Origin of the sequence: Kitasatospora indigofera, assembly GCF_014655955.1 — a bacterium.
GTDB classification, from domain to species: Bacteria; Actinomycetota; Actinomycetes; order Streptomycetales; family Streptomycetaceae; genus Kitasatospora; species Kitasatospora indigofera.
In genome coordinates this window covers 57672-113610 of record NZ_BNBO01000012.1, presented here as the reverse complement: position 1 = coordinate 113610, position 55939 = coordinate 57672, and the positions used below count along the sequence as shown (strand labels likewise).

Below are 55939 nucleotides of genomic sequence, written 5' to 3'. Positions count from 1 at the left end.
CTCACCACCGACCTCTCGCTCCGGTTCGACCCGGCCTACGAGCGGATCTCGCGGCGCTTCCACGAGGACCCGGCCGCGTTCGCGGACGCCTTCGCCCGCGCCTGGTTCAAGCTGACGCACCGTGACATGGGCCCGGTCGTGCGCTACCTCGGCCCGGAGGTCCCCGCCGAGACGCTGCTCTGGCAGGACCCGCTGCCGGAGGCCGGTTACGGGCAGATCGGCGCCGCCGCCGTGGCCGCCCTCAAGGAGCAGGTCCTGGCCTCGGGCCTGTCGGTGTCCCAGCTCGTCTCCACCGCCTGGGCCTCGGCCTCCTCCTTCCGCGGCAGCGACAAGCGGGGCGGCGCCAACGGCGCCCGCATCCGCCTCCAGCCGCAGGCCGGGTGGGACGCCAACGACCCGGACCAGCTGGCGACCGTGCTCAGCACCCTGGAGAGCGTCAAGGAGTCCTTCAACGCCGCCCGCACCGACGGCACCCAGGTCTCGCTCGCCGACCTGATCGTGATCGCCGGGGCCGCCGCGGTCGAGAAGGCCGCCAAGGACGCCGGCTTCGACGTCGAGGTGCCCTTCACGCCGGGCCGCGTCGACGCCGCGCAGGAGCAGACCGACGTCGAGTCGTTCGCCGCCCTGGAGCCGGCCGCCGACGGGTTCCGCAACTACCTCGGCAAGGGCAACCGGCTGCCGGCCGAGTACCTGCTGATCGACCGCGCGAACCTGCTCAACCTGAGCGCCCCCGAGCTGACCGTCCTGGTCGGCGGCCTCCGGGTGCTGGGCGCCAACCACCAGCAGTCCTCGCTCGGCGTCCTCACGACGAACCCCGGCTCGCTGACGAACGACTTCTTCGTCAACCTGCTCGACCTGGGCACGACGTGGACGGCGACCTCCGCGGACGCGAACACCTTCGAGGGCCGCGACGCCGCGACCGGCGAGGTCAGGTGGACCGGCAGCCGCGCCGACCTGGTCTTCGGGTCCAACTCCGAGCTGCGCGCGGTGGCCGAGGTCTACGCGAGCGACGACGCCAAGGAGAAGTTCGTCAAGGACTTCGTGGCGGCGTGGGACAAGGTCATGAACCTCGACCGGTTCGACCTGGTCTGACCGTCCGGAGTCCGGGCCGGCCGACGCCCGCGTCGGCCGGCCCGGACGTGTCTCCCCGCCCGCCCGCGTCCGGGGCCGGGCCCGCGTCGGCCGACGGGGCCGGAGGCGTCAGCTCTCGGTACGGACCGGCGGGGCGGGCCGGTCCGCGGCCGGCCGGGTGCGGCGGAGCGGCGGCAGCGGCAGTTCGAGCCCGCCGGCGGCCTCGCCGTCCAGGGCCAGTGCGGCGGCCGCCTCGGCCGGCAGGGCGCGCAGACCGAGCAGGCCCGCGGTGAGGCGGGCGGCTGCCCGGTGCCAGTCGCCGGAGCGCTTCAGCAGGGTGTGGCCGCTGCCGGTCACCGTGTAGCCGCAGACCTGGGCGCCCGCGGCCCGGGCCCGGGCGGCCAGCAGCCGGGTGTCGCCGGGCTTGGTCACCCGGTCGCGGTCGCCGTGCAGCATCACCACGTCCCGGCCGGCCAGCTGGGCGCAGGGATCGTCCTTGGGGCACCAGGGCGCCAGCGCCACCACACCGGTGACATTGGGGTGTCCGGCCGAGCGCAGGGCCGCCCGGCCGCCCATGGAGTGCCCGACCAGCACGGTCGGCACGTGGCCGAGCTCCTCGGCGAGGTCGCTGAGGGCGGCCGCGGTGTCCCGGGCGGCGTCCGCCCGCTCGCCGTTCCAGCCCCGGTGCCGGTAGCGCACCACGCCGATCGCGACGCCGGCGGCGGCCGTCTCGCGTCTGATCGCCCGGACGAAGCCCTGCATCCGCAGGCCCGGCAGGTTCAACGGGCCGGGCCTGCCGAGACCGTGCTCCTGTCCGCCGTGCAGCACCAGGACCGCCGCGGACGGCTGCTCCGGCAGGACCCGCCACACCAACGCCTGGTGGCCCGCCACCCCGCCCCTGCACACCTGCGTGTTCACCCTGACCGTTCCCGCCGTCGATCGCTTCGTGGACCGCCACTGTACGCGTCGGTCCGGTCGCGGCAGCCGGTTTCCGGCCGATCGGCCGACCGGGGGAGGGGGGGTACGGGGCGTGCGGCGTCCGGCCCGCGCCCGCTCAGGCGTCGAGCAGCCCGTTCTGGTGCACCAGCCAGCAGATCGCCGTCAGCCGGTCGACCGCGTAGTCGTACCCGACCGGCTGGTCCCAGCCCACCTCGGCCAGGGCGTCGAGGAAGCCGAGCGCGTAGTCGGTCAGCTCCGCCCGCCGCAGCGGCCGGGGCATCAGCTCGGGACCTTGGGCGAACAGGCGTTCGCGGATCTCAGCGGCGTGCTGGTCGACGGCCGCGACGAAGCCAGGCTCGGCGGCGAGGGCGGCCAGGCGCGGGGTGTAGGAAGCCACGATGCCGGTGAGGGGGCAGCCGGCGGCTTCGTCGGGGAAGGCGATCACCCGTCGAGGGTAGGCGAGCGGGCGGCCCGGCGCGGCGGGGTACGGCGATCCGGAGTGAGACCTTGGCCACCCGTCGGGGGTGCCCGCCCGCCCGGGCCGGCGCCGCCGGGACGGGGGGCGGCCTGCGGCCGGGCCCCGTCCGGCCTGCCGCCGGCCCGGTCGTGGACCGGGCCGGGAACCGCGGGAATTCGTCCGGACCGGCTTGATCCGCTTCGTCATCGCTACGGTCTGTACAAGAATGGACGGCATGGATCTCCGCATCTTCACCGAACCGCAGCAGGGCGCCTCCTACGACACGCTGCTGCGCATCGCCCGGACGACCGAGCAGCTGGGCGCCTTCAGCGCCTTCTTCCGCTCCGACCACTACCTGAAGATGGGCGACGTGGACGGCCTGCCCGGCCCCACCGACGCCTGGATCACGCTGGCCGGCCTCGCCCGCGAGACCAGCACCATCCGGCTCGGCACCCTGATGACCGCGGCGACCTTCCGGCTGCCCGGCGTGCTGGCCCTCCAGGTCGCGCAGGTGGACGCGATGAGCAACGGCCGGGTGGAGCTCGGGCTCGGGGCCGGCTGGTACGCCGAGGAGCACGCGGCGTACGGCATCCCCTTCCCGAAGGAGCGCTTCGGGCGGCTGGAGGAGCAGCTCGCCATCGTCACCGGGCTCTGGGAGACCAAGCTCGGCGACACCTTCGACTTCGCGGGCAAGTACTACCAGCTGTCCGGCTCGCCGGCGCTGCCGAAGCCCGTGCAGGACCGGATCCCCGTCCTGGTCGGCGGCAAGGGCCTGCACCGCACGCCCGCGCTGGCCGCCCGGTACGCCGACGAGTTCAACCTGCCGTTCGTCTCCACGGGGGAGAGCCGGGAGCAGTTCGGCCGGGTCCGCGCCGCCGTGGAGCAGGCCGGGCGCCGCGGTGACGACCTGGTGTACTCCAACCTCCTGGTGGCCTGCGTCGGCAAGGACGACGCCGAGGTGGCCCGGCGGGCCGCCGCCATCGGCCGCGACGTCGCCGAGCTGAAGGCGCACGGCCTGGCCGGCACGCCGGACGAGGTGGTGGAGACCATCGGCCGCTACGCGGCGGCCGGCTCCCAGCGCTGCTACCTGCAGATCCTCGACCTGCACGACCTGGACCACCTGGAGCTGATCGCGAGCCGGGTCGCGCCGCAGCTCGGCTGACGGCCGGGTGGCGGGCGGGCGGGAAAGCCGGGGCCACCGGTCCGGGGCAAGCGGGTGCCTCGCCAGCGGGCGCGGTCCCGCCGTCCCCGGGTTTCCCGCCCGGGCTTTCCCGCCCGGCCCGGCGGCCTCGGCGTTCCCGTCCGGCCCGCCCGCCCCGGCTGTCCCGCCCGGCCGCGCCGTCCGCGATTCGTAAGGTCGCGGCAGGCGCGGCGGCGGCCGGCCCCGGCCTAGGCTGGACGAAAGGCGGCCGCCGCCCCCCTGGGGGGCGGGCGGGCCCCTCCGTCCGGACGTGACCGAAAGGCTGACGCCATGTCAGGAAGCACCGGCCCCGCGCGCGCCGAACTCGGCGTGATCGGCGGCTCCGGCCTCTACGCCCTGCTCGACGACGTGACCGAGGTCGCCGTCGACACCCCGTACGGGCCACCGAGCGACTCGCTGTTCATCGGCGAGGCGGCCGGCCGGCGAGTCGCCTTCCTGCCCCGCCACGGCCGGGGCCACCGGCTGCCGCCGCACCGCATCAACTACCGCGCCAACCTCTGGGCCCTGCAGTCGCTCGGCGTCCGGCAGGTGCTCGCACCCTGCGCGGTCGGCGGCCTGCGCCCCGAGCACGGGCCCGGCACGCTGCTCGTCCCGGACCAGTTCGTCGACCGCACCTCCGGCCGGGTGCAGACCTACTACGACGGCCGGCCGCTGCCCGACGGCACCGTCCCCGAGGTCGTGCACGTCTCGGCGGCCGACCCGTACTGCCCCGACGGCCGCCGCTCCGCCCTCGACGCGGCCCGGGACGCCGCCTGGGAGCCCGTCGACGGCGGCACCCTGGTGGTGATCGAGGGCCCGCGCTTCTCCACCCGCGCCGAATCCCGCTGGTTCACCGCCAACGGCTGGTCGGTGGTCGGCATGACCGGGCACCCGGAGGCCGTGCTGGCCCGCGAACTCGGCCTCTGCTACACCTCGTTGGCGCTGGTGACCGACCTGGACGCGGGGGTGGAGAGCGGCGGGGGAGTCACCCACGGCGAGGTGCTCGCGGTCTTCGCCCGCAACGTCGACCGGCTGCGCACCGTCCTGTTCAAGGCCCTGGAGGGGCTGCCGGTCACCCGTGACTGCGTCTGCTCGCACGCCCTGGACGGGCTCAGCACGGGCCTGCCGGGCGTCCCCTCACCCTGATCGCGACCGCGCCGCCGGGGCCGGACGGTCCCGGACGCGGAAGTCCCCGGGCGGCGGGCCGCCGCCCGCCGACCCGGACCGGGGAGCCCCGATGGCAGTGGAGATCGTCTACGAGACCCATGCGACCACCACCGACAACGAGGCCGGTGTCGCCACCGGCTGGCTGCCGGGCCGGCTCTCGCCGCTGGGCCGCCGCCAGGCCGTGGAGCTGGGCGAGCGCCGGCGCGACGGCGGCTTCGCCGCGGTGTTCGTCTCCGACCTGGGCCGGGCGGTCGAGACCGCCCGGCTCGCCTTTCCCGACGGCCGGCCGCCCGTCCACCAGGACGTCCGGCTGCGTGAGTGCCACTACGGCGCACTCGACGGGGGCCCGGCAGCCCGGGTCGCCGCGGTGCGGGCCCGGCACCTGGACGAACCGTTCCCCGGCGGTGGGCAGAGTTACCGTCAAGTCCTGGCGGCCACGGCCGGCTTCCTGCGCGACCTGGCCGCCGAGCGGGACGGGACGCGGGTCCTGGTGATCGCCCACTCGGCGAACCGCTGGGCCCTGGACTGCCTGCTCGCCGGGGCGCGGCCGGAGGACCTGGCGGTCGTCCCGCCGGTCTGGCGCCCGGGCTGGTCCTACACGCTCACCGCCGACGGGCCGGCCGCACCGGGCGACGGGTGAGACGGCCCCGGCTCAGGCGCTCGGAGCCGGCGTGCGGCCCAGTCGCAGCAGCTGGGCGCGGCGCCGGTACAGCCGGTGCATGCGCTGCAGGGTGACGAACTCGTTCATCCGGTTCGCCAGCGTCAGGCGGTACTTGACCCGCAGCGGGGCGCTCAGGGCGTTGATCTGCTCGACGCCGATCGTCCGGAGCAGCCGGCTGACGTGCTGCTGGTAGGCCTCGCGGTAGCCCCGGTCGCCGTCCGGCACCGACCAGAAGAACATCGGGAGCTCCTCGACCAAGGTGTTCCGGTCGTACGAGCGCAGGTACTCGCGGAACTTCGGCTCCGGCTGGGCGATCAGCCACTCGCGGACCAGCTCGATCGAGCGGACGCGGTCGATCAGGCCCTTGGGGTCGGTCTTCATCTGCGTGATGGACATGTCGCCCGCGTCGCGCACCCGCCAGTGGTAGATCGGCTCGGAGAGCACGTCCACGCTGCCGGCCAGGAAGTGGTGCGGCACGCTGACCGGGGCGTCCTCGTACAGGATGCCCTCGGGGTAGAGGATGCCGGCGGTGTCGAAGAAGCTGCGGCGGTAGACCTTGTTCCACGCGGTGCGGTCGGTCACCAGCGACGGGATCTCGGTGACATGGCTCTTCAGCCGGGTCTCGCGGAACGGCCTGCGGTGCGCGTGCGACTGGTAGTGCTCGGCGGTGCGGAAGCGCAGGGCGTTGCCGGCGGCGAAGTCCGACCCGGTCTCGTCCAGGGTGCCGACCATCAGCTCGTACGCCCCGGGCGGCAGCGTGTCGTCACTGTCCATGAAGGCCAGGTACTCGGTGCCGCCGAGGTTCCGGATGCCGGTGTTGCGGGCCGCGCCGAGGCCCTTGTTCTTCTGCTGGACGAGCCGGAACCGGCTGTCCGCGTCCGCGTACGCCTTGGCGATGACCGCGCTGCCGTCGGTCGAGCCGTCGTCGACCATCACGCACTCGAACGCGTCGAAGGTCTGCGCCGCGATCGAGTCGAGGCACTCCTCCAGGTAGCGCTCGACGTTGTAGATCGGGACGACGACGGAGAGTCGGGGTGCCATCGGCTCGGCGGGCCTTTCGGTCAGGGGCATGTGACCGGCGCTGCGGCCGGATCACGGGTGATCGGTCGGAGGTTAACGCCGGATCCGGAGTGCTCCGTGACCGCTACGTCGCCAGGACATGAACTCTTGGTGTCGGCAGGGAATCCAGCTCGACCGAGCAGGACATCAATGCCCTGACCACCGATATTAGTTGAAACACATGAGTTGGCGTCAAGCGGTGGCAAAGCCGGAGAAGCCGGGCCCGGGGGCCGCCCGGGGCCGGCTTCCCCGGGGGCGCCCCGGGCGGGCGCCCGCCCGCCTCGGACGGGTACGAACCGGCCCTCGTGGCCGGGGCAGGGTCAGACGTCGGAGGGCGTCACCGGCCCGGAGCCCGGCCCGGAGCCCGGCCCGGGCAGGCCGGGGCCGCCGGCCGTCGCGGCGCCGGCGCCCGGCCGGACGGCGCCGCCCGCTGCGGCCGGGCCGCGGCGGCGGGCCATCACCGCCGCGATCACCAGGTACGGCACGGCGGACAGTGCGAACAGGGTGGCGTGCGAGGCGTGGCCGGAGGCCGCGCCGTAGGCGGCGTACACCAGCAGGGTGGTCAGGCTGGTGCCGAGGCCGCCCAGCGAGGTCACGGTGGCCCGGCTCGGGCCGGTGACCGCCTCCTGCACCCGGGCGTCGGTGACCACGTCGGCCGCCTGGAAGACCGCGAAGGCCGTCCCCAGCAACACGAATCCGCCCGGGATCCCCCACAACGCGCCCGCTGCGAGCGCCCCGGACGCCGCCGCCACCCAACCGCCCAGCGCCCGGCCGGACAGGCGCCCGGCCGTCCCCGCCAGCAGGCCGCCGGCCGTCACGCCGGCCCACACCAGCAGGGCGAGCAGCGGTACCTCGGCGGTGCTGGCACCGGCCTCGGCGGCCAGCAGCGGTACGTACTCGTCCAGCGAGCCCCAGACCGTGGTGACGGCGACGGCCAGCAGCAGGGCGTTGCGCACCGAGGGGCTCCCGTGCACCTCGGCCAGGCCGTCCCGGAGGGTGTGCAGGTAGCCGCGGGCGGAGCCGGCCAGGTCGGGGGCACGGTCCGCCAGGGGGTGCCCGGCCAGGACCGGGGCGTGGCCGGCGCGGGCCCCGTCGGCCGCGGCCCGCCGGTCCTCGGGGAACCTGGTGGCGGTGAAGGCGCAGAGCAGGCAGGCCGCGACACTGGCCGCGCCCAGCCCGGCGTAGCCGGCCGCCGCGAAGACCGGAGCGGCGAGCGCGGTGGCGGCGACCGTGCAGGCCGTACCGGCCGCGCCGGCCCGGCCCATCAGGCGCGGGTAGCGGGAGCCCGCGCCGTGGCGCTCCAGTTCCTCGTAGACGAGCGCCTCCAGCGCGCCGGAGCGCAGCGCGCCGCCCGCGCCCCAGAGGACGAAGCCGGCGGCGAACGCGGGGAAGGACGGCAGGGTCACCCAGAGGCCGAGGCCGGCGGCCGACAGCAGCGGGCCGGCCACCAGCAGCAGCCGCCGGGAGACCATGTCCGCCCAGACCCCGGACGGTACTTCGAGGAGCACGCCGGTCAGCGACCAGACGCCGAACAGGACGGAGATCTCGGCGGTGCTCAGGCCGTGGTCGGCGAAGAGCAGCGCGTACACGGGGTACAGCAGGACGAAGTCCTCGGACCCGGCGTAGTACAGCAGGGTGCGTTCGAGTCGGCGCACCTCGCGGCCGGGCCGGCCGGCCGACGGGGACGGGCGGACGGAGGGGAAGGGCATGGCGGGTCCTCTGCGGAGGGGGACGGGTGGGCGGCGTTCACACGTCGCACCCGGCGGCCCTCGGCAGCCGCTTCCCCCCGGATCCTCGGCGGGGGATCCGGCGGAGGATCAATGTCGTCGGCTCATGCCATCCAGTCTACGAACGGGCCGCCCCGACCTCATCAGGTTTTGCCGTGCCCAGCGTCCGGGCCGTGCCCAGCGTCCGGGCCGTGCCGGTCTCCGCCCGCTCCGCCCGAGCGGGCGTTCCGACCCCGGCTGCGTCCAGGCTGCGTCCCGGCACGGACCGTGCGGGCCTGGACGGCCGGTGCGGGCCCGGACGCGGAGGGGCGGGCGGGGCGGGCGGCCCGGCCGGGGCATGGATCGCCGCCGGCGCGCGGGCCGAGGGCCGGGACACGGCTCCACCCGGGTACGGCCCGGCCGGTGAACGCTCGTGACGGCCGCTCAGGACCTGCCCGGCAGGGTGCCGCCGCCCCCGGTAGGGTGGCGCCGGCGGGCGGAGGAGGGGTGTGGCGTGACAGCAGGGGAGGAAGGCTTCGACCACCTGGTCGAGCCGTTCCGGACGGAGCTGCTGGCGTACTGCTACCGGATGCTCGGCTCGGCCCACGACGCCGAGGACCTGGTCCAGGACACGTACCTGCGGGCGTGGCGGTCGCGCGAGCGGTACGACGCCGCGCGCAGCTCACCACGCACCTGGCTCTACCGGATCGCGACCAACGTCTGCCTGACCGCCTTGGAGGCCCGCGGCCGCCGGCCGCTGCCGTCGGGGCTGGTGGCCGCCTCGGACCCGCTCGGTCCGCTCGTCCGCGGCGAGCACCCGTGGCTCCAGCCCTTGCCGGACTCCTTGCTGGACGGCGGCGACCCGGCCGGGCGGGTGATCGGCCGCAGCAGTCTGCGCCTGGCGTTCGCCGCCGCCCTGCAGCACCTGTCGGCGCGTCAGCGCGGCGCGCTGGTCCTGCGTGACGTGCTCGGCTTCTCCGCGTCCGAGTCGGCGGACATCCTGGGCACCACGGTGGTGTCCGTGAACAGCTCGCTGCAGCGGGCGCGGGCCCGGCTGAAGGAGGCGGGGGTCCGGCAGGACGGCCTCGGCGAGCCGTCCGAGGCCGAGCAGCGGGCCTGGGTCGACCGCTACATGGAGGCGTTCGAGCAGGCCGACGTCGAGGGGCTCAAGCGGCTGCTCACCGAGGACGTGGTGATGGAGATGCCGCCGATGCTCAACTGGTTCAGCGGCCGTGACAACTACGGGCTGTTCATGGGCTGGGTCTTCGGGCAGCTCGGACCGGACTGGCGCCTGCGGGCGGTCGCGGCCAACGGCCAGCCCGGTTTCGCCGCCTACCGGCGCTTCGGCGGCGGGTACCGGCTGCACACGCTCCAGATCTTCACCGTCACCGCCGGGGGCATCAGCCGGAACTCGGTGTTCCAGGACGCGGAGGTGTTCGCCGCCTTCGGTCTGCCGGCCGGTCTGGACGAGTAAAGTGCCGCCCGCCCGGCGGGCCGGGGCCCGCGGGGTGGGGGGCCTGCGGGTGTGGGGGACGGCCTGCGGGCGACGGCCTTGTGCGCCGTGGTCCGCGGCCCGGCGTTCCGGCCGTGCGGCGGGCCGCCGTCCGGACCGCCTCGAAACTCCTGGCCGTGGGCGCGATGAGTTCCGACCCCGCCGCCGGTATGTACGGGCGAGTGCGCCGGACACCCCGGCGGACCGGTCCCGAGGGAGAATCCGATGTCAGACCGTCGTACGCAGGACGAGGCCGCGATCGAGGCCGTGCTGGCCGCCGGCTACCGGGCATGGGCCGCCGGTGACGCCGAGGCCATGGTCGCCGACTACACCGAGGACGCGACCGCCATCATGACCGGCTCGCTCCGCGACGGCCGGGACGTGATCCGGCGGAGCATGGCCCTGGGCTTCGAGGGGCCGCTCAAGGGCAGCTCGACCTGGAACAAGCGGCTCAGCCTCCGCTTCCTGGGCGAGGACGGCGCGATCGTGGTCAGCGAGTCCGGCATCCTCCTCCCCGGCGAGACCGAGGTGCCGGACCCGCGCAAGGTGAACGCGACCTGGGTCCTGGAGAAGCGGGACGGCCGGTGGATGGTCGCCGCCTATCACAACAGCCCGGTGGCGGCGCCCGGGAACTGATCCACCCCGGTACCGCGCCCACCCCGGTACCGCGCCCGCCGCGGGACCGTCCGGCTCCGGGCATCCGGGCATCCGGGCATCCGGTCCCGGGGCGGGCGCGCTGCCGCGCGGGGGCCGTCGCCGGCCCCCGCGGGCGGGTGCGGTCAGCCGAACTGGCCCGGCTGGTAGTCGCCGGCGGGCTGCTGGATGATGACGTTCATCCGGTTGTAGGCGTTGATCAGGGCGATCAGGGACACCAGCGCGGCGAGCTGGTCCTCGTCGTGGTACTTGGCGGCGTTCGCCCAGGCCTCGTCGGTGACCCCGCCGGCCGCGTCGGCGATCCGGGTGCCCTGCTCGGTCAGCTCCAGGGCGGCCCGCTCGGCGTCGGTGAACACCCGGGCCTCGCGCCAGGCCGCGACCAGGTTGAGGCGCACCGAGGTCTCCCCGGCGTGCGCGGCGTCCTTGGTGTGCATGTCGGTGCAGAAGCCGCAGCCGTTGATCTGGCTGGCGCGGATCTTCACCAGCTCCTGCGTCGCGGCCGGCAGCGTCGAGTCCGAAATGACCTTGCCCGCCGAGTTGATGTACTTCGCGAACTTGGCCGCGCCGGTGTTGCCGTAGAGGTTGAGTCGGGCTTCCATGGCGATCTCCTTGCCGTGTCGGTGGTTCCACAGCAATGACTGCTCGGCCGGGCGGGATGTGACAGCCGGACGCTTCCCGGTGATGTGACCTGCGTCACCCCTGCCGCTGCCGCTGCCGCTGCCGCTGCCGCTGCCCGTGCCCGGTCCCGCACCCTTTGCCGGCGCCGGCGTCGGCGTCGGTGTAGGGCGCCGCCGGGCGGCCGTCGTCCCGTCCGCCGACGCGCGTGACTGGCCTACGGCCGCTCGAAGGCCTGGAGCACGCCGCCGGCCGAGAAGCACAGGGCGCCGGCGAGCGTCGCCCAGTTGGCGATGCCGGGGCCGACCAGGCTCCCGGTGGCGGGCCGGGTGAAGGCGGCGACCGCCGAGACCATGAAGAGCACCGACCCGAACTGGTTCACCGCGACCACCCACCAGCCCAGGCTGCGGGAGCGCCAGCAGGGCCAGGACCGGTGGCAGATCTCCACGAACCCGAGGTGCCCCGACACCAGGAACAGCACGCAGCCGATCACGTCCGGCGCCCAGATCAGCCGGTTGGCCTGCTGGGCGGTGAGGCCCTGGTGGAAGGAGTCCAGCAGGTTGACGGCGAACACGAGGGTGCCGGCGAAGAGCGCGACCGTGCTCAGCCAGTCCACCCGCATCGGCTCGTACCCCCACCACCGCCAGTCGGAGGTGGCCAGTGTGCCGCCCGCCCCGGTGTGGCGGGGGGCGTTCAGCACCTGGAGCAGCGAGACGTAGCCGCCGGTGTTGAAGAACAGGCCCCCGGCGAAGTAGACCGAGGCGCTCACGGTCGGATCGCCCGAGCCGAACTGGGCGACGGCGGCGCCGAGCGCGAACAGTGCGCCGCCGATGACGAACGCGCCGGAGGCGACGTTGTTGAGCCGCCGCAGCCGGGCGAGCGCCACCGCGTCGGCCGTCACGGGCCGGCCGGCCGCGCCCCTGGCGGCCCGCACCGACAAGGTGCCACGCCTGCGCGCGAGCCGGGACTCCCAGACCACCGTCTCCCCTGCCGGGAGCTGCCAGGTGACGCGGGTGGTGAACGGTCCTGCGCCTTCGGCGCGCTGCTCGGGCTCGGGCTCTCCCACGGCCCGAGCGTAGCGCCGCGGGTGGTGCCCGGCGGGCAGTGAAACGTGGCGTTCCCCCGGCCGGGCCTGCCCGCCCGGCACCGCGCCGTCCGGGCGTCAGGGGGTCTGGCCGGGCCAGGGGACGTCGGTGGCGACCGGGGCGGTGTAGTCGATGCCGGGCACGGAGAATCCGTGGAGGCGCCGGACCTCGTCGCGGAACCAGTCGAGGTCGGCCAGGTCCCCGACGGTCGCCGTGCGGGCGTTCTCCCAGCGCTCGGCCACCGCCGCCTGGACGTCGTCGGCCAGTTCGAAGCCGTCCAGGCGGATCCGGCCGTCCGCGTCCAGGTCGAGCGGGGCGGCGCCGGTGAGCTGGTCCCACAGGGCGGCGAGCTGGTGGACCGGCGGGACGAGGCCGTCCCCGAGGACGCCGCGCAGCAGGCCGGTGTAGAGGGCGATGCCGGGGATCGCGGTGGAGGACTGGGTGACCGCCGCGCCGTTGACGGAGGTCACGGCCCGCCCGCCCACCGTCCTGCCGAGCCGTTCGTCCAGGACCCGGGCGGTGGCCTCCAGATGGGCCTTGGCCGCGCCGATGGTGCCCTGGCGGTAGATCGCCGCGGTCAGCGAGGAGCCGACGTACGACAGCGCGGCGGTGGAGAACCCGTCGGCGAGCAGCCCGCGTCCGGCGAGGTGGTCGATCCAGCGTTCCCAGTCCGTGCCGCCCATCACCGCGACGGTCTGCTCGACGTCGTCGCCCTCGGCCGGCGCGGTCTCGACCTCGCGGACCTCGGGGGCACCCTCCTCGTCGAAGACCAGGGTCTTGGTGCGGTTCGTCCGGCCGATCGGCTTGGGCACCGAGGCGTGGACGGCGCCGGTGTCGGGGTCGGTGCGCCGGGGCGCGGCCACCGAGTAGACCAGGTGGTCCAGCCGGCCGCCGAACCGCCGCTCGACGAGGTCGGCCACCTGGTCCTTCGTCGCGTCCCGGTTCGCCCTCAGCGGGACGGCGCCCCGTACTCCTGGCGGATCCGGTCGAGGTACCGCTCGGGAGCCGGGAAGGGCCGGTCCTGCGCGCCGGGGCGGTGCAGCTCGACCCGCCCGTCGGTGTGCAGGCGCAGCGTGGTGGTCGCCGCGCGGGGTGCCCCGGCGGGCCCGCCGCCCGCCGGGGCGAGCGAACCGGCGGGCAGCACCGGGGTGGCGGCCGCGAACATCGCGACCGCCAGGGCGGAGGTGCCGGCCGGCGGCCGGCCGGTGCGGTTGGCGCTGCTCACGTACAGGACCGGGAAGTCGTCGAGGACGGGCAGCAGGGGCTCCCAGCGCGCGCCGAACAGCAGCGCCCAGCCGTCCTGGCTCGCCGGTGACAGCCAGTCGGGCCGGTCCGCCTCCGGTCGCAGGGGTACCAGCACGGTCACCCGTTCCTCGGCCAGCAGCCGACGGGCCAGGGCGGCCGGGGCCGGGCCGAGGTCGAGGGCGCCGTCCAGGGCCGCGAGGGTGCCCGGGTGGTGCGCCCAGAGCGCGACGGCCTGTCCGGCGGGCCGGCCCTTCGCGGTGTTGACGGCCTGCGGGACGGTCGCGGCGACGACGTACGTGAGGGGCGCGGGATTGGGCAGCACCACCGCCGCCCCGCCCCGCAGGGTTCGGCGGGCGCCGGCCGGGTCGACGATGCCGGGCCGGGGGCCGGGGCCGGTCTCGGGGCCGGGGTTCACCGGGCGTCCGCCGTGGTCGCGGCGCGCAGGCCGTCGAGGTAGCCGGCGAACAGGCGCTCGTCGACGACCGCCCGGCCGGAGCGGTAGGCCTGCTCCTTCACCCAGCCCGTGGCGGCCCGTGCCTGGACCCGGTCCAGGCCGTGTCCGAGGCGGGCGGCCACCGCCGTCACCACCCGGGCGCTGGCCAGCTGGGTGAGTACCACGTCCGGCTCGGTCCCCAGCAGCTCCGCGGGGTCGTAGGGCTGGAACAGCCGCGGGTGGACGAACGGGGTGCCGGTGGAGATGGTGCCGACGCCGGTGCCGACGATCGGGGTGGTCACGGTCAGCGGCACCCCGGTCTCCCGCGAGACCATCCGCGCGATGCGGGGCAGCCGGGTCAGGTCCGGGGCGGTCCACCAGGGTTCACCGTCCTCGCCCAGCAGCGCCCCGGTGTGCCCGGTCCGTCGGGAAAGGAGGAAGACCAGCTGTTCGGTCGCCACCAGGCCGCTGCGCTCGGCGATGCCCAGCCACGAGCTGGAGAGCACCCGCGCGCCGGCGCGGGCGGCCTCCAGGGTGTTGGCCAGCCCCAGGCCCAGGTCGTTGTGCGCGTGGGTGGCCAGGACCACGCCGTCGCCGGCGCCGGCCCGCACCCGGGCGAACATCGTCGCTGCCTCCGAGGGAAGTTGACCGCCGACGGTGTCCGCCAGGATCACCGTTCCCGCGCCGGCGCCGGTCGCCGCGGCGGCGTACGCGGCCATCAGGCCGTGGTCGGCGCGGGAGGCGTCGGCCAGGCAGAGGTCCACCGCCACCCGGTCGTCCAGCCCGCGGGCCTCCTTGACCAGTGCCACCCCCGCCTCCAGGGCCTCGCGGGCCGTCCGGTGGGTCATCACCGCCGCCATCGCCTCGGAGGCGGGCACCACGACCATCACCCGGGCGTGCGCGCTGCCCCGCACGGACGCCACCGCCTGCCGGACGTCCGCCGCCGTCCCCCGGCACACCGCGGCGACGCTCACCGCGCCCTCGGCCTCCGCCGCGACCTGGCGGACCGCCTCGAACTCCTCGGCGCACACCGCGGGGAAGCCGGCCGCGAAGACCACGTGGCGCGGTCCGTCGGCGCCGAACATCCGCCCCTGCTCGACCGCCAGCCGCACCCGGAAGTCCGCCGACATCAGGGTTTTGGCCTGGGCGCCGTCCCGCGCGGACTCCTCCCACAGCACCACCCGGCCCGCGGTCGCGGACTGCCGTACCACGTCCTCGTGCATCGCTGACTCCGATCCCGCCGTGGCCCTCGAAGAGGGACCCGGACGTCGACGCCCTCCCCCGATGGAGTGCGGACCTGCCGTACTCTAGGCCAACGCCGACCAGCGTATTGACGCCTCGTCAGTTCTGGTGTATGGGTGCGGACCGCCGGCGGGCGGTGCGCGGCCGGGTCCCGCCGGAGGTGAACGGGCCGCCGGGCGAGGGACGTTCGCCGGGCCGTTCGGCGGGCAGTTCGAGCGGGTAGCGTCCAGGGGCGGCCCTCTTCCGGTGGCTCCCTGACAGGCGTGGCCGGAAGAGGTCCGCCGGCGTGACCGGCCGACCCGGCCGAACGCCCCCGCGGGGCGTCCGTGACACTGTCCGGGTGTTCACCAACCGATGCCCCCGCGCCCGCTCGACGGGCCGGACCTCGCTCGCCTTCGTCGTCGCCGCGCTGCTCGCCGGCTGCTCGTCGCCGGGGCCCGTCGGCGCGGCGGCATCCGCCTCGCCCGGTGCCGGCCGCCGGCCGCCGGTGATGAAACCGGTCGCCGAGCGGGTGCCGGCTCCCGATCTCTCCGGTCCGACCGTGGACGGCGGGACGGTCGCCTGGCCGGACTACCGGGGCAAGGTGGTGATCGTCAACACCTGGGGCTCGTGGTGCGATCCGTGCCGCGAGGAGGCCCGGGACCTCCAGCGGGCCTATGCCGAGTACCAGGGCCGGGGCGTCGAATTCCTCGGCATCAACACCAGGGAACAGGGACGGGAGGGCGGCCAGAATTTCGAGAAGGAGTTCGGCGTGAAGTATCCGAGCCTGCACGATCCCGACGGCTCCCTGGTGCTGAAGTTCCCCAAGGGGACCATCACTGCGCAGGCGGTTCCCAACACGCTGGTCGTGGACCGGAGCGGCCGGCTGGCCGGCTGGGCCCTGCACCAGGTGGGGCCGGCGGACCTGGAGGCCTTGATCGCACCGCTCCTCGCGGAGAGCCCCTGAGCGGCGGTGGGTGTGCTGATGCCGGGTGACCCGGGTGAGGATCGCGAAAGGGCGGTCAGGGTCACCGAGGGTACGGGAATCGGGCCCTGATCACCCGCGGCATCGTACGGCTGCCGGTGCTCCGCGACCGGGCCTCTGCGGCTCCTGGTCACCCCGGCGCTCCACACGGCGCACGCCGGGCCGTCGCCGGCTCAGCCGCGGCCGAACAGCTTGCGGAGGCTGAAACCGCCGGACTTCCCGCTCTTCGCGCAGTCGCACCGGTCGGCCGTGGACACGCCGGCCAGGACCTGGTCGACGTGCATGCCGCAGCCGGCGTAGGTGATCTTCTTGCAGGTGCGGCACGTGGTACGTCGGCACATGGTCCGTTCCCCCTCCGGGGTCGTCCGGGCGATTTCCTCCAGAATACCCCACCGGGTATGCCGTCGGCGGGAACCGGCGGGCGGGGAGCCCGCCGACCGCCGCCCGTGGACCAGGTGATGTCCTCGTCCCGGCTGCTCCGGCCGCGCCGTCACTCCGCGCCGTCACTCCGGCCCGGCACGCCTCCGGCGTCGTCGCCGGACGGCCACCGCGACGGCCCCGAGCAGGGCGACGGCCGCGGTGGCCGCCAGCGTCAGCAGGTAGTCGCGCAGGTAGGGGAGCGGCAGCAGGGTGGGGTTGCCGTGGTCGTCGCCCGCCCGCAGGACGGCGGGCAGGCCCACGGCGGTGAGCGCGGCGGCGATGATCAGCCAGGCCCGCAGGACGGGGCCCCGGGCGAAGCGGGCGCCGGCCAGGCAGACCAGCGGGACCCAGAGCCCGTCGTGCAGGACCAGCCCGCCGACGGCCCAGACCAGGACGTCCAGCGGGTCGGTGATGTAGCGGTCGTTCAGCAGCCCGTACAGGCCGTACGCCATCAGGGCGAGGCCGGCGACCGCGGTGGCGGTTCTCAGGAGCCGGGCCATCAGAGGGCCTCCAGCCGGGTGACCCACTTGGTCTGCAGCACACCGGGGCGGTTGGGCGCGATGATCCGCGCGGGGTGGCCGTGGTCGGGCAGCAGCGTCTCGCCGTTGACCCGCAGCGCGAGCAGGGTGAGCGGGTCGCGGGCGTGGGCGGCGGGCATCTCGGTCACCCGGTACGGCCCGTCGGCCTCCAGCGAGGTCACCCGCACCCGGGCCGTGGGCGGCGCCCCGGCCCGGGCGAGCAGGTCCGCGACGCGCACCCCGCCCCAGCGGGCGGAGGCGCTCCAGCCCTCGACGCAGGCGATCGGCAGCTCGGCCTCGTACTGGGGCATGGCGAGCAGGTCGTCCATGGTCAGCTCGTACGGACGCGGGCCGTGCACGGTCAGCCGCCAGCCGGCGGGGGTGGTGCCGGTGCCGGCCTGGGCGGCGGTGCGGTTGACCGGCAGGCCCTGCGGGCCGATGTCGGGCCGGCGCGGGGCGAACAGGGTGAGGGCGCGCAGCCGGGGCACGGTCTGCCCGGCGGTGGTCAGGGTGACGACGGCGACCGAGGCGGTCACCGCGCCCAGGAAGGCCCGGCGCTGCGCGAGTCCGGGCCGGCGGCGCCGCCAGTGCCGGGCGGTCAGCGGGGCCTTGACGGCGATGTGCAGGAGCAGCCCGCCGACGGCGAGCCAGCCGAGCCAGAAGTGGGTCTGCCGGAACGGGAACGGCCAGGGGTACCACTGCAGGGTGTTCAGCAGCCCGGTGAACAGCTCCAGCAGCGTCGAGCCGACCAGGACGGCGATGCCGAGCCGCTCCAGGGCGTGCGCCACGCTGCGCGCGGGCGGCCACTCGAAGAGCCGCGGGTAGACCGTCCACAGTTTGGCGCCCAGCAGCGGGACCGCCGCGATGCCGGTGATCACGTGCAGCCCCTGGGTGACCCGGTACCCGTCCACCGGCCGGCTGGGCAGGTGGTCGCGCAGCCAGGTCGGCGGTTCCTGCAGCAGGTGGCTGAGCAGCCCGGTGAGGAAGCAGGTGAGCAGGGCGGCGCCGAGCAGGCGGCCGGTCACCACGGCGGTGCGCGGTTCGTGCAGGGCGGAGCTGAAGGCGCCCTCGCGCAGGGGGCCGCGGCGGAGCACCTCCGGCGGGGTCGGCAGCGGGAGGGCGTAGGGCCGGCGGTGCGGCGCGGAGTGTTCGTCGTCCACCCCGCCATGAGAACCGCTCGGGGGCCCGCGACGGCGCTCCGACCTGCTTACGAAAGTCCTACGGCCCCCGGCGGGCGCCGCCGGGCGGGTCAGGACCGGGGGCGCGGGGTGAGTTCGGCCATGGCGTTCCAGCCCTGGCCCGGCACCTCGACGTTGATGATCTCCGGGGTGGTGGCGATCGCGCCGGCCAGCGTCGCCATGGCTGCCGCGAAGTGCGCCGTCGCGACGTGCGCCGCCCCCGCCTCCGGGCCCGCGAAGGCCTCCAGCAGGACGAACCGGTCGGGGTCGTCGACGCTCCGGGACCACTCGAAGAAGAGGTTCCCGGGCTCCGCGCGGGTGGCCCGGGTGAACTCCTCGACGAGGGCGGGCCACTCGTCGCCGCGTCCGGGGAGGGTGGTGAATCTGACCGCGATGAAGATCATGGGTGCCTGGCCTCGCAGGGGTGGGCCGCGCCGCCGGCGGGCGGCCCGTCCCGGTCATCCTGCGGGCCGCCAGGGCCGGACCGGGACCGCCGCTCCCGGGCCGGGCCGGTCACGTCATCCGGACGGCCGCCTTACGGAAGTCCTACGGCCGCCCGCCGGTCCGCCGGCGCGGGCCCGCGCGGTGACAGGCTGACGGCATGCCCGACACCCCGTCCGTCCGCCGCCGTGCCACGACCGCGGCGTGCTGCCTCCTCCTCGTCGCGCTGGCCGTGTCGACGGCGCTGACCGTGACCGGCGGCGGGACGCTCGGCGACCGCGGGCCGCTGTACGCCTGGTACCTGGTGGACGCGCTGCTGTTCGCGTCGGCGGTGGCCCTGCTGCGGCGGGTGCCGGCGCGGCGGGCCGGCCGGCTCGTGCTCGCCGGCAGCGTGCTGGTCGCCGCCGCCGGGCTGCTCGCCCCGCCCAGGACCAGCGACGACGCGTACCGGTACGTGTGGGACGGCCAGGTCCAGCGGGCCGGCCTCTCGCCCTACGCCTACGCCCCGGACGATCCGGCGCTGGCCGGGCTGCGGGCCCGGGCGCCGGGTCTCTTCCCGGTCGGTGACGACTGCGACGGCTGGGACGAGCGGCGCGCCGCCGGCGGGTTCTGCAGCCGGCTCAACCGGCCGGCGGTGCACACGGTCTACCCGCCGGCCGCCGAGCTCTGGTTCGCCGGCCTCCACCGGGTGGCCGGCGGGTGGGGCGTACGCGCGGCGCAGGCCGGCGGCGCGCTGCTGGCGGTCGCCACCACCGGCGTGCTGCTGGCGGCGCTGCGCCGGCGGCCGGGAGCACCCGGGCGCGCGCTGTGGCGGGCCGCGCTCTGGGGCTGGTGCCCGGGGGTCGCCGTCTGGGCGGTGAACGACGCCCATGTGGACGTGCTCGGCGCGCTGCTGACGGTCGGCGGGCTGGTGCTGGCCGGCCGGGGGCGCCCGGGCGCGGGCGGGGCGCTGCTCGGCGCGGCCACCGCCACCAAGCTGCTGCCCGCGCTCGCCCTGCCGGGTGCGATGTCCGGCCTGCTGGCCCGCCGGCCCCGCCCCCGGGACGTGGTGCTGCCGCTCTCCGCACTGGCCGTTCTCGCCCTCGGCTACCTGCCGTACGTGCTCGCCTCCGGCGCCGGGGTGCTCGGCTACCTGCCCGGCTACCTGCGGGAGGAGGGCTACGACCAGGACCGGATCGACCGGTTCGGCCTGGTCCGGCTGCTGCTCCCGGACGGCTGGGCCGGGTACGGCGCGGCGCTGGTGCTGCTCGCCCTGGTGCTGCACGTGCTGCGCCGGGGCGACCCGGCCCGGCCCTGGCGCGGCGCCCTGCTGGTCACCGGCGGCGCGCTGCTGACCGCCACGCCGGGCTACCCCTGGTACGGGCTGCTGGTGGTCGCGCTGGTGGGGCTGGACGGGCGCTGGGAGTGGCTGGCGGTGCCGGCCGCCGGCCAGCTGGTCTACCTGCTCGGCGGCGGCGCCCAGCAGCCGGCCTACGGGGCCGCCCTGGCCGTGGTGCTCGCCGGGGCGGCCGTCCGGCGGCTCCGGCGGGGGCGGCCCGGGCCGCCGGGCCCGGTGGCGGCTCCGGCGGCCGGCGCCTCGACGAATGCTCCGGCGCCTGCGTCGACGAATGCTCCGGCGGCGGCCGCGACAGGTGGTCCGGCGACTGCGCCGACGGTTGGCCCGACGGGCGCTCCGGCGACTGCGCCGAGGGGTGCTTCGGCGACGAACGGGCGCGGCAAGGGGCGGGCCCGGAGCTTCCGGCCGGGCCGTTGACGGGGTGCCCGGCGGCGGTCCGCCCCGGCCGGCCGGGAACCGGCCGACCTCCCGACGCCGTCCCTCTCGGTGAAAAGGGTTCAGTGGGACCGGCCCTGACCACTACTCTTTACTGTCTCTTTGAGAAGTCGGAGCAGGCCCGGGGGGTGTCAGGCACCGGGCTCCGGAGGGAGTACTGGTGTCCGATTCGATCGAGGCCGAGCTGTCCGCGCAGCCGGTCCGTGTGCCACCGCCGAGACCGGTGCCGCGTCCGTCGGCGCTGCGCCCGCGCGCGTTGCACGACCTGAGGGGCGGGCGGGGCGCCGCCGCACTCCACTACCCGTCGCAGGACCTGCTGGTGGTGTCCGGGCTGCCCGGCAGCGGGAAGAGCACGCTGCTGCGGCGGTCCGTCCGGGCCCGGGTGATCGACTCCCAGCAGGTGCGCGAGGAGTACGCGGCCCGGCTGCCGCGCTGGCTGCCCTACGCGCTGTACCGGCCGTTCGTCCGGTTGTCGCACTACCGGCGGCTGCGCCGGGCGCTGCTGGCGGGCGGCCCGCTGGCGGTGCACGACTGCGGGGCGGTGCCGTGGGTGCGGTACTGGCTGGCGCGGTCGGCGGCCCGGCAGGGGCGGCGGCTGCACCTGGTGCTGCTGGAGGCGAGCAGCGCGGAGGCGAGGGAGGGTCAGCTGGCGCGGGGTCAGACCGTGTCGGCGTACGCCTTCGCCCGGCACTGCCGGGCCGCGTCGCGGCTGCGCACCCGGCTGGCGGGTACCGGCGCGCCGCCGGCGGAGTGCGCCTCGGTGGTGGTGCTGGACCGGGCGGCGGCCCGCCGGCTGGGGGAGATCGCCTTCGTGGCGGCGTAGCCGGCCGGGGCGCGTTCCGGGGCGGAGAGGGGGCGTACGGGTGGCAGTGGGCATGCGTACGGCTTCGGCGGGGAAGGGATGGCCAATCAACTTTCGGACAGGGTAGCGATGTTGCCGGGCGGTAAATTCTCCGTTCCGACCAGCTCCGATCGGGTGAACTTCCGGAGTTTGCCCGATTTGTCGTCAGGAATTGCACGACTGGTTACCACCTGACGCGTACACGCCCTTCCTGCGTAGCCTCGGCTCGGCGGCTCCCCACCGCCATCCCCCCACTTCTCCACAGGAGAGCAGATGCGTCGTTCTGCCCACGTCCACACGCGTGTCCCTCGCAGACTCCTCAGCGCCGCCGCCCTCGTCGCCACCCTCGCCCTCACCCAGTTCGCCGCGCCCTCGCCGGTCACCGCCGCCTCCGCCCCCACGGCCGCCGGCCAGTGCGTGGGGGAGGACGGACAGGACTCCGCCGCCCGCCGCGCCGCCGGCAGCCAGGCGCACGAGCCCAACGCCGTCACCGACGCCCAGGCCGGCGCCATGGACGCCGACCTGAACGCCAAGGTCAAGCAGCTGGGCAAGTCCGCCCAGGGCAGCGCCCTGCTCTCGCCGGCGATCGCGGCCACCTCGATCCCGGTGTACGTGCACGTCATCCACTCCGGCACGACCGGCAAGCTGACCGCCTCGGACATCAGCAAGCAGCTGTCCGTGCTCAACGCGGCCTACGGCGGCCAGGGCTCGGGCAACACCGCGACGCCGTTCACCTTCACGCTCGCGGGCACCGACTACACCGACAAGGCCGCCTGGTACAGCGGCATCTCGCCGGGCTCCTCGGCGGAGAAGGCGATGAAGACCGCCCTGCGCAAGGGCGGCGCGGGCGCCCTCAACCTCTACACCGCCAGCCTCGGCCAGAGCCTGCTCGGCTGGGCGACGTTCCCCAGCTCGTACAGCTCGAACCCGAAGGACGACGGCGTCGTCATCCTCGACACCTCGCTGCCCGGCGGCTCGTCCACCAACTACAACGAGGGCGACACCGCCACCCACGAGGTCGGCCACTGGCTCGGCCTCTACCACACCTTCCAGGGCGGCTGCAGCGGCAACGGCGACTACGTCTCCGACACCCCCGCCGAGAAGAGCGCCGCCTACCAGTGCCCGACCGGCCGGGACACCTGCACCGCCACGGGCCTCGACCCGATCAAGAACTTCATGGACTACACCTACGACTCCTGCATGACCCAGTTCACCGCCGGACAGGTCACCCGGATGACCAACGCCTGGGCCGCCTACCGGGCCTGACGATCCTGACGGGTGCGTGGGCGGCCGGCCCGCGCACCCGTCGGTACCGGGCCCGCGTCAGTACCGGGCCCCAGGCTCCCCCGGTCCGGCCGGGCCCGCCGCCGGGCCGCGGGGCCGGACGCACCGGCCGGGAGCCTCCGGCAGCCGGGTCAGTGCCAGGAAGTGCCGGCCGAGGACGCTCCAGCGCTCGGTCTCCACGAGGCCGGCGCCGGCCGACAGGCCCGCGGTCGCCGCGGCGCCCAGCCGCGCCCAGCGGAACGGCGGGCCCCGGTGCCCGGCCGCGTCCTCGATCCGGACGGTCAGCCGCTCGTCCACCTCCCGCGGCTCGACCTCCACGAACAGCCGGCCGCCCGGCCGCAGCAGCTGGGCGATCCGGCCGAGCAGCGCCGCCGGGTCGCCGCCGATGCCGAGATTGCCGTCCGCCAGCAGGGCCGATCCCCAACGGCCCTCGGCGGGGAGCCGTTCGAACACCGAGCGGCAGAGTGCCGGGCCGCCGAGCCGGCGGGTGCGGGCCACCGCGGCGACCGTCAGGTCGACCCCGAGCGCGGGCAGGCCGAGGGCCAGCAGCCCGGCCACCAGGCGCCCGGGGCCGCACCCGACGTCCAGGGCCGGCCGGCCGAGCCCCGCGCAACGCTCCAGCAGGCTGCGGTCGGCCGCGTCCGGCGGGGCGCACCAGCGCTCCACGTCCAGGCGGTGCCGCCGGCCGTCGGCGGTACGGAGCCAGAGCGGGCCGCGCCCGGTGCGGATCGCCTCGCTGAACGGGTCGTCGATCCAGGGACGGGCCGTGGCCGGGGCGCCGGCGGCGGGCGTCATCCGGTCGCCCCGGCCGCACCGGTGACCGCCTCGACTTCCCTCCAGCGGGCCGCGAACGCGCCGGCCGGCGCGAGCGCCGCCACCTCGGCGGCGTCCCGGGCGGTGTCCACATCGGTCAGCGCCGGCAGCCGGCGGACGGTCAGACCGGCCTGCGCCAGCCGCTCCAGCAGCAGCGCGCCGGTCCGCGGGGTCGACATCGGCACCCCGGTCAGCAGCCGCCGGGCCAGCCCGGGGGAGGGCCGGGCCAGCCCAAGCGCCCAGAACCCGCCGTCCCGGGCCGGGCCGTACCAGGCGTCGGCCCCCGCCCGGGCGGCCGGCGACAGCTGCCCGGCCAGCACGGCGGCGCTCAACTGCGGGGTGTCCATCCCGACCAGCAGCGCCGGGGCGCCCGCCGGGGCCAGCGCGAAGGCGGCGGCCAGCCGGACGTCCAGCCCGCCCGGGACCTGCGGCGCCACCTCCCAGCCGGGCGGCAGCCACCGGCCGGGTTCGCCGTCCAGCACCAGCAGCCGGCGGCCGGCCGGCACCGAGCCGAGCACCCGCAGGGTGTCGCTCAACGCGGCCTCGGCGAGCGAGGCGGCCTGCTCGGGCGTGCACGGCGGGGTCAGCCTGGTCTTCACCCGGCCGGGGACGGGCGCCTTGGCGATCACCAGCAGGGTCGGTGCCGGAGCGGCCAGTACGGCCCGCATGTCCTGGACGGCCTGCCGGGTGCCGCGCAGGGTGCCGGTCACCTTGGAGCGGCCGGCGCGCGGGCGGTAGGCGACGTCCCGCTCGGCGATCCGCATCCCGGCGGCCGAGGCGGCCAGCACCATCTCCAGCGGGTAGCCCGAGCGGCGGTCGCCCAGGCCGAGGGCGAGCAGCCGCTCCCGGCGGGCGGCCCGCATCGGGCCCAGGTCGTGCAGCGGCGCACCGGTGTGCGCGCGCAGCCGGCGGGCGAGCACCCGGTTGGCCAGCCGGGCGTGCAGCGGCCAGGCCCCCGGGGTGGTCGGCCGCCGCCGGCCGAGCACCAGGTCGGCCGATCCGTCGGTCACCGGGGTCACCACCCGGTGCAGCTGGGCCGGGTCGAGGGAGCCGTCGCAGTCCATGAAGCAGACCGTCCGCGCGGTGGCGGCCAGCAGCCCGGCGTGGCAGGCGGCCCCGAAACCGCGCCGCGGCTCGTCCACCACCAGGGCGCCCAGCGACCGGGCCAGCCCGGCCGACCCGTCCGTCGAGCCGTTGTCCACGACGATCGCGCGCCAGCCGTCCGGGATCCGCGCGAGCACCCACGGCAGGGCCCCGGCCTCGTCCAGGCAGGGGAGCACCACGTCGACGGGCGGGGGAGGGGGAGTGGTAGTCACCCGGCTCACGCTACCCAGCACAACCATGACAAAAGCCGCATCGCCACCTTACGGAAGTCGTACGGGCCGCCCCGGCCGGCCCGGCGGCCGCTCCCGGCTTCCTATCCTCGGAGGCGTGACCACTCCCCAGTCCTCCCGGGCCGAGCCTCCCGGGAGCGAGCCTTCCCGGGCCCGGCCCCCCGGCGCACCGTCTCCCGGCGCACCGTCTGCCGGGGTCCGGCCTCCCCGCGCCGAAGCGCCGCCGTCCGGCGCCGTCCGGGCCGAACCCTCCCCGGCCCCGGCCGGCCGGGTCCTCGTCGTCGACGACGACCCCACCGTCGCCGAGGTGGTCACCGGCTACCTGCTCCGGGCCGGCTACCGGGTCGACCGCGCCGCCGACGGCCACGAGGCCCTGGCCCGCGCCGCCGCCACCCGCCCCGACCTGGTCGTCCTCGACCTGATGCTGCCCGGCCTGGACGGACTGGAGGTCTGCCGCCGGCTCCGGGCGGCCGAGGGCGGCGAGCGGCTGCCGGTGGTGATGCTCACCGCCAAGGGCGAGGAGGCGGACCGCATCCTCGGGCTGGAACTCGGCGCGGACGACTACGTCACCAAGCCCTTCAGCCCGCGCGAACTCGTCCTGCGGGTGCAGTCCGTGCTGCGCCGCTCGGCGGCCGCCGGCGCCGCCGCCGGCCGGCCCGGCCGGCTCACCGCCGGCGACCTCACCCTCGACCCGGCGGCCCGCCGGGCCTTCCGGGCCGGCCGCGAGCTGGCCCTCACCCTGCGCGAGTTCGACCTGCTGGCCTTCCTGCTCCGCCACCCGGGGGCCGCCTTCGGCCGGGAGGAGCTGATGCAGCGCGTCTGGGGCTGGGAGTTCGGCGACCTGTCCACCGTCACCGTGCACGTCCGGCGGCTGCGCGAGAAGGTCGAGGACGACCCGGCCGCGCCCGCCCTGATCACCACCGTCTGGGGCGTCGGCTACCGCTTCGACCCCGCCGGGAAAGGCCCCGCCCTGTGAAGGACCTGCTGCTCATCGCCGCCTTCGCCGCCCTCGGCGCGGGCGCCTCCGGCCTGCTCGGCTGGCCCGCCGTCCGGCTGCTGCGCCGCCGGTCGGTCGCGCTCTCGCTGTTCGGCGTCGCCGTGGTCACCGTCCTCGCGATGACCACCGGGACGCTGGCGGTCGCCCAGGCGATGTTCCTCTCGCACCACGACCTGGGGGTGGTGATAACGGTGCTCTGCATGGCGGCCGTGGTCTCGCTCGCCACCGCCGCGCTGCTCGGCCGCCAGGTGGTGGCGGGCAGCCGGGCGCTGGCCCTCGCCGCCCGGACGGTCGGCAGCGACGCGGGCTTCGCGGCGCCGGACGGGCCGCTCGGCTCCGAGCTGGCCGCGCTCAGCGCCGAACTGTCCGCCACCAGTGCCCGGCTGGCGGAGTCCCGTCGCCGTGAGCAGACCCTGGAGTCGTCCCGGCGCGAGCTGATCGCCTGGATCTCGCACGACCTGCGCACCCCGCTGGCCGGGCTGCGGGCCATGGCGGAGGCCCTGGAGGACGGCGTGGCCGAGGACCCGCGCCGCTACCACGCCCAGATCCGGACCGAGGTGGACCGGCTCACCGGCATGGTGGACGACCTCTTCGAGCTGTCCCGGATCCAGGCCGGCGCGCTGACCCTCTCGCTCTCCCGGGTCTCGGTGTACGACCTGGTCGGGGACGCCATCGCGGGCGCCCACCCGCTGGCCCGTCAGCGCGGGGTGCGGCTGCTGGGCGACAGTGTGGAGCCCGCGCCGGTCGAGGTGGACGGCCGGGAGATCACCCGGGTGCTGGGAAACCTGCTGGTCAACGCGATCCGGTCGACCCCCGCCGACGGGGTGGTGGCCGTCGCCGCCCGCCAGGAGCGGGGCGAGGTGGTGCTCTCGGTGACCGACGGCTGCGGCGGCATCCCCGAGCCCGACCTGCCGCGGGTCTTCGAGACCGGCTGGCGCGGCGTGAGCGCGCGCACCCCGCGGGCGCCCGTCGAGGTGGGGGCGGACGCCGGGCACGGCGACGCCCGGCACGGGGACAGCGGGGCCGGCCTCGGGCTGGCCATCGTCCGCGGGATCGTCGAGGCGCACGCCGGCCGGGCCAGCGTGCACAACGTCACCGGCGGCTGCTGCTTCGAGATCGCGCTGCCGGCGGCCGCCGTCCTGCGCTGAGCCCGGCCGCCGCCGTGTCCCGGCCCGGGCGTGGGGTCACCCCCGGGGGACGGGAGCGGCGCGGGCCGGGCGGCGGGTCAGCACGTGCGTGGTGCCGCCGTCCTCCTCGGTGACGTCCCGGACGCGCTCGAAGCCGATCCGGCCCAACAGGGCCAGCGAGGCGAGGTTGGGCGCGGCCACGGTGGCGTGCACCTCGGACAGTCCGAGGGTGTCGAAGCCGTGCGCCACGACGGCCTCGGCCAGCTCCGTCCCCAGTCCGGAACCCCAGGCCTCCGGGGCCAGCGCGTAGATGATCTCGTGGCCCCCGAGCAGCTCGGACGGCTTGATCTCGGCGTGCCCGACGAACCGGCCGTCCCGGCGCACGGCCCACACCTCGAACAGGCCCTGGGCGTAGACCTTGGTGAAGATCCGCCCGAACAGGGCCCGGACCTCCTCCTCGGGAAAGTGGCCGTCACCCATCCACCGCGACACCCGGGTGTCCAGGAAGAGGGCGACGAACCTCTCCTCGTCCGCGGGGACGTACGGGTTCAGCTGCAGGCGCTCGGTGCGCAGGGTCGGGATCACGGACGGCGACGCTACCCACGGCCCCCGCGCCGGGCAATCCACTTTCGGCGGTGCGGGCCGGCCCGGGCCGGCCCGCACCGACGGGCCCCCGGGGCGGGTGCGTGGCGGCACCCGCCCCTCCGGTCAGCGGGGCTCCAGGCCCGCCAGCAGCTCCGGCAGGTCCCCGCTGTGGATGACCCCCAGGCTCTTGGTCGCGCGGGTGAGGGCGACGTAGAGGTCGTTCGCGCCGCGGTTGTGCGCCGCGAGGATCTCCGCGGGTTCCACCACCAGGACGGTGTCGAACTCCAGCCCCTTGGACTGGCCGGCCGTCAGCAGGACGACCGGCGAGTCCAGCGCCGACGGGTCGTCGAAGACGGCGACGCCGTCCAGCCCGGCCAGCTCCTCGACCAGTCCGGCCGGCCAGGTCGGGGCGTGGATGACCGCCGTCCGGCCGCCGTCGAGCGCCGCGATCTCCTTCTCGACGGCGGAGCGCAGTGCCGGCCCCCGGTCGCCCTCGGGGATCCGCAGGCTCCACGGCGGGATGCCGCCGCCGCGCACCGCGACGGGGGCGCCGAGCTCCGGGTCGAGCGTCCGCAGCACGCCTTCGGTGACCCGCATGATCTCGGCCGGGGTCCGGTAGTTGACGGAGAGTTCCACGGTGCGCCAGCGGCCCGCGGTGTACTCGTCGAGCGCCTCGCCCCAGGAGCTGAGCCCGGCCGGTGCGCCGGTCTGCGCCAGGTCGCCGACGATCGTCATGGAGCGGCCGGGGCAGCGGCGGGTCAGCATCCGCCAGTCCATCGGGGACAGCTCCTGCGCCTCGTCCACGATCACGTGCCCGTAGGCCCAGGTCCGGTCCTCGGCCGCGCGCTCGGCGAGGGGGCGCAGCGACTGCTCACCGCGGTACTGGCGGGCCAGCATCTCCGCGTCGATCTCGACCAGCCCCTCGCCGAAGTCCTCCAGGACGAGCTTGGCGAACTCCAGCTCCCGGGCCTCGGCCACGGCCGCGGCCCGGTCGGCGCCGGCCCCGCCGGGCAGCGGGCCGAGCAGTTCGGCGGCCTCGTCGAGCAGCGGGACGTCGGCGACGGTCCAGGGGCCGGCCGCCTGCTCCGGTGCGGTCCGGCTCCGGGTGGTCCGGCTCTGGGCGGTCCGGTCCGGGGCCGCCTGCTCCGGCGCCGGCCGCTCGCGCAGCAGCGCGGCGCGTTCGGCCCCGGTGAAGTCCGGCATCGCCGCGGCCAGCAGCTCGGCGGAGCCGTACAGGGCGGTGAGCAGCTGCTCCGGGGTGAGCAGCGGCCACAGCCGGTCGGCCAGGGCCTGGACGTCGGGCTCGTCGACCAGCGCGTCGGCGAGGTCCGCCACGGCGTCCAGGTCCAGCTCCCCGCCGCGCTCCCGGGCGATCCGCAGGGCCAGCTCCGAGGTGAGCCGCTCGACGAGCTCGGGCCGGGCCAGGTTGTGCGGTTCGCCGCTCCGGTGCGCGGCGGCGTGCGCCCGCTCGCACAGGGCCCGGCCCACCTGGAGCTCCTCCTGGCGGGACGACCGCCGGCCCACGGTGATGGTCCAGGACTCCTCGGGCAGCTGCCGCAGGCCCGCCAGCGCGGCGGCCAGCACCCCCACCATCCGGGCGTCGCCCTTGACGGCGGCCGCCCCGGGCGTGTCCGGGCCGGTCGCGGTCACGCCCGGGTGGAGCACGCCGATGCTGCTGAGCACGACCTCGCTCTCGCCGAGCGCCGGGAGCACCTGGTCGATGTAGCGCAGGAAGGTCGTGTTCGGCCCGATGACCAGCACGCCGCGCTTGGCCAGCCGGTCCCGGTGGGTGTACAGCAGGTAGGCGGCGCGGTGCAGGGCGACCACGGTCTTGCCGGTGCCCGGGCCGCCCTGGACGACCAGCACGCCGCCCAGTTCGGAGCGGATCACCCGGTCCTGCTCGGCCTGGATGGTGGCGACGATGTCGCCCATCCGCCCGGTCCGGGCCGCCGTCAGCGAGGCCAGCAGGGCGCCCTCCCCGCTGAGTCCGGCCCCGGCCCGGCCCTGGGGGGCGCTCACGCCGAAGGCGTCGTCGTCGAAGTCGACGACCGTCCGGCCCTTGCTCCGCAGGTGCCGGCGCGCCGCCACCGCGCCGGGCGCGGCGGGCGTCGCCCGGTAGAACGGCTCGGCGGCCGGCGCCCGCCAGTCGGTGAGCAGCGGCTCGTGCTCCTCGTCGGCCAGGGCGATCCGGCCGATGTACCGCCGCTCGCCGTCGGCGTTCTCGATCCGGCCGAAGCAGAGCCCGTACTCGGCGGCGTGCAACTCCGAGAGCCGGCGGGTGTGGTGGAGTTCCAGCGTGTCGCGCTCCATCCGGGCCTGGTACGTCCCGCCCTGGTCCTGGAGGTGGGTCTCGCGCAGCCGGGCGGCCGCCAGCGCGCGCTGGTCCTCCAGGCGGTCGTACAGCGCGCCGACGTACGCGTTCTCCGCCCGCAGCTCCGCGCTCCGCCAGGCCTCGGAGGTCCGGGCGCCGGCGTCGCCGGGGAGTGCTTCCTGCCCGGCGCCGGTCGTGGCGGCCGCGGGGAATTCGGACGGGGACGATGACGAACGGGGCAAAACTCACTCCATCGGATCAGGAATCGCTAGGTGGTCGTGCAGCGGGGCGGCGGCGTGCCGGCCGCCCGGGAACCCGGCCCGGGAACCCGGCCCGGTTTCCGGGTCAGGTGGACGATTCTGCGGGACGACCGGGGCCTTGCCGCAAGGCCCCCTGTGCGCTATAGATTAGAAGTGGAGAGAGGTGGGTTTCCCTCACTCCCCCCTCGTTCCCCGTCCTTCCGTGGCCCGTCCCTCGGTGTACGGACGACCCTTCCCGCCCCCCCGGCAGCCGCCGTGCGGACCGTCCGCGTGCCGCACGGGGTGCGGCCCACCGCCGGGGAGCCGCCGCGGGTCCCCGGATGCGGCAGCGGCCCGGGAGCGCTCCGCCCCGCGCCCTACGGAGCGTCAGGACACCCTGTCCGGGCCCTCGTCCGGGTCCTGATCCGTCACCGCGCGTCGGTCCCGCCCCCGGAGGTGCCCAGCCAGGAGTCCCAGTGCGGGGCGACCAGGGCGGCGAACTCCCGGTACCCGTCCGCGCCTGGGTGGGCCCCGTCGCCGGCCGTCACCTCGCGCAGCCACACGGCGTTCCCGCTCAGGGCCCGGTGCACGGAGACGTACGGGACGCCCGCCGCCCGGCAGACGAGGGCGAAGCGCTCGTCGAGCAGGGCGGTACGGGCGCTGTGCGCCGCGTCGGCGACCGGCGGCGGGGAGACCACCAGGGTGTTCCAGCCGCGGCCGGCGGCCCGGCCGAGCATCGCGGCCAGGTTGGCCGCCGACTCCTCGGGCGCCACCCGGGGCCGGTCGTCCTCGTGGGTCGCGTCGTTGACGCCGAAGCAGAACACGACCCGCAGGTCGGTGCCGTCCCGGAGCCGCCGGGCGCACTCCTCCTCCCAGCGGCCGAGGATGTCGGCGGAGGTCTCGCGGCGGACCCCGAGGTTGTAGCGGGTCGACGGCAGGCCGTCGGCGAAGGACCGGGCGGCCAGCCGGCCCGCCCAGCCGAGGCCGTCGGGGTCGCCGACCCCGGCGACCAGGGAGTCCCCGACGAAGCAGATGCGCAGGTCACGAGTCATGGCGTGATCGTCGCACCGGCCGTTGGCGGCCGGCCGGCGATTCCGGTCCGTGGACGCGCCGGCCGGCCCGACGGCTCAGCAGTGCACATCGAAGTAGACCAGGACCCGGCCGTTGGAGACGAACTCGAAGGCCTGGTGGACCGGTCCGGCCGTCGGGTCCCAGTCACGCAGGTCGAGCCGTTTCCTGATCTCCAGCCACCTGGCGGGCCGTTCGGCCGCCGGGACGTACTCGGGCACGAAGGTGTGGTGCTCCCAGTCGTGCCCGATGTCCGAGCCGATCCACATCAGGTCGGCGGTGCGGGCCAGCCGCCTGGCCCGCCGCGGGTCGAGCGGCCCCCGGGCGAGGGCCCACCGGACGCCCTCGGCGTCGGTGAACCCCTTCTCCCGCACCGGGTGGTGGAGTTCCATGTTGGTCCACTGCTCATGCTCGTCCTCGTCCTCGGTCCCGGCCCGGTGGTCCGCCGGGTCGTGGTCCGCGACGGCGGGGCTCGCGGCACGTGATCGCTTCTTCGGCACCGCCCCAGCGTGCCACCCGGCCCGGTCACCCGTCACCCCGCAGTGGTGCCCCGGCGAACTCCGCCGTCCCGGCCGCGAAGGACACCCGCGGCCGCCAGTCCAGTTCGGCCCGCAGCCGGGACGAGTCCGCGGTGACGTGCCGGACGTCGCCCAGCCGGTAGCGGCCGGTGACCACGGGATCCGGTCCGCCGAAGGCCCGGGCCAGCGCGGCGGCCATCTCGCCGACCGTGCGGACCTCGCCGCTGCCCACGTTGTACGCCCGGGAGCTGCCGGGCGGGCGGGCGGCCAGGGCGTCGAGGGCCGCCGCGTTGGCCGCCGCGACATCCCCGACATGGACGAAGTCCCGGCGCTGGCCGCCGTCCTCGAACACCTGCGGGGCCTCACCCCGGGCCAGCGCCGAGCGGAACAGCGAGGCGACGCCGGCGTACGGGGTGTCGCGCGGCATCCCCGGCCCGTAGACGTTGTGGTAGCGCAGGGCCAGCACCCGGCCGCCGCAGGCCCGGGCCCAGGCCGAGGCGAGGTGCTCCTGGGCGAGCTTGGTCGCCGCGTACACGTTGCGCGGGTCGGCGGGAGCGTCCTCGCCGGTCAGCCCGGGGGTCAGGGGTGCGCCGCAGACCGGGCACGGGGGTTCGAACCGCCCGGCGTCCAGCTCGGCCGCGACCCGCGGTCCGGGGGCGACCTCGCCGTGCTCGGCGCAGTGGTGGCGGCCCTCGCCGTAGACCACCATCGAGCCGGCGAGCACCAGGTCGCGGACGCCGGCGCGGTTCATCCCGGCGAGCAGCACGGCGGTGCCGAGGTCGTTGCAGCCCGCGTAGTCGGGCGCGTCGTCGAAGTCCAGGCCGAGTCCCACCATCGCGGCCTGGTGGCAGACCGCGTCCACGCCGTCCAGCGCGCGGGCCACGGCCGCCGCGTCCCGGACGTCGCCGTGCTGGAACTCCACGCCTTCGGGGAGCCGGACCGCGGCCGGGCCGCCCGGGTGGACGGCCGGCAGCAGCGCGTCCAGCACCCGGACGGTGTGCCCGTCGCCGAGCAGCCGGGCGGCGACGGCCGACCCGATGAAACCGGCGCCGCCGGTGAGCAGAACATCCATGACGCCGACGCTAGGGCGGCCGGGCGGTGCCGGGGGGTCGTCGTGGCCGTCCGTCAGCGGTTCGTAAGGGCCGGGGCGGGGGCCGGCGGCCGGGGCGGGGGCCGGCGGCCGGGGCGGGCGGCGGCGGTCCCGCTCGGCGGAGGGCCCGGAGCACCGTGTGGCGCCGGTCGGAGAAATGTCGGACTGATCTATATATAGGGGAGTATCCGAAGGCGAGCGAGGAGGACGGCATGGGCAACGGCACCGGCGGCAGGATCGTGGTCGGCGTGGACGGTTCGGAGGCGTCGCGCAGCGCGCTGCGCTGGGCGGTCGAGCAGGCCCGGGTCACCGGCGGCACCGTCGAGGCGCTCTCCGCCTGGGAGTACCCGGCCTTCTACGGCTGGGTCGGCTCGGTGCCCGTCGCCGACGGCTTCGACCCGGAGGAGCTGGCCACCCGGACCCTCGCCGAGGCGGTGGCCGAGGCCGCCGGCGCCGAGCCGCCGGTCAAGATCACCCAGATGGTGCTCCCGGGCAACGCCGCCCGGGCCCTGCTGGACACCGCCTCCGGCGCGGCCCTGCTGGTGGTCGGCAGCCGTGGTCTCGGCGGGTTCTCCGGCGCCCTGCTCGGCTCGGTCAGCCGCCACCTCACCGAACACGCGCCCTGCCCGGTCGTGGTGCTCCGCGAGGGCCAGGAGCACACCGCCGCCTGAACCCGGGCACCGGCCGTGGGCCCCGGGCACCTGCCACCGGCCCCGCACCGCCTGCCCGGGCTGCTCCGGCCGGGCCCGGCCGGGCCCGGCCAGGGCCGGCCAGGGCCGGGGCCTGACAGCCGCCCGCCGACCCGCCAGGATGGAGTCATGCCAGAAGGAGACTCCGTCTACCGCACGGCAGCGGACCTGCACGCCGCACTCGCCGCCCAGCTCCTGACCGTCGCCGACCTGCGGGTGCCCGCGCACGCCACCGCCGACCTCACCGGCCGCACGGTGCTGGACGTCACCCCGCGCGGCAAGCACCTGCTCACCCGGCTGGAGGGCGGCCTCACCCTGCACACCCATCTGCGGATGGACGGCCGGTGGGCCGTCCACCGGCCCGGCGAGCGCTGGTCCGGCGGCCCCGCCTGGCAGATCAGGGCCGTCCTCGGCACCGGACGCGCCACCGCCGTCGGCTACCGCCTGCCGGTGGTGGAGCTGCTGCGCACCGCCGACGAGCAGCGGGCCGTCGGCCATCTCGGCCCCGACCTGCTCGGCCCCGGCTGGGACCCGGCCGAGGCCGTCCGCCGGCTCCGCGCCCGGCCGGACCGGCCGCTCGCCGAGGCGCTGCTCGACCAGCGCAACCTGGCGGGCATCGGCAACGTCTACGCCGCCGAACTCTGCTTCCTGGCCGGCCGCACCCCCTGGACGCCCGTCGGTGAACTCCCCTCCCCGGAGCGCCTGGTGGACCGCGCCCGGCAGCTGCTGGAGGCCAACAAGCTGCGCCCCGGCCATGTCACCACCGGCGACACCCGGCCGGGCCACCAGCACTGGGTGTACGGCCGGGCCGGGCGCCCCTGCCCGCGCTGCGGCACCGCCGTGCTGACCGCCCGGGTGGGCACCCCGCCGCAGGACCGGATCGGCTACTGGTGCCCGTACTGCCAGCGCGGCCCGGCCCCGCAGGGCACGCCGCGCCCGGTCACGGCCGCTCGACCAGGGCGGGGTGGCGGGGGTCGTCCACCCGCACGGTGAGGTCGGCGGCCTCCGCGGGCCCGGTCTCGGCCTCGTAGCGGGCGAAGGCGGGCAGCGTCCAGTGCTCCTCGGGCGGGGTCCGCCGGGCCAGCGCGGCCGGGGTCAGCGCCAGGTGGACGGTCAGGTCGAACGGCAGCCAGCGGCCCAGCAGCAGCTCCCCGTCGAGCAGCAGCACCCCGCCGGGCGGCAGCCGGGTGTACCCGGCCCGGGTGGCGCGGTCGGCGGCCGCGTCCCAGAAGGTCGGCAGCACCAGGCCGCTGCCGCCGGGCTCCAGCGGGTCGAGCAGCTCGCGGAGCAGGGTGCCCTCGTCGAGCCGCAGGTCGTGGTAGGCGTCCGGGTCCTGCTTGCCGTACTCCAGCCGGATCGAGGCCGGCCGCAGGAAGTCGGCGGCGGACACCCGCAGGGCGGGGCGGCCGCGCAGCCGCAGCGCTTCGGCCAGGGCGTCCGCGAGCGCGCCGGGCCGGGCGGCGGGCGCGCCGTCGACGGCGACGCGCAGCCGGCCGCCCTCGGGCAGCGCGCCGGCGAGGTCGGTGATGCGGCCGGCGAGGAGCTCGGCCAGCCGCTCGGGCGAGATGGGGCGTACCTGCACACCGCCATCCTGCCCTGCCGGCCCACGCCGCCGGCCCGCCGGGCCCGCCGCCGTTCCCGGGCGGCCCGCGACCGCCACCGCGACCGCCGTCCGCCCGGTCCCGGCCGGGGCACGCCCGGCGGACGGGCCGTCAGGCACCCGTGCGCGTCGGGCCGCAGGCCGTCAGGGCCCCGCGTCCGCCAGCTCGGCCAGCACCTGGGCGTGGCACAGCTCGGGCACGCACCAGCAGCCGAGCCGGTGCCCGCGCAGCTCCGGGAGCCTGGCCAGCAGCTCGGGGCGCTCCAGCAGCCAGGCCCGGTACCGGTCGACCACCTCCTGCCGGGTGCCGTCCCGGCCGGGCCGGAACGGGCAGGAGAACGGCGAGCCCGCGAGGTGCCAGCCGCCGCGGTGCATCGGGCGGCCGACGTAGACGACGTCCGCGTAGTCCGGGTCGTTCAGATGGCCCTTGAGATTGACCACGGTGGTCCGGCCGGCGGTCACGCGGCGCCCTCCGTCCGCCCGGGCGCCTGCCAGTTCGGCGCCAGCGGCTCCGGCAGCGGGGTCTCGGCCGGGGTCACCACCGTACCCACGAGCTTGTCGGCGAAGGTCTGGCGCCGGCCGTCCCACAGCGGCCAGAGGAAGCCCAGGAAGCAGGGCAGCGCGTCGAGGAGGTGGCAGACGTCCCGGACGAACGACATCCAGGTGCCGATCGGCCGGCCGGAGGCCTCCTTGTGCAGGTGGGTGGCCATCAGCTTCTTGCCCCAGCTCTGCCCGCGGCCGCCGAGGTACCAGCGGTTGTGGACCAGGAGGGCGAAGGTGACCACGCCGAGCCCGGCCTCCAGGGCGGTGCTCCGCGGGGCGGCCAGGCCCGCCACGCCGGACGGGATGCTCACCAGGAAGTAGTCGGCCAGGAACGACAGCACTCGGGACCACCAGGGGGTGAACCTCATCGGGACCACCGATCTCGGGGAGGGGCGCCGGGGGCCGGTGCCGGGCGCGCGCGGTCAGGGCCATGCTGGCGCAGCGCCGGTGCCCCGCAACCCGGACGGTCCGAGTGGCCGGGCGGGGCGTCCGGCCCGCCGCCGCCCGCCTTGACAGGCCCCGGCCCCCGGCGTAGCAAGAAGAGATGCGCCAAGGTGTACCGGCGGACCAGCACGGCCCGCGCGAGACCGGCGGTACCAGGGCGGAGCGCGGTGACGCGCACCGCCTGCGGGCGGACGTTCCCGCCGCCGCCGCGCACGAGGTGGACGTGCTCCTCGCGGCGGCCGTCCGCAAGGCCCTCAGCAGCACCCAGGCGTACGGCGGCGTGGTCTACCTGCACTCGCGGGACCGCCGCTCGCTGGTGCTCACCACCGTCGCCGGGGTACCGCTGTCGCTGCTCAGCCCGATGCGCCGGATCGCGGTGGCCGGCCCGCTGCCCGCCGCGGTCAGCTACCGCACCGGCCGCACGGTCACCCTGGCCGACACCGAGGACACCATGCGGCGCTTCCCCCAGCTCGCCGTCGGGATGCCCTACGACTTCTCCTCCGCGTGCGTGCCGATCGCCTCGGACGGGCACACCTTCGGCGTCCTCACCGCGTTCTGGCCGGCCTCCCGGCACGGCGTGCCGGAGCGCGCCCCGCGCCACCTGCGGACCATCGCGAACCGCCTCGGCGGCGCGCTCGCCGGGCTGGAGGGCGGCGGCCACCCGGTGGAGGCCGCCGGGGACACGGCCGTGGTCGAGCTGCCCACCCCCGCCATCGCCGTCACCCGGGTCGGGCTCTTCGACTGGAACCTCGCCACCGGCCGGCTCAACGCCGACGAGGAGATGTGCGAACTGTTCGGCGTCCCGCCGGCCGAGTACGACGGCCGCGCGGTCACCCTCACCGACCGGATCGCCCCCGCCGACCTGCCCGAACTGCGCGCCGCCGCCCGCGCCGCGCTCGACCACCGCCGGGTGCTGGCCGCCCGGATCCGGGTGGTCGACCGCGAGGGCCACACCCACCCCGTCGAACTCTGGGGGCGGGTGCCCGAGACCGGCCCCGGCGGCCGCACCCACCTGGTCGGCGCCGTCCTCGACAGCCGGACCGGATCCGCCGCCGCGGCCGCCGTCGAGCGCCTGCGCGACGGCGTCTTCTCGCTCGACCCGGACGGGGTGGCCGGCTACGTCAACCGCAGCTGCGAACTGCTGCTGGCCACCCGCCGCGAGGACCTCCTCGGCCACCACCCGTGGGACGTGCTGCCCTGGCTCTCCGACCCGGTCTACGAGGACCGCTACCGGGCCGCGATGCTCTCCCAGCAGCCCACCGCCTTCCTCGCGCTGCGCCCGCCCGACACCTGGCTCGCCTTCTCGCTCTACCCCGACGCCCACGGCGTCACCGGGCGGGTGGTCGCCGCCGAGGCGCCCCCGGGCGCGGCCGCGGCGCCGGTCGTCACGCCGGCCCTGTCCCGGCCCGGCATCGGCTCCACCTACCACCTGCTGCAGCTGGCCAGCGCCCTCACCGAGGCGGTCAGCGTCAAGGAGGTCTGCCAGGCGGTCGGCGAGCAGATCCTGCCCGCCTTCGGCGGCCAGCAGCTCGCGATCTACACGGCCCGGGAGAAGCGGCTCCACCTGGTCTCGCAGACCGGATACCCCGACGGGTTCCTGGACCGCTTCGAGGGCACGCCGATGGGCACCCGGCTGCCCGGCGTCGACGCGCTCAGCACCGGCACCCCGATCTTCTTCGAGTCCGTCCACCAGCTCTCCGCCGCCTACCCCGGGATCCCGCTCGACGAGATGCGCGCCTGGGCCTTCCTCCCGCTGATCGCCTCCGGCCACCCGGTCGGCAGCTGCATCCTCGGCTTCGACGAACCCCGGCCCTTCAGCAGCGAGGAGCGCGGCCTGCTCACGGCACTCGGCGGCTTCATCGCCCAGGCCCTGGAACGCGCCCGGCTCTACGACGCCGAGTTCGCCCTCGCCCGCGGGCTGCAGCAGGCCCTGCTCCCGCACCGGCTGCCCCGGATCGAGGCCGTCCGGATCGTCGCCCGCTACCTGCCCGGCACCCAGGGGATGGAGATCGGCGGCGACTGGTACGACGCGATCAGTACCGGCGCCGGCGCCTGCCTGGTGATCGGCGACGTCGAAGGGCACAACGTCGGCGCCGCCGCCACCATGGGACAGCTGCGCAGCGCCGTCCGGGCCTTCGCCAGCGGCGGCGACCCGCCGGGCGAGGTGCTCAGGCGCACCAACCGGCTGATGGTCGACCTCGACCCGGGGCTGCTCGCCAGCTGCTGCCTGATCTACCTGGACCGCGCCGACGGCCACGCCTGCGCGGCCCGGGCCGGCCACCTGCCCCCGCTGCTGCGCCACCCCGAAGGGCACACCGAGGCGCTGCACCTGCCCGGCGGGCCGCTGCTCGGGATCGACAACACGGCCGAGTTCCCGGTCACCGAACTGGACCTCGCGCCCGGTTCGATCCTCGCCCTCTACACCGACGGGCTGGTGGAGGAGCCCGGCACCGGCATCGACGAGGGCGTCGACCGGCTGCGGACCACCCTCGCCCACGCCGAGGCGGCCACCCTGGACGAACTCGCCGACCGCCTGCTGCGCGACGCCCGGCGCTCCGCCCACCGCGCGGACGACGTGGCCCTGCTGCTGGCCGCGTACACCCCGGACTGACCACGCCGGACGTCCGTGGCCCCGCCGTCCGCCGCCGCCGTCCGCCGCCGCCGTCCGCCGCCGCCGCCGTCCGCCGCCGCCGCCGTCCGCCGGCCGTCCTTGCCGGGCGGGGTCGCGACTTTCGTCGCGGCACCCGACGACCAAGGGGGACGGCCGGCCGCCGGGCGGGCCGGTTAGCCTCGCCGGGTGGCAGCGACACCAGGGGCAACGGACCGAACGACGGCGGCCGGTACCGGTCCGGCCGGCGGGGCGACGAGCGGTACGGCGACGAGCGGGACGGCGACGAGCGGGACGGCGACGAGCGGGACGGCGACGAGCGGGACGGGGGCCGGCACCCCCGGCCGGGACAGGGGCGGCCGGGGCCGGCTCGGCCGGGGCACCCCCGGCCGGGGCACGGGCCGGGCGGCGGAGCGCCGCGCGGCGCTCGGCGGGCTCGCCGGCCGGGCCGTCCGCCGGGTCCTCCCCGGACCCTGGGGGGCCTGGGCGCTGCTCCGGGAGGGCATCGGCCTGCTGGTCGTCTCGGGGCTGGCGGCGCTGATCGTCGCGGTCGCGCACCGCGGGCCGCTGGAGCCGGTGCTGTACGTGGCCGCGGTCGCGCTGCTGTTCGCGATGCGCCGGGGGCTGCCGGTGCCGGTGATGCTCGTGACGGCGGCCGGTGCCGGGGCGATCGACAGCTTCGCCCCGCTGCTCGTCTGCGCCGCCTGGTCGGCCGGCTACCGCGTCACCCGGGCGCTGCCCACGCTCGGCGTGATGGCCGCCTCCTTCACCCTGATCACGGCCACCGCCGTCCTGCACGGGGACGACGTCGTCCCGGCCAAGGGGATCGCGGGGTTCGCGCTCGGCGGCTTCCTGCTGTTCGCCGCGCTGCCCGCGCTGGCCGGCCGCTACCACGCGCAGCGCCGGGCGCTGCTGGTCGCCCTGCGGGAGCGCAACGACCAGCTGGAGCGCGAGCGGGTGATGATCGCGCACCAGGCCCGGCTGCGGGAGCGGCACCGGATCGCCCAGGACATGCACGACAGCCTCGGGCACCAGCTCGCCCTGATCTCCGTGCACTCGGGCGCGCTGGAGGTGGACCGCTCGCTGACCGACCCGCAGCGCGCGGCGGTCGGCGTGCTGCGGCAGGCCGCCGTCGCCGCGATGCGCGAGCTCCGGGTGGTGGTGGGGGTGCTGCACGAGGAGTCCGCGCCGCCCGGGGCCGGCCGGGCCGGCGGCTCCGGCGGCGGGCTGGACGGGATCGGGCGGCTGGCCGAGAGCTCCCGGGCGGCCGGCGCCGCGGTGGAGCTGAGCCGCAGCGGGGACGCCCGCCCGCTCCCGGCGGCCACCGAGCACGCCGCGTACCGGATCGTCCAGGAGGCGCTGACCAACGCGCACAAGCACGCGCCCGGCGCGCCGCTGACCGTCGCGCTGCGCTACGAGCCGGACGCGCTGGTGGTCGAGGTCGCCAACGGCCCGGCGCCCGAGCCGCCGCCCGGGCAGGTGGTCAGCGGCGGCCAGGGCCTCACCGGGCTGCGCGAGCGGGCCCGGCTGGTCGGCGGGATGGTGCACGCCGGGCCGTCCGGCGAGGGCGGCTGGCGGCTGGCCGCCGTGCTGCCCTACGACCACGACGGGGCGGCCGCACCGGCCGAGGGCACGGCCGGGCGGCCGGGTGCCCTGCCCGGTGACCCGGCCGCCGGGGCCGGACCGGGCCTGGGCACCGGCCGGCCCGCCGGGCCCGGCCGGACGGGACTGCGCAACCCCGCCGTCGGGTGCGCCGCCGGCGCCGGTGCGGTGGTGCTGGCCGTGGCGGGCCTGCTGGTCTGGGGCGGGCTGGCCTTCGTGCAGGCCCTGGACGACGCCACCGTCAGCAAGAGCACGTACGAGTCGATCGCGGTCGGCAGCGCCGAGGCGGACGTCCGGGCGAAGCTCCCGGCCGGCAGCCGCGCCCTCACCCAGGGCTACCAGGGGACGGGGCCGACCCCGCCGGCCGGGGCGTCCTGCTCCTGGTTCATCTCGGACGAACCGGGGGCGGACGGCTTCGACGACGAGTACGTGGCCCGGTTCTGCTTCAAGGACGGCGTGCTGATCGACAAGCAGCACTACCGTGCGAAGGTATGACCGTGCCGCGTGCCACGCGGCCGGCCCCGGCCGGGCCGGAGCCCGGCCCCTGCCCGTCCAGGAGGACCAGCAGTGATCCGAGTCCTCGTCGCCGACGACGAGCCACTCATCCGCGCCGGGATCAGGATGATCCTCTCCTCGGCCGACGACATCGACGTCGTGGCCGAGGCGGCCGACGGACGCGAGGCGCTGGAGCTGGCCCGCGCCCACGGGGTCGACGTGGTGCTGCTGGACATCCAGATGCCCGTGATGGACGGCCTCACCGCGCTCGCCGAGCTGCCCCGGGCCGCGCCCGGGGCCCGGGCCCTGGTCCTGACCACCTTCGGCGAGCGCGACAACGTGCTGCGCGCGGTGGCGGCCGGCGGCGCCGGGTTCCTGCTGAAGGACACCGCGCCGGCCGAGCTGATCCAGGCCGTCCGGGCGGCGGCCGGCGGCAACGCCTTCCTCTCGCCGGTGGCCACCCGGTTCATCGTGGACAGCCTGGCCGCCGGCCCGGCCGGTCCCGCGGCGGCGCGGGCCGAGGCCGCCCGCCGGCGGCTGGAGGCGCTCACCCCGCGCGAGCGCGAGGTGCTGGCCCTGCTGGGGGAGGGGCTCTCCAACGCGGACGCCGGCGCGCGGATCCACATGAGCGAGGCGACCGTGAAGACGTACGTCAGCCGGATCCTCGCCAAGCTGGGCTGCGACAACCGGGTCCAGGCGGCGCTGCTGGCCCGGGACGCGGGGCTCGACACCACTGGCTGACCGGGCCGGTGTCCCGGAGCGGTCCGCCCGCCGGGGAGGCAGGGACCACCGGCCACCTCCCGGCCCGGGTCCGGCCCCGGGCGCGGGCCTCCTCGCCGGTGCCCCGGTTCAGCGGGAGGCGATCCGCAGCGCCAGCCGGGTGCTGGAGTGGGCCACCCCGGCCTCGTGCTTCAGCCGTCGCAGCAGATGGTCGAGCGCGGCCGCGTCGGCGGCCCTGGCCCGGAGCAGGTAGTCGTGCGCACCGGTGACGTGCACGGCCTCGGTGACACCGGGCAGGCGTAGCACCGTCGTCTCGAAGGCGTCGCTGTCCGTCTCCGGCCGCAGGGTCACGTCGATGAAGACGGTCAGGCCGGGGCGGCCGTCGGCGGCCGGGTCCACCAGGGTGGTGAAGCCCCGGATCACGCCCGTCCGGACCAGCCGCCGCACCCGGTCCGCCGCCGCGTTCGCGCTGAGGCCGACCCGGGCCCCCAGATCGCGGTAGGAGATCCGCGCGTCCGCCCGCAGCAGGCCGAGAATGTCGCTGTCCAGTTCGTCCATGCCGCGATTATCGCGGCCCCGGGGCGGATGCGGCCGGGGAAGCCGCCGCCGGTCTGTGACGGTGGCCCGATGACCGACTACTTCGTCCTGGTGGACCCCTCCTTGGCCCGGCCGCTGCTCGCGGGCGGTGCGGCGGGCCTGGGGGTGGCCCTGCCGCTCGGTGCGATCGGCGTCCTGCTGCTGGAGGAGGGGCGGCGGGGGTGGCGGGCGGCGGCCGGCGCGGCCGCCGCCGTCGCGGTGGCCGACCTGCTGTACGCGGCGCTGGCGGTGACCGTCGGCTCCCGCCTCTCCGCCCTCCTCGCCGGGTGGGAGGGGTGGACCCGGGCCGCCTCGGCCGCGCTGCTGGGCGTGATCGCGGTGCGCGGGCTGCTCGCGCTGCTGCGCCCGCGCGAACGCCCGGGCGCGCCGGCCGGGGCGGGCGCCGGGGGAGTCGCCGGCGCCGGGGGCGAGGGGACGGCCGAGGACGGGGGAGGAGCCGCGAGCCGTGGGCCCCGGGACTCCGGTGCGGGGGGAGCGGCGCCCGCCTTCGTCCGCTTCCTGCTGCTGACGCTGGTCAATCCGGCGACGGCGCTCTACTTCCTGGCGCTGGTCTCGGCGGGCGGCCCGGGCGGCCCGGGCGGGTCCGGTGGCGGCGGTGCGGTGACCGGCGCCGCGGCGGGCGCGGCCTTCGCGGGCGGGGTGTTCGTGGCCTCGCTGCTCTGGCAGCAGGTGCTCGCCGCGCTGGGGGCGCTGGCCGGCGCCCGGCTCACCGGACGGGTGGCGCGGACGTTGACCTACGGGGCCGGTTACGGCCTGGTGGCGTACTACGCGGTGCGGCTGGCACTGCCGGCCTGAGCCGGCCCCCTCCCCGGGCGGGCCGGGCCCCGGAGGCGCCGGAACAGCGCGCCGGAACGGGGTGGGGTGGGCCCGGCTGCCGGGTGGCGCTGAGGTTTCCGGGGGTTGAGGGACCGTCGGACCCGCGGTGCCGTGTGGCGGGCGCCACCCGGGAGCGGGCGGCGCGCTGTCCGGCGGGGGCGGAATGTCACGGAGCGTCCGCCCGGGCTCGCTGCGCGTCGTCCGTGTGGGCGGGCTCACAGGCCCTCAGGTGTGAGGGCGGGCACCGAAATGTCTGATTTGATCATGCAAATACGGATAAAAAGGGGCATTTCAGGCATCATTCCTTGATCAATACCGCCGGTAACAGTGGACTGACCTGGGAGAACTCGTCAATGGTTGAACCAAACCTCCCAGGACCGTAGGTTCGTTGTCGTCGGTGCAACGAGCACCACCCGGGTTCACCCCCGACGCACGGCCCGCCGGACCATCCGGTGCGGGACGTGCCCGCCGGAGCGACCGCTCGAACAGGTCGCAGGTGTGCGGAGGGTTTCCGGGGCGGCGCGGCACGCTCTTCCGCGTGTCCGGCCGCTCTTCGAGCGAGGCGAGTGGGACAGGCCCCTGGGGTCTGGTTCCGCATGCCTGCCCGGGACTGTCGAGAGGATCTACATGAGCTTCCGTAACGAGACCACCACTGCCACCACCAAGACCGCCACCAAGCGCAACCGCGTGCGGATGGCTCTGATCGGCGGGGCCGTTGTGACCCTTCCGGTGGCAGGCCTCGTCACGGCCAACTCGGCCTCCGCCGCCTCGGTGTCGACCTGGGACAAGGTCGCCCAGTGCGAGAGCACCGGCAACTGGAGCATCAACTCCGGCAACGGCTTCTACGGCGGCCTGCAGTTCACCTCCTCCACCTGGGCCGCCTTCGGCGGCACCGCGTTCGCGCCGCAGGCCAACCAGGCCACCAAGGCGCAGCAGATCGCCATCGCCGAGAAGGTGCTGGCCTCGCAGGGCCCCGGCGCCTGGCCGGTCTGCTCGGTCAAGGCCGGCCTGACCGCCGGTGGCGCGGCCGCCGCCGTGGACACCGAGGCCCCGGCCGCCAAGCCCGCCGCCGAGGCGCCCGCCCCGGTCAAGAAGGACACCAAGCCGGCCACCTCCTCGGACGCCGCCGCCCAGGCGCCGAAGTCCGAGAGCAAGCCGGCCTCCACCGACGCCGTGAAGTCGTGGAAGCAGGACGGCCGGCACAACACCGCCAAGGGCAGCTACACCGTCAAGAGCGGTGACACCCTGGGCGCGATCGCGGCCAAGTTCGGCACCTCGGTGTCGAGCCTGCACGCCAAGAACGTCCAGGTCATCGGCGCCAACGCCGACCTGATCTACCCGGGCCAGACCATCACCGTCTGATCCCGCCCCGCAGCACCGGCAGCCGCCCCCTCCTCGGAGGGGGCGGCTGTCCGCGTTCCGGCGGCCGGCCGGCCCGGCGTCAGGGCCGCCCGTCCGCGGCCGCCTTCGGGCCCCTCCCGCCGAAGCCCCCGCCCGGGCAGCCGCCCCACCCCCACCCCCGCCCCACCCCGCGTCCGGGCCCGTCCGCCCTGCGTCCGAGAGCCCGTTCCGAACTTCCGAAGAAGTCGTTCCGGATTTCTGTTATCCGGCCGGGCACCACAGGTCTCCTAGGTGTCAGGGCATGTACGGGCAGGTCCACGGGGAGAGCGGACGCAGGTGAACAGTGCACACGGGGCCGCCACGGTGGCGGCGGCGCAGGCCGGGGACGAGCGGGCGCAGGGCGAACTGATCGCGGAGTACCTGCCGCTGGTCTACAACATCGTCGGCCGGGCCCTCGGCGGGCACGCCGATGTCGACGACGTGGTGCAGGAGACCATGCTGCGGGTCGTCGACGGGCTGGGCGGCCTGCGCGACGCGACCTGCTTCCGCTCCTGGCTGGTGGCCATCGCGATGAACGAAGTCCGCCGCCGGCAGCGGGCGCACAGCTCCGAGGCGCTCTGCGACGGCCTGCACGAGGCCCGGGAGGTCGCCGACCCGGGCGCCGACTTCGTCGGCCTGACCATCGTCCGGCTCGGCCTGTCGGGCCAGCGCCGGGAGGTCACCGAGGCGACCCGCTGGCTGGACCGCGACGACCGGGAGCTGCTGGCCCTCTGGTGGCTGGAGGCCGCCGGCGAACTGACCCGGGCGGACGTGGCCGTCGCGCTGGGCCAGTCCCAGCAGCACGTGACCGTCCGGGTGCAGCGGATGAAGACCCAGCTGGAGGTCGCCCGGGTGGTGGTCCGGGCGCTCTCGGCGCTGCCGCCCTGCGAGGAGCTGGAGTCGCTCACTGCCGCCTGGGACGGCGCCCCTGGCTCGCTCTGGCGCAAGCGGATAGCCCGTCATGCCCGTGACTGCGTGGCCTGCGGCGGTCATCGCAACGGTCTGGTGCCCGCCGAGGGGCTGCTGGCCGGCCTGGCGTTCGTCCCGGTGCCCGAGCACCTGGGCGGCCTGCTGCCGACGGCCTTCGGCCCGGCCGGGTCCGGCGCCGCCGCGGGTGCCTCCTCGGCCGCGCCCGCACCCGCCGCGCCCGCACCCGCCGCGGTCCCGCCGGCCCCCGCGCCGGCCCCGGTGCCGAGCCCCGGCGGGACGGCGTTGCGACAGCTGGCCCGCCACCCGTTCCGGCAGGTGCCCGGCTCGCCGGCCGTGCTCGGCAGCATCGCGGCGGTGGCCGCCGTCGCCTGCCTCGCGTACGTGGTGCCCGAGGGCCCGCGGCCGGCCGACGTCCGGGCGGTCGTCGCCCCGGCCGCCGAGCCCGCCCCCGTGCCGACGGTCTCCGAACCACCCACCCCCGCACCGCCGTTGCCCGAGCCGTCGGTGACGGTGACGGTCACCGCCTCCGGGCCGACCGCCGCGCCGCTGCCCCCGTCCGCGCCGCCGAGCCCCTCGCAGAGCCCCCGGCCGGTGCGCACGACGGCCACCGTGCCGCCGCCCGCGCCCGCAGCCGTGCCCTCGGTGGTACCGGCCGTGGCGCTCGACCCGTTCGAACGGCAGCTCGTCGACCTGCTCAACACCGAGCGGGCGAAGCAGGGTTGCGCCCCGCTCCGGGTGGACCCACGGCTGAGCGAGGCCGCGCAGCGGCACTCGGACGACATGGCGGCGCGCGGGTACTTCGACCACACCGACCCCGACGGTGTCACCGCCCCGCAGCGGATCACCGCGGCCGGCTACCACTGGACCACGTACGCCGAGAACATCGGCTTCGGCCGGGACGACGCGGCCGTGGTGGTGGGGGAGTTGATGAACACCCCCGACCACCGGGCGCACATCCTGAACTGCGCGTTCAAGGACATCGGCGTCGGCGCCCGCTCCGGCCCCGGCGGGCCCTGGTGGACGCAGGACTTCGGGGCGGCCCGCTGACCCGAGGGCCGCTCCCCACCGGGCCCTGAGCCCCCGTCGACCACCTGAACCCCTCCCCGACCGCACCCTCGACCCTTCGGCCGCACGGCCGTTTTCCCCCGCCAGGACCCTTCCTGGCGAATCCCTCCTCAGGCATGCCCTGGGACGACCCCGCACAAGCAGACAGGACGATCGAGATGGCACGAAGGCGCTCCCTTCCGAAACGCAGTCCCCGCACCCTGCTGGTCACCGCGGCGGCACTGGCCGCCGCGGTGGCCGCCAGCGTGATCGGCGTCAACACCGTGACGGACGGCCAGCGTTCCGCGGTCGCCGCGGCCGAACAGCCCGCGCAGGACGGCGTCGTGGGCGAGGCCGCCGCCGGCACCGCCTCGCCGGCGGCGAAGCCCGAGCACAAGGAGCCGCCCACGCCGATCAAGGAGATACCCAAGGACGACCCGGCCCGCGGCCTGGTCTACACGGGCCTCACCCCGGCGCCCAAGGAGGACCCCTGCGTCGGCGTCTACCGGGTCTCCGACGCGGCGCTCTGCACGCACGGGCCCGACGCCCCGCCGGCGGGCGTGGACATCCACAAGAACACCGAGCCCGCGGTGGCCGCGACCACCCCGGCGCCCGCCGTGCCGGGCGAGGGCGACGCCAAGCCGCCGTCCGCCTCGGACCTGCTGGCCGGCCAGCCCCCGGTGATCGACGCGCAGACCGGTGCCGTGGTCGGCGCCCCGGCCGGACAGGCCGCCGCGGCCGCGCCGGACGCCGTCGCGGGCGCCCCCGCCGGCACGGCCGCCGCCACCGGCGACGCCTCGGTCGTCTGCGACGGCGACGGCACCAGCGGCAACCGGGTGCAGGTGCTGTACCTGCACGCCCCCGGCCAGGACCGCTTCGCCCAGTACCTGCCCTCCTTCAAGAAGTGGGCCGCGGACACCGACGCGATCTACAACGCCAGCGCCGGCGAGACCGGCGGCGTGCGCCACGTCCGGTACGTGACCGGCGCCGACTGCACCGTGTCGGTGCTGAACGTCGAGATCTCGGCGGCCGCGCTGCACGAGTTCGGCTCCGCCAACGACGCCCTGGCGTCGCAGGGTTACAACCGCCGCGACCGCAAGTACATGATCTTCGCGGACGCCCAGGTCTACTGCGGCATCGGCACCTTCAACGGTGACGAGCGCCCGGGCCAGGACAACCGCAGCAACTTCGGCCCCTCGTACGGCCGGACCGACTCCGGCTGCTGGGGCGGCTCGACCGCCGCGCACGAACTCGGCCACAACCTCGGCGCGGTGAACAACAGCGCCCCGCACACCAGCAAGGCCGGCCACTGCGTCGACGAGTGGGACATCATGTGCTACTCGGACGCGCCGTACTACCCGAAGATGCAGACCATCTGCCCCGACCGCGGTCACGACGAGCGGCTCGACTGCAACCACGACGACTACTACAACACCGCCCCGCAGCCCGGTAGTTACCTGACCACGCACTGGAACATCGCCAACAACCAGTTCCTGATAGCGGGCGGCGGCAGCAAGCCCGACCCCACGACCAGTCCCTCGCCCACCCCGACCACCGGCCCGACGACCAGCGCCTCGCCCAGCCCGAGCACCAGCGCCAAGCCGAGCCCGAGCGCCTCGCCGACCAAGCCCAACCCGACCAACTCGCCGAGCCCGACCGGCACGCCGGCGCCGACCGGCGGCCCGGACATGACCGCGAGCCAGATCACCCAGAACTCGGCCGTCCTCAGCTGGCCCGCCGTGGCCTCCGCCGCCGGCTACGAGATCCAGCTGAACGGCAAGCCGCTGGCCACCGTCCGGTCGACCGTCGTCCGGGTCGTCCAGCTGCGCCCCGACACCGCCTACTCCTTCGCCGTCGCCGTCCGTGACCAGCGCGGCGCCACCACCAAGCCGGGCCGCCCGGCAGCCTTCCGCACCCCGGCGGCCGGCGGCGGCAGCACCGGCCCGACCGCTCCCGGCAAGTCGTACCTGCTGCTCAACAGCCTCACCGGCCAGTCGGCCGACATGTGGGGCAGCTCCACCAACGACGGTGCCGTGCTGATCGGTTACCAGCGCACCGGCTACGCCAACCAGCGCTGGCTCTTCGACGACGCGGGCGACGGGTTCCTGCGGATCAAGTCGGCGGTCTCCGGCAAGTGCCTCCAGGTCGGCGGCCGTCTGGTGGCCGGCCAGTACGTGATGCAGCAGCCCTGCAACACCGCGGCCACCTCCCAGCGCTGGAAGCTCACCGCGGCCGGCAGCGGCTGGACCCTGACGGCGGACGGCGCCCCGCTCGCCCTCGGCGTCAGCAGCCGCTGGTACTACGGCGGCCGCCTGCTCGAACTGCAGCAGCCGGACGCCCAGGGCTACCAGAACTGGACCGTCCAGCAGGTCTCCTAGCTCACGGCGGTCCCTGCCGGGGACCGCCCCCGACCCGTCCCGGGCCCGCCCGGACGACGTGGTCACCGGCCGTACGGGGGAGTTCCTCCCCCGTACGGCCTTTCCCCGATCCGGCAGGGCCCGACCCCCGGCGGGCCCTGCCACCGCCCCGAGAACCGACGAGGAGTCACCGTGCTGACCCCCAAACGCCCCGCCGGCCTGCTGGCGGTGTTCCTGCTGGCCCTCCTGGCGGCCCTCGGCCCGGCCGGGACGGCGGACGCCCACGGCGACACCATCCGCTTCCGGATCGCGGGCGCGCCCGACGGGCACCCCCGGGCCGTCGCCAGCTGGGAGAACGACGGGGAGCCGGTGGACGAGGAGGTCGCCGCCACCCTCAGCGCGGTGTCCGACGACGGCCGCTCGGTGGGCCCCTGGCGGCTGGTGCCGGTGCAGGGGAGCCCGGCGACCTTCAGCACCCGCGAACCGCTGCCGGTCGGCCGGTGGAAGGTGACCGTGGAGTCCGGGTTCCCCGCCCTCGGCCGGGGCGAGGCGGAGCTGACGGTGGACGTCGTCCAGGACCCGGCCCCCTCCGCGACGCCGGCCCCGGCATCCCCGGTGCCCGGGGCGGCCACACCCGTCCGGCCCGGCCCCTCCCTGGGCACCGCCACCCAGGCCGGCCCCACCGCCGCGGCCTCCGCCGCGACGGCCGCGACCGACTCGGCCCCCGCCACGGTGACCACCGCGGCCCACGCCCCGGCGCAGGGCTCCCGGGCCGGCCGGGCCTTCGGCGCGATCGCCGCCGTGGTGGTCGGCACGGCCGGCGTGGTGGCGCTGCGCGCCCGTCGCCGCCGGGCCGCCCGGTGAGGCAGGTCCGCTGACGCGGGCGGTCCGCCGCCCCGCGAGGCCGGAGCGGCACGTGGTGGTAGGTGGCGCTACGTGACGGTGCGGGGCGGCGCCGGGGGGAAGTCCCTGGTGACCGCGCCGGCCCGTTCGGGCGTACTCGGGCGGCGCGCCCCGGCCCGTCCTCCCGGGTGAGCGGGTGCCGGGGTGGCACGATCGGGCGGACCGGTATCCGATCCGTCCCGAAAGGCCGTCATGTCCGATTCCGACGATCCGGTCGAGCTGCTCGCCCGCGCACTGCGCCAGGCGGCCGACGTCGTCGCGGCGACCCGGCCCGAGCAGGGCGCCCTGCCGACGCCGTGCCGCTCCTGGGACGTGACCGGCCTGGTCAGTCACCTGCTCGGCGACCTGCGGCAGTCCCTCGTCCGGGCGAACGGCGGCACCCCGGACTGGAAGGCACCGACGGAGCGGGTCACCGAAGGCTGGGAGAAGGCCTTCCGGGCCGGGGCCGAGGAGCTGATCGCGGCCTGGCAGCGGGCAGGCGACCTCAGCGGCGTCCTGGACGTGCCCGGCATGGGCGAGGTGCCCGCCCGGTTCCCCGTCGACCAGCAGATCGTCGAGTTCGCCGTCCACACCTGGGACCTGGCCACCGCCACCGGGCAGTCCACCGACCTGGACGAGACGGTCGGCCGGACGGCCCTGGACTGGGGCCGGGGCGCGCTGCGCCCGGAGTTCCGGGGCGCCGAGAGCGAGGGACACGACTTCGGCCCCGAGATCCCGGTCGCGGCGGACGCCCCGGTGTACGACCAGCTGGCCGCCTGGGCCGGCCGCCGGCCGGCCGGCGTCTGACCGCACCGACCGCTCGGCCCGCGCCCGCCCCGGGCCGCGGGCCGCGGGCCCTGCCGCCTACCGGCCGGCCGGGCCCGCCGCCGCGGCCCGCTTGATCGCCTCCCGGATCCGCGGGTAGGTGCCGCACCGGCAGATGTTCTGGATCTGGTCGATGTCGGCGTCGGTCGGCGCCGGAGTGCGGCGCAGCAGCGCCACGGCGGTCATGATCTGGCCCGGCTGGCAGAAGCCGCACTGCGCCACGTCGCACTCCAGCCAGGCCTCCTGGACGGGGTGCAGCACCTCGCCGTCCGCGAGGCCCTCGATCGTCGTCACCCGCCGCCCGGCGCAGTCCTTCACCGCCACCGTGCACGGCTGGAACTCGGCGCCGTCCAGGTGGCTGGTGCAGGCCCGGCAGACACCCACCCCGCAGCCGTACTTGGGGCCGGTGACCCCCAGCTTGTCGCGCAGCACCCAGAGCAACGGCATGTCGTCCGGGGCGTCCACGGTGACCGGCCGCCCGTTGAGGACGAAGGTGTGACTGGGCATCGGTTCGGGGCCCCTCAGAAGGTGATCGGGAAGGAACGCGGGCTCCGGCCGGTGGCCCGGGCGTACGCGTTGGCGACGGCGGCCGAGGCGGCCGGCACGCCCAGTTCGCCCGCGCCCCCGGGCGGGCCGCTCGGCGGCATCAGGTGCACCTCGACGACGGGCGGGCTGTGCTGCTGCCGGGCGTAGCGGAAGTCCGCGAAGCTGCCCTCGCGCACCGCGCCGCGGTCGATGTGGTTGCCCGCCTGGAGGATCACCGAGATGCCGTCGATCAGGGCGCCGGTCAGCTGGGCCTCCAGCCCGCGCGGGTTGACCGCCCGGCCGACGTCGGCGGCGATCACCGCCCTGGTGACCCGCGGCTGCGCCGGGTCGGTGGCGTCGATCTCGACCAGGTAGGCGGCGCAGGAGCGGTGCTCCTCGTGGAAGCCGACGCCCTGGGCGTGCCCGGCCGGCATCGGCCGGCCCCACCGGCCCTCGGCGGCGACGGTGTCCAGCACCGCCCGGGCGCTCGCGCTGCCCAGCCGGGCGCGGCGGAAGGCGACCGGGTCCTGCCCGAGGGTGCGGGCGATCTCGTCCATCATGATCTCGTCGGCGACCCGGACCGTCCCCGAGTACACCGAGCGCCAGCTGCCGGTGGGCATGTCCAGCGGCACCTCCGCGAGCAGCTGGGTGGTCACCCCGAGCTGGTACGGGTTCTTCTCGGTGAGCAGAAAGAAGCCCTGGCTGAGGCTCAGCCCGCCGGCCTGGACGGCGAATCCGGCGGCGGTCAGCGCCTCGCCGAGGCCGTGCCGGAAGTCCGTCCGGACGGTTGCCACCCGGTGCTCGTAGGTCAGCACCTGGCCGAGCGCGTGGGTGGCGCGGATCCGGTGGTGGCCGGCCGGGCGCATCCGGCCGTGCCGCATGTCGTCGTTCCGGGTCCACATCAGCTTGACCGGCCGCCCGGCGGCCCTGGAGACCTGCGCGGCCTCCAGTGCGGCGTCGAAGAACAGCCGCCGCCCGAAGGAGCCGCCGCCGCGCACGACATGGACGGTGACGGCGTCCTGCGGCAGGCCCAGTTCGGCGGCGACGGCCTGCTGGGCGACGATCGGGGACTGCGAGGAGAACCACAGCTCGGCGCGGTCCGGGCGGACGTCGGCGACGGCGGTCAGCACCTCCATCGGCGCGTGGCTGACGAAGGCGAAGTCGAACTCGGCGTCCACGTGCAGGGTGAGCAGCGGCGGTACGAGGAACGGCAGGTTGGCGGCCCGCAGCCGGCTGCGGATGCCCGCGTCGGAGAGGTCGGCCAGCGGGCCCGGCCGCCAGGACACCTGGAGCGCGTCGCGGGCCTTGAGCGCCTGGTCGAAGGTCTCGGCGAGCACCGCCACCCCGCCGCCGCCGGGCAGCGGCACCACCGCGAGCACCCCGGGCATGCCGCGGGCGGCGGAGGCGTCGAAGGACTGCACGCCGCCGTTGATCGTCGGCGGCCGGGCCACCACCGTCGGCACCGCGCCCGGGACGGCCAGGTCGCCGGCGTACCGGGCCCGGCCGGTGACGATGTCGCGGGCGTCGATCCGCCCGGTGGGCGTGCCCACCAGCCGTTGCTGTCCGGGCGGCTTGGGCGTGGCCGGCACCGCGGGGACGGTCACCGCGGCGGCGGCCACCGCCAGCGAGCCGAACCCGGCGCGGCGCCCGTCGGGGGCGAGGACGGCGGTGTCCTCGGTGCGCAGCGAACCGGCGGGCAGGTCCCAGCGCCGGGCGGCGGCGGTGACCAGCCGGGCCCGGGCGGCGGCCGCCACCGCGCGGACCGGGTCGTACAGCGAGCGGACGGAGTTCGAGCCGCCGGTCAGCTGGTTGAACAGCAGGTCGGGCCGGGCGTCGGAGAGCGGCACGTCGACGTCCTCCAGCCGGGCGTCCAGCTCCTCGGCGACCAGCATCGCGACGGCGGTGGTGAGCCCCTGGCCCACCTCGGCCCGGGGCAGGTGCAGCACCACGCGGCCGGCGGCCGTCACCTCCAGCACCAGCAGGTGGGCGGTGGGCAGGCCCGCCAGGATCAGCGCGTCGCCGAGGTCGACGACGTCGGGCACGCCCGGCAGGCCGGGCAGGGCGCCGACGGCGGGTGCGGGTGCGGGTGCGGGCGCCGGGTCCGGGGCCGTCGCGGCGGCGGCGGTCGCGGGCGGCGCCGCGAGCCGGGTGGCGACGGTCAGGGTGGGCGCGGCCAACAGGTAGGTGAGGAACCTGCGGCGTCCGACGGACGCACGGTCGGGGGTGGAGGTGCTGATCGCCTGGCCCTTCACGCGGAGGCCGGGGCCGGCGGCGCCGGTCCGTGGACGCCGACGAGCTTAGGGACGTGTTACCGGCCGGTCAACATGGGCATGACGCCTCGCCGGGGGCGGCCCTCCGCCGGGTCGCACGCCCCCGACGACCGGACCGGCGGGCACGTCCGCACCCGCCGTCCGGGCCGGGCTCCGGGCAGGTCCGCACCCGCCGTCCGGGCTAGGCTCGCGGGGTGAACACCACCTGGGACGCCACGGCCGCCGGCGTACTGCGCCTCCCCTCCGGGCGGCTGGTCCGGGGGAGGGGGCTGAGCCGGCCGCTCCCGCCGGGCCCGGAGCCGGAGTTCGCGCTCTACCTGCTGGGCCACCCGCCGCCCCCGGCCGGCTGGGAGGCCCGCTGGGTGCGCTGGCCGGACTTCCGGCTGCCCGCGGACCGGGAGGCGACCCGCGCCGCCCTGCTCGAACTCTGGGAGCGCGCCCCGGAGGAACGGGTCGAGGTCGCCTGCGCGGGCGGCCGCGGCCGCACCGGAACCGCCCTGGCCTGCCTCGCGGTGCTGGACGGCGTGCCGGCCCCGGATGCGGTGGGCTACGTCCGCGAGCACTACTCCCGGCACGCCGTGGAGACCCCGTGGCAGCGCCGGTTCGTCCGGCGATTCCGCTGAGCGGGGGCGTCGCCGGACGGCGGCCGGGGTGATCGAAAACGGGTGCTTCGGCCCGGGCGCTCCCGGAACCTCCCGGGTTGAGGGGGCGAATCGAACAGGGTCATCATCGTCCGGGTGGACGACACCTGGGACATCATCAACTCGCTGGCCGCAAAACTTGATTCACGATCGAAGCAGCAGGGCGAGCAGCGCTGGCTGATCCAGATCGTCAAGCTGCAGGAAGAGGTCGGGGAGGTCGCCGAGGCCGCCATCGGAGCCCTGGGGGAGAACCCCCGCAAGGGGTACTCGCACTCCTGGGACGACGTCCGGGCCGAGGCCTGCGACGTGATCACCACCGGCATGGTGCTGCTGGCCCGGATGGGCGGCGACCCGCGGCGGACCTTCGAGGAGCACCTGGGCCGGCTGGCGGCCCGCGACCTCCGGCCGGGGCAGGGCTGAGATGGCCACCGGTACGCCGCCGACGCGCGACCGGCAGCACCGGGTATTGCCCGTGGCCGAGTTCACCGCCGGGCTGCCCAAGCACGTGGTCTCCGCGAGCCTGCTGCTGGCCGATCCGCGCGGGCGGCTCCTGATGCTGCACCAGGCCCACCCCTACCCGGGCCATCCCCCCTGGTGGCAGCCGCCGGGAGGGCTCGCGGACCCGGGCGAGCGCCCGTACGGGACCGCCCTGCGCGAACTGGCCGAGGAGACCGGACTCGTCCCCGCCCGGGCGCTGCGACTGCTCGCCGTCGACCACCGCAGCGCCGCCGGGGGCTGGCCGCCGGTGATCGACTTCTGCTTCGACGCCGGGGTCCTGCCTGCCGGGACGGCGGTCGCCCTCAGTGCCGAGCACGACCAGGCGGCCTGGCGCACCCCGGCCGGCTGGTGGCCCCGTCTGCAGCCCGAGCAACGGGCCTGGTTCGCCGCCGTCTGCCGCTCCCCGGCCACGGCGGGCGTGCTCTACCTGCACGACGGCCTGGAGCACGCCGGCACCGCCCGGCCGGCGACGCGGAGCGCGGGCGATCCCGCGCCGGAACGCCATGACTGACGTACTCTCCGTGCTCGTCACTGCCCCCGCAGTCGTCCGTGGCCTGGCGGCTTCCGGCCCTGGACGGTCACCGGCCGGCTGTGCGCCCGCCGGTGACCGGTGGGAGGGGCACCGCTGCGATCAGCGGTCCCAGCTGTCGAAGAAGTGGCTCTCCAGCAGGCTGCTCGGTTCGAAGCCGAAACTGGTGTCGGTGAGCAGCCGGACGAGGAACTCGCCCAGGCTGCAGTCGAACCGCTGCCATTCGTCGTAGCGGTCCGCACGGACGAGCACAGGCCAGTCGGACGGGTCGGCCGCGCCGGTCTGCCAGGCGAAGTCGATTTCCTGCTCGGAGCTGCCCCATTGGAGCAGCCCGTGCGGCGCCGGAAAGCTCGGCCGCGGAGCGAACCGGTCGGCAGCGGTCCTGGACCACGCGATGAGGTCGAGGTCCCGGTCGTTCGGGACGAGAAGGTCGACGTATCCGTCGAAGCTGCCGGAGCCGAACACGTCGACGATTTCCTTGTACTCCTTCGGCAGGGTGGCCCCCAGCGCGGTCTCCGTGGCCTGCCAGTCGACGACGGGGCCCTCTCCCGGCTTCCAGCCGGTGATCGCGCAGAGTCTCTCGACCCAGCTGCTTGTTGCGGGGAGCCCGGCCCATGCGGGGTCCGGGCGGTTCGCGACGACCACGACCGGCCGGGTTCCGGGTCCGCCGCCGATGGCGATCCGGCCCAGGCCGATCCAGTGGGCCCGGTATCCCCAGCCGGCCAGCTCCACCAGCTCGTCGCCGAACGCTTCCAGCAGCGCGAGGCCCGACTTCCGGGTGACGGTCGGGTCGACGAAGCGGTCCATGGCCAGGCTCCGAGGCCGGCCCGACCACTCGCCCAGTACGGAGACGAGCTCCGCGAACTCGTCCGGGTCCGTCTCCTCGGGAAGCTGGAGGACCGTTGCCTGCTCCCGGTGTTCCGGACCATGGCCGTCCAACAGGTTCTGGACCATGGCGATGAGGCCACTGCGGGACCGCTCCGGTGTCGGTGACATCGGACCAGTCAACCCGATCTCGTCCTGGTCCGGCCAGTTCGCCCATGCAGCGGACCGGTCACCAGGGCTCATCGATTCCCGGCCGGGTCGAAGGCCGGTCGGCCGGCGGGGGCGGACGACCGCCCGGGGAGGGTGGGGCCCCGGGGGCGGGGGAGGCGGTCCGTCAGGCCTGGTCACCGGTACCCACTCTGACCGAATCTGATCGTTTTTGGCTACGAATTGGTCAAGCTTCGCTCCGGTGCATAGCGCTGGTTGTCTGCTCATCGTCAAACTCTGGGCAGCTCAATCCCTGCAGCTACCCCCACAGGAGTCAGCGTGAGCCCCATCTCCGCGCGCCGCCGTCGCACCCTACCCGCAGCGATAGCGGTCGCCGCCACCACGGCGCTTCTCGCCGTGACCGTCCAGACCGGATCGGCCGCCGCCGTCACCACCCGCGACACGGC

General features: G+C 76.1%; 53 protein-coding genes and 2 pseudogenes (2 of these 55 only partly in view). 27 read left to right on the top strand and 28 right to left on the bottom strand.

The genetic code is table 11. The features are described from left to right. Positions 1-1092, top strand: the end of a protein-coding gene (gene katG / locus IE329_RS13795; protein WP_190211140.1) for a catalase/peroxidase HPI. Its footprint begins 1140 nt before the window's first position; the window shows 1092 of its 2232 coding nt (coding positions 1141-2232); its start codon lies off the left edge, out of view; it ends in the stop codon at positions 1090-1092. Positions 1093-1200: 108 nt separating this feature from the next. Here katG and IE329_RS13790 read toward each other — a convergent pair whose 3' ends face one another. Together IE329_RS13790 and IE329_RS13785 are read right to left on the bottom strand one after the other, a co-directional pair. Next, complete coding sequence (locus IE329_RS13790) at positions 1201-1989, bottom strand: alpha/beta hydrolase (RefSeq protein WP_229927417.1); 789 nt, start codon at positions 1987-1989, stop codon at positions 1201-1203. Between the two features lie 136 nt (positions 1990-2125). Further along, entirely contained in the window at positions 2126-2455 is a 330-nt protein-coding gene (locus tag IE329_RS13785) for a DUF6401 family natural product biosynthesis protein (protein WP_190211139.1), read from the bottom strand. A gap of 247 nt (positions 2456-2702) precedes the next feature. Here IE329_RS13785 and IE329_RS13780 point away from each other — a divergent pair, with 247 nt between their 5' ends. The 3 genes from IE329_RS13780 to IE329_RS13770 all read left to right on the top strand — a co-directional run bounded on the left by IE329_RS13780 (position 2703) and on the right by IE329_RS13770 (position 5454). Further along, the gene (locus IE329_RS13780) at positions 2703-3629 is read left to right on the top strand and encodes an LLM class F420-dependent oxidoreductase (protein WP_190211138.1); all 927 of its coding nucleotides are present in this window, start codon (positions 2703-2705) and stop codon (positions 3627-3629) included. Positions 3630-3938: 309 nt separating this feature from the next. Next, the gene (locus IE329_RS13775; RefSeq protein WP_190211137.1) at positions 3939-4793 is read left to right on the top strand and encodes an S-methyl-5'-thioadenosine phosphorylase; all 855 of its coding nucleotides are present in this window, start codon (positions 3939-3941) and stop codon (positions 4791-4793) included. 91 nt (positions 4794-4884) lie between these two features. Then, a complete protein-coding gene (locus IE329_RS13770) occupies positions 4885-5454 on the top strand; it encodes a histidine phosphatase family protein (protein WP_190211136.1) in 570 nt (189 codons plus the stop codon). A 12-nt stretch (positions 5455-5466) separates the two neighbouring features. Here the strand turns inward: IE329_RS13770 and IE329_RS13765 are convergent, their stop codons facing one another. Both IE329_RS13765 and IE329_RS13760 read right to left on the bottom strand, forming a co-directional pair. Beyond that, a complete protein-coding gene (locus tag IE329_RS13765) occupies positions 5467-6546 on the bottom strand; it encodes a glycosyltransferase family 2 protein (RefSeq protein ID WP_190211135.1) in 1080 nt (359 codons plus the stop codon). A gap of 308 nt (positions 6547-6854) precedes the next feature. Beyond that, the gene (locus IE329_RS13760; RefSeq protein ID WP_190211134.1) at positions 6855-8243 is read right to left on the bottom strand and encodes an MFS transporter; all 1389 of its coding nucleotides are present in this window, start codon (positions 8241-8243) and stop codon (positions 6855-6857) included. Positions 8244-8754: 511 nt separating this feature from the next. Here IE329_RS13760 and IE329_RS13755 point away from each other — a divergent pair. Further along, positions 8755-9714: a sigma-70 family RNA polymerase sigma factor gene (locus IE329_RS13755; RefSeq protein ID WP_190211133.1), complete on the top strand. Its 960-nt coding sequence runs from the start codon at positions 8755-8757 to the stop codon at positions 9712-9714. 243 nt (positions 9715-9957) lie between these two features. Continuing rightward, positions 9958-10368 carry an SgcJ/EcaC family oxidoreductase gene (locus IE329_RS13750; RefSeq protein ID WP_190211132.1) on the top strand — a complete coding sequence of 137 codons (411 nt, stop codon included), beginning with the start codon at positions 9958-9960 and terminating at the stop codon, positions 10366-10368. A gap of 143 nt (positions 10369-10511) precedes the next feature. Here IE329_RS13750 and IE329_RS13745 read toward each other — a convergent pair whose 3' ends face one another. From IE329_RS13745 to IE329_RS13725, 5 genes and pseudogenes are all read right to left on the bottom strand, one after another. Then, positions 10512-10985, bottom strand: coding sequence for a carboxymuconolactone decarboxylase family protein (locus IE329_RS13745; protein WP_190211131.1), 474 nt, complete (start codon positions 10983-10985; stop codon positions 10512-10514). A gap of 233 nt (positions 10986-11218) precedes the next feature. Continuing rightward, positions 11219-12067, bottom strand: coding sequence for a hypothetical protein (locus IE329_RS13740; protein ID WP_190211130.1), 849 nt, complete (start codon positions 12065-12067; stop codon positions 11219-11221). A 96-nt stretch (positions 12068-12163) separates the two neighbouring features. Further along, a pseudogene (locus IE329_RS13735) lies at positions 12164-13024 on the bottom strand (enoyl-[acyl-carrier-protein] reductase FabV); the annotation flags it as partial. An 11-nt stretch (positions 13025-13035) separates the two neighbouring features. Continuing rightward, the gene (locus tag IE329_RS13730; RefSeq protein ID WP_190211129.1) at positions 13036-13746 is read right to left on the bottom strand and encodes a hypothetical protein; all 711 of its coding nucleotides are present in this window, start codon (positions 13744-13746) and stop codon (positions 13036-13038) included. Further along, the gene (locus tag IE329_RS13725; RefSeq protein ID WP_190211128.1) at positions 13743-14987 is read right to left on the bottom strand and encodes a 2-isopropylmalate synthase; all 1245 of its coding nucleotides are present in this window, start codon (positions 14985-14987) and stop codon (positions 13743-13745) included. Before IE329_RS13725 ends, IE329_RS13730 begins: the two co-directional genes overlap by 4 nt. 359 nt (positions 14988-15346) lie before the next feature. Between IE329_RS13725 and IE329_RS13720 the strand changes: the two genes are divergently transcribed. Continuing rightward, positions 15347-15952, top strand: a complete 606-nt coding sequence (locus tag IE329_RS13720) for a TlpA family protein disulfide reductase (protein WP_190211127.1) — start codon at positions 15347-15349, stop codon at positions 15950-15952. A 191-nt stretch (positions 15953-16143) separates the two neighbouring features. Here IE329_RS13720 and IE329_RS13715 read toward each other — a convergent pair whose 3' ends face one another. From IE329_RS13715 to IE329_RS13700, 4 genes are all read right to left on the bottom strand, one after another. Continuing rightward, a complete protein-coding gene (locus IE329_RS13715) occupies positions 16144-16311 on the bottom strand; it encodes a hypothetical protein (RefSeq protein ID WP_190211126.1) in 168 nt (55 codons plus the stop codon). A 162-nt stretch (positions 16312-16473) separates the two neighbouring features. Next, positions 16474-16890 (bottom strand): hypothetical protein, encoded by a 417-nt coding sequence (locus IE329_RS13710; protein WP_190211125.1) that lies wholly within the window; start codon positions 16888-16890, stop codon positions 16474-16476. Continuing rightward, entirely contained in the window at positions 16890-17984 is a 1095-nt protein-coding gene (locus IE329_RS13705) for a molybdopterin-dependent oxidoreductase (RefSeq protein ID WP_190211190.1), read from the bottom strand. The genes IE329_RS13710 and IE329_RS13705 overlap by 1 nt, the downstream gene beginning before the upstream one ends. Before the next feature lie 173 nt (positions 17985-18157). Then, the gene (locus IE329_RS13700) at positions 18158-18490 is read right to left on the bottom strand and encodes a putative quinol monooxygenase (RefSeq protein ID WP_190211124.1); all 333 of its coding nucleotides are present in this window, start codon (positions 18488-18490) and stop codon (positions 18158-18160) included. Between the two features lie 197 nt (positions 18491-18687). On the opposite strand from IE329_RS13700, the gene IE329_RS13695 reads away from it, so the two are divergent. From IE329_RS13695 to IE329_RS13685, 3 genes are all read left to right on the top strand, one after another. Then, positions 18688-20280, top strand: a complete 1593-nt coding sequence (locus IE329_RS13695; protein WP_190211123.1) for a glycosyltransferase 87 family protein — start codon at positions 18688-18690, stop codon at positions 20278-20280. A 178-nt stretch (positions 20281-20458) separates the two neighbouring features. Next, positions 20459-21121, top strand: a complete 663-nt coding sequence (locus tag IE329_RS13690; protein ID WP_229927416.1) for an ATP-binding protein — start codon at positions 20459-20461, stop codon at positions 21119-21121. A 291-nt stretch (positions 21122-21412) separates the two neighbouring features. After that, positions 21413-22405, top strand: a complete 993-nt coding sequence (locus IE329_RS13685; RefSeq protein WP_190211122.1) for a zinc metalloprotease — start codon at positions 21413-21415, stop codon at positions 22403-22405. 57 nt (positions 22406-22462) lie between these two features. Here IE329_RS13685 and IE329_RS13680 read toward each other — a convergent pair whose 3' ends face one another. The 3 genes and pseudogenes from IE329_RS13680 to IE329_RS40570 all read right to left on the bottom strand — a co-directional run. Next, complete coding sequence (locus IE329_RS13680; protein WP_190211121.1) at positions 22463-23218, bottom strand: methyltransferase domain-containing protein; 756 nt, start codon at positions 23216-23218, stop codon at positions 22463-22465. Then, positions 23215-23904 carry a TIGR04282 family arsenosugar biosynthesis glycosyltransferase gene (locus IE329_RS40575; RefSeq protein WP_229927426.1) on the bottom strand — a complete coding sequence of 230 codons (690 nt, stop codon included), beginning with the start codon at positions 23902-23904 and terminating at the stop codon, positions 23215-23217. The genes IE329_RS13680 and IE329_RS40575 overlap by 4 nt, the downstream gene beginning before the upstream one ends. Continuing rightward, positions 23878-24579, bottom strand: a pseudogene (locus IE329_RS40570) (glycosyltransferase family 2 protein); the annotation flags it as partial. The pseudogene IE329_RS40570 and the gene IE329_RS40575, both read right to left, overlap by 27 nt. An 88-nt stretch (positions 24580-24667) precedes the next feature. Here IE329_RS40570 and IE329_RS13670 point away from each other — a divergent pair. Next, a complete protein-coding gene (locus tag IE329_RS13670; RefSeq protein WP_190211119.1) occupies positions 24668-25546 on the top strand; it encodes a response regulator transcription factor in 879 nt (292 codons plus the stop codon). Next, positions 25543-26715 (top strand): sensor histidine kinase, encoded by a 1173-nt coding sequence (locus tag IE329_RS13665; RefSeq protein WP_190211118.1) that lies wholly within the window; start codon positions 25543-25545, stop codon positions 26713-26715. Before IE329_RS13670 ends, IE329_RS13665 begins: the two co-directional genes overlap by 4 nt. 36 nt (positions 26716-26751) lie before the next feature. Here the strand turns inward: IE329_RS13665 and IE329_RS13660 are convergent, their stop codons facing one another. From IE329_RS13660 to IE329_RS13640, 5 genes are all read right to left on the bottom strand, one after another. Beyond that, positions 26752-27279 carry a GNAT family N-acetyltransferase gene (locus tag IE329_RS13660; protein ID WP_190211117.1) on the bottom strand — a complete coding sequence of 176 codons (528 nt, stop codon included), beginning with the start codon at positions 27277-27279 and terminating at the stop codon, positions 26752-26754. A gap of 123 nt (positions 27280-27402) precedes the next feature. Continuing rightward, on the bottom strand, positions 27403-29832 hold the full coding sequence (locus tag IE329_RS13655; RefSeq protein ID WP_190211116.1) for a HelD family protein: 2430 nt from the start codon (positions 29830-29832) through the stop codon (positions 27403-27405). Between the two features lie 425 nt (positions 29833-30257). Further along, positions 30258-30881 carry a DUF459 domain-containing protein gene (locus IE329_RS13650; protein WP_190211115.1) on the bottom strand — a complete coding sequence of 208 codons (624 nt, stop codon included), beginning with the start codon at positions 30879-30881 and terminating at the stop codon, positions 30258-30260. 75 nt (positions 30882-30956) lie between these two features. Then, complete coding sequence (locus IE329_RS13645; RefSeq protein ID WP_190211114.1) at positions 30957-31397, bottom strand: hypothetical protein; 441 nt, start codon at positions 31395-31397, stop codon at positions 30957-30959. A gap of 25 nt (positions 31398-31422) precedes the next feature. Beyond that, positions 31423-32487, bottom strand: a complete 1065-nt coding sequence (locus tag IE329_RS13640; protein ID WP_190211113.1) for an NAD-dependent epimerase/dehydratase family protein — start codon at positions 32485-32487, stop codon at positions 31423-31425. Positions 32488-32717: 230 nt separating this feature from the next. On the opposite strand from IE329_RS13640, the gene IE329_RS13635 reads away from it, so the two are divergent. Both IE329_RS13635 and IE329_RS13630 read left to right on the top strand, forming a co-directional pair. Further along, positions 32718-33176 (top strand): universal stress protein, encoded by a 459-nt coding sequence (locus IE329_RS13635; RefSeq protein ID WP_190211112.1) that lies wholly within the window; start codon positions 32718-32720, stop codon positions 33174-33176. Positions 33177-33323: 147 nt separating this feature from the next. After that, on the top strand, positions 33324-34187 hold the full coding sequence (locus IE329_RS13630; RefSeq protein WP_190211111.1) for an Fpg/Nei family DNA glycosylase: 864 nt from the start codon (positions 33324-33326) through the stop codon (positions 34185-34187). Here IE329_RS13630 and IE329_RS13625 read toward each other — a convergent pair. The 3 genes from IE329_RS13625 to IE329_RS13615 all read right to left on the bottom strand — a co-directional run bounded on the left by IE329_RS13625 (position 34135) and on the right by IE329_RS13615 (position 35705). Beyond that, positions 34135-34776, bottom strand: coding sequence for a nucleoside/nucleotide kinase family protein (locus IE329_RS13625; RefSeq protein ID WP_190211110.1), 642 nt, complete (start codon positions 34774-34776; stop codon positions 34135-34137). The two genes, IE329_RS13630 and IE329_RS13625, sit on opposite strands and share 53 nt — an antisense overlap. Before the next feature lie 162 nt (positions 34777-34938). Continuing rightward, positions 34939-35256, bottom strand: a complete 318-nt coding sequence (locus IE329_RS13620; RefSeq protein ID WP_190211109.1) for a DUF4326 domain-containing protein — start codon at positions 35254-35256, stop codon at positions 34939-34941. Then, entirely contained in the window at positions 35253-35705 is a 453-nt protein-coding gene (locus IE329_RS13615; protein WP_190211108.1) for an RDD family protein, read from the bottom strand. The genes IE329_RS13620 and IE329_RS13615 overlap by 4 nt, the downstream gene beginning before the upstream one ends. A 176-nt stretch (positions 35706-35881) precedes the next feature. On the opposite strand from IE329_RS13615, the gene IE329_RS13610 reads away from it, so the two are divergent. The 3 genes from IE329_RS13610 to IE329_RS13600 all read left to right on the top strand — a co-directional run bounded on the left by IE329_RS13610 (position 35882) and on the right by IE329_RS13600 (position 41227). Next, on the top strand, positions 35882-38392 hold the full coding sequence (locus IE329_RS13610; protein ID WP_190211107.1) for a SpoIIE family protein phosphatase: 2511 nt from the start codon (positions 35882-35884) through the stop codon (positions 38390-38392). 186 nt (positions 38393-38578) lie between these two features. Further along, positions 38579-40486, top strand: coding sequence for a sensor histidine kinase (locus IE329_RS13605; protein WP_229927415.1), 1908 nt, complete (start codon positions 38579-38581; stop codon positions 40484-40486). A 72-nt stretch (positions 40487-40558) separates the two neighbouring features. After that, positions 40559-41227, top strand: a complete 669-nt coding sequence (locus tag IE329_RS13600; protein ID WP_073926926.1) for a response regulator transcription factor — start codon at positions 40559-40561, stop codon at positions 41225-41227. A 108-nt stretch (positions 41228-41335) separates the two neighbouring features. Here IE329_RS13600 and IE329_RS13595 read toward each other — a convergent pair whose 3' ends face one another. Beyond that, entirely contained in the window at positions 41336-41764 is a 429-nt protein-coding gene (locus IE329_RS13595) for an Lrp/AsnC family transcriptional regulator (RefSeq protein WP_190211106.1), read from the bottom strand. A 69-nt stretch (positions 41765-41833) separates the two neighbouring features. Between IE329_RS13595 and IE329_RS13590 the strand changes: the two genes are divergently transcribed. From IE329_RS13590 to IE329_RS13565, 6 genes are all read left to right on the top strand, one after another. Beyond that, positions 41834-42598, top strand: a complete 765-nt coding sequence (locus IE329_RS13590; RefSeq protein ID WP_190211105.1) for a lysine transporter LysE — start codon at positions 41834-41836, stop codon at positions 42596-42598. 648 nt (positions 42599-43246) lie between these two features. Beyond that, positions 43247-43981, top strand: coding sequence for a LysM peptidoglycan-binding domain-containing protein (locus IE329_RS13585; protein WP_190211104.1), 735 nt, complete (start codon positions 43247-43249; stop codon positions 43979-43981). A 315-nt stretch (positions 43982-44296) separates the two neighbouring features. Continuing rightward, complete coding sequence (locus tag IE329_RS13580; RefSeq protein ID WP_190211103.1) at positions 44297-45976, top strand: sigma-70 family RNA polymerase sigma factor; 1680 nt, start codon at positions 44297-44299, stop codon at positions 45974-45976. Positions 45977-46152: 176 nt separating this feature from the next. Then, positions 46153-48351: an RICIN domain-containing protein gene (locus IE329_RS13575; protein ID WP_229927414.1), complete on the top strand. Its 2199-nt coding sequence runs from the start codon at positions 46153-46155 to the stop codon at positions 48349-48351. Positions 48352-48522: 171 nt separating this feature from the next. Next, on the top strand, positions 48523-49194 hold the full coding sequence (locus IE329_RS13570; RefSeq protein ID WP_190211102.1) for a hypothetical protein: 672 nt from the start codon (positions 48523-48525) through the stop codon (positions 49192-49194). Between the two features lie 231 nt (positions 49195-49425). Continuing rightward, the gene (locus IE329_RS13565) at positions 49426-50019 is read left to right on the top strand and encodes a TIGR03086 family metal-binding protein (protein WP_190211101.1); all 594 of its coding nucleotides are present in this window, start codon (positions 49426-49428) and stop codon (positions 50017-50019) included. Positions 50020-50076: 57 nt separating this feature from the next. Here the strand turns inward: IE329_RS13565 and IE329_RS13560 are convergent, their stop codons facing one another. Both IE329_RS13560 and IE329_RS13555 read right to left on the bottom strand, forming a co-directional pair. After that, entirely contained in the window at positions 50077-50544 is a 468-nt protein-coding gene (locus IE329_RS13560) for a (2Fe-2S)-binding protein (RefSeq protein WP_190211100.1), read from the bottom strand. Positions 50545-50558: 14 nt separating this feature from the next. Next, on the bottom strand, positions 50559-52814 hold the full coding sequence (locus IE329_RS13555) for a xanthine dehydrogenase family protein molybdopterin-binding subunit (RefSeq protein ID WP_229927413.1): 2256 nt from the start codon (positions 52812-52814) through the stop codon (positions 50559-50561). Between the two features lie 212 nt (positions 52815-53026). Here IE329_RS13555 and IE329_RS13550 point away from each other — a divergent pair, with 212 nt between their 5' ends. The 3 genes from IE329_RS13550 (at position 53027) to IE329_RS13540 (ending at position 54482) form a co-directional block, all read left to right on the top strand. Further along, positions 53027-53455 carry a protein-tyrosine phosphatase family protein gene (locus IE329_RS13550; RefSeq protein ID WP_190211099.1) on the top strand — a complete coding sequence of 143 codons (429 nt, stop codon included), beginning with the start codon at positions 53027-53029 and terminating at the stop codon, positions 53453-53455. A 114-nt stretch (positions 53456-53569) separates the two neighbouring features. Further along, positions 53570-53893: a MazG-like family protein gene (locus IE329_RS13545; protein ID WP_190211098.1), complete on the top strand. Its 324-nt coding sequence runs from the start codon at positions 53570-53572 to the stop codon at positions 53891-53893. A gap of 52 nt (positions 53894-53945) precedes the next feature. After that, on the top strand, positions 53946-54482 hold the full coding sequence (locus IE329_RS13540; RefSeq protein WP_229927412.1) for an NUDIX domain-containing protein: 537 nt from the start codon (positions 53946-53948) through the stop codon (positions 54480-54482). Between the two features lie 120 nt (positions 54483-54602). Here IE329_RS13540 and IE329_RS13535 read toward each other — a convergent pair whose 3' ends face one another. After that, positions 54603-55496, bottom strand: coding sequence for a hypothetical protein (locus tag IE329_RS13535; protein ID WP_190211096.1), 894 nt, complete (start codon positions 55494-55496; stop codon positions 54603-54605). Between the two features lie 315 nt (positions 55497-55811). Here IE329_RS13535 and IE329_RS13530 point away from each other — a divergent pair, with 315 nt between their 5' ends. Further along, on the top strand, positions 55812-55939 hold the 5' portion of the coding sequence (locus IE329_RS13530; protein ID WP_190211095.1) for a M4 family metallopeptidase. Its footprint extends 1471 nt past the window's final position; the window shows 128 of its 1599 coding nt (coding positions 1-128); the start codon lies at positions 55812-55814; the stop codon falls past the right edge of the window.

Excerpts from the sequence above, each read along its gene's own strand:
- IE329_RS13780 (WP_190211138.1), top strand. The coding sequence starts at position 2,703 with ATGGATCTCCGCATCTTCACCGAACCGCAGCAGGGCGCCTCCTACGAC.
- IE329_RS13775 (WP_190211137.1), top strand. The coding sequence starts at position 3,939 with ATGTCAGGAAGCACCGGCCCCGCGCGCGCCGAACTCGGCGTGATCGGC.
- IE329_RS13770 (WP_190211136.1), top strand. The coding sequence starts at position 4,885 with ATGGCAGTGGAGATCGTCTACGAGACCCATGCGACCACCACCGACAAC.
- IE329_RS13765 (WP_190211135.1), bottom strand. The coding sequence starts at position 6,546 with ATGCCCCTGACCGAAAGGCCCGCCGAGCCGATGGCACCCCGACTCTCC.
- IE329_RS13760 (WP_190211134.1), bottom strand. The coding sequence starts at position 8,243 with ATGCCCTTCCCCTCCGTCCGCCCGTCCCCGTCGGCCGGCCGGCCCGGC.
- IE329_RS13750 (WP_190211132.1), top strand. The coding sequence starts at position 9,958 with ATGTCAGACCGTCGTACGCAGGACGAGGCCGCGATCGAGGCCGTGCTG.
- IE329_RS13745 (WP_190211131.1), bottom strand. The coding sequence starts at position 10,985 with ATGGAAGCCCGACTCAACCTCTACGGCAACACCGGCGCGGCCAAGTTC.
- IE329_RS13725 (WP_190211128.1), bottom strand. The coding sequence starts at position 14,987 with ATGCACGAGGACGTGGTACGGCAGTCCGCGACCGCGGGCCGGGTGGTG.
- IE329_RS13715 (WP_190211126.1), bottom strand. The coding sequence starts at position 16,311 with ATGTGCCGACGTACCACGTGCCGCACCTGCAAGAAGATCACCTACGCC.
- IE329_RS13710 (WP_190211125.1), bottom strand. The coding sequence starts at position 16,890 with ATGGCCCGGCTCCTGAGAACCGCCACCGCGGTCGCCGGCCTCGCCCTG.
- IE329_RS13700 (WP_190211124.1), bottom strand. The coding sequence starts at position 18,490 with ATGATCTTCATCGCGGTCAGATTCACCACCCTCCCCGGACGCGGCGAC.
- IE329_RS13695 (WP_190211123.1), top strand. The coding sequence starts at position 18,688 with ATGCCCGACACCCCGTCCGTCCGCCGCCGTGCCACGACCGCGGCGTGC.
- IE329_RS13685 (WP_190211122.1), top strand. The coding sequence starts at position 21,413 with ATGCGTCGTTCTGCCCACGTCCACACGCGTGTCCCTCGCAGACTCCTC.
- IE329_RS13680 (WP_190211121.1), bottom strand. The coding sequence starts at position 23,218 with ATGACGCCCGCCGCCGGCGCCCCGGCCACGGCCCGTCCCTGGATCGAC.
- IE329_RS40575 (WP_229927426.1), bottom strand. The coding sequence starts at position 23,904 with ATGCGGGCCGTACTGGCCGCTCCGGCACCGACCCTGCTGGTGATCGCC.
- IE329_RS13650 (WP_190211115.1), bottom strand. The coding sequence starts at position 30,881 with ATGACTCGTGACCTGCGCATCTGCTTCGTCGGGGACTCCCTGGTCGCC.
- IE329_RS13640 (WP_190211113.1), bottom strand. The coding sequence starts at position 32,487 with ATGGATGTTCTGCTCACCGGCGGCGCCGGTTTCATCGGGTCGGCCGTC.
- IE329_RS13635 (WP_190211112.1), top strand. The coding sequence starts at position 32,718 with ATGGGCAACGGCACCGGCGGCAGGATCGTGGTCGGCGTGGACGGTTCG.
- IE329_RS13630 (WP_190211111.1), top strand. The coding sequence starts at position 33,324 with ATGCCAGAAGGAGACTCCGTCTACCGCACGGCAGCGGACCTGCACGCC.
- IE329_RS13615 (WP_190211108.1), bottom strand. The coding sequence starts at position 35,705 with ATGAGGTTCACCCCCTGGTGGTCCCGAGTGCTGTCGTTCCTGGCCGAC.
- IE329_RS13610 (WP_190211107.1), top strand. The coding sequence starts at position 35,882 with ATGCGCCAAGGTGTACCGGCGGACCAGCACGGCCCGCGCGAGACCGGC.
- IE329_RS13595 (WP_190211106.1), bottom strand. The coding sequence starts at position 41,764 with ATGGACGAACTGGACAGCGACATTCTCGGCCTGCTGCGGGCGGACGCG.
- IE329_RS13590 (WP_190211105.1), top strand. The coding sequence starts at position 41,834 with ATGACCGACTACTTCGTCCTGGTGGACCCCTCCTTGGCCCGGCCGCTG.
- IE329_RS13585 (WP_190211104.1), top strand. The coding sequence starts at position 43,247 with ATGAGCTTCCGTAACGAGACCACCACTGCCACCACCAAGACCGCCACC.
- IE329_RS13575 (WP_229927414.1), top strand. The coding sequence starts at position 46,153 with ATGGCACGAAGGCGCTCCCTTCCGAAACGCAGTCCCCGCACCCTGCTG.
- IE329_RS13565 (WP_190211101.1), top strand. The coding sequence starts at position 49,426 with ATGTCCGATTCCGACGATCCGGTCGAGCTGCTCGCCCGCGCACTGCGC.
- IE329_RS13560 (WP_190211100.1), bottom strand. The coding sequence starts at position 50,544 with ATGCCCAGTCACACCTTCGTCCTCAACGGGCGGCCGGTCACCGTGGAC.
- IE329_RS13535 (WP_190211096.1), bottom strand. The coding sequence starts at position 55,496 with ATGTCACCGACACCGGAGCGGTCCCGCAGTGGCCTCATCGCCATGGTC.